A 54099-nucleotide genomic window follows, 5' to 3' on the forward strand; every position below is an offset into this window, starting at 1 on the left:
CCCCCCCCCCGGTGGGGGGGGGGGGGGGGGGGGGGGGGGGGGGGCGGCCCCCCCCCCCCCCCCCCCCCCCCCCCCGCGACCGATAGAAGATATATCAGGAACGTCCCCGTATCGCCGGGCGTGTCACCGAGCGACGAGTCTCCGAGCGCCGACCTATCGAGCGTCGCGGGACCGCTGGCGGCCGACCGACTCCGCGAGGAGGTCGGGGCCGCGCTCCCGGACGCCGACCTGCGCGAGGCGACGCCCATCGAGGAGGGCAAGAACGACGCGTATCTCGTCGTCGTCGAGCAGGAGGGCGACGAGCGTGAACTCGTCCTGAAGGTCGGGGACGGCGATTTCGCTGACGGCTATCGCGCCGAAGCGCGCGTGCTGTCGGCGGTCGGCGAGCGCACCGCGATTCCGGTACCCGAGGTCGTCGGAACCGGCGCGTTCGGCGACGACCCGTCCCTCCTCGCCGAGCGCGTGCCGGGCGCGAACCCGGCCTGTGACCCCGAATCGCTCGCGCCCGAGGCGTTCGAGCGCGTCTGCGCCGACGCGGGGCGCAACCTCGCTCTCCTCCACGAGACCTTTCCGGCGGGCGACTGCGACCTCCTCCCCGACGATGGGTGGGGCATGCTCGCGCTCGATTCCGGGGCCGACGCGCTCCACTTCGCCCGCGAGTTCCCCGACTGGCCGACCTACTTCGAGGCGTGGCTGACCCACAACGTCGAGCGATTGGCGGACACGCGCTTCGAGGACCTGCGCCCCGCGCTGGCCGACCGCGCCGAGGAGTTCACCGACCAGTTACGCTCGCTCGGTCCCTTCGAGTCCGTCCTCACTCATGGCGACTACCGACTCGGCAATCTGCTGGTGGACCCCGAGACCGGCGCGACGCGGGGCGTCGTGGACTGGGCGACCCCGACCGCCGCGCCGCCGACGTGGGAACTGGCCGTCACCGAGGCGATTCTGATAGACTGGCCCGCGCTGGGCGATTCCCGGCAGGACGAGCTTCGGGACCGCCTCTACGAGGAGTACCGAGACGAGAGTCCGGGTCTCCTCGGCGGCGAGGAGTTCGAGACCCACCGCCTCCTCTGTCGGTTCGGCGCGCGCCTCAGACTGATGGTCAACCTCGGCGAGGAGATGGCCGGACGCTCCGAGTCGGCGGTTGAGGCCCGCGCCCGCGAGCATCGGGAGGCCCTGCGCGAGTTCGGCGTGGAGGCGTAGGTCGGAGCGACGACCCGTTCCACCGGGGCGAGAGCGGGCCGACCACCGCCCGCGTCTGGGTGGACCGAAAGGGGCCGGTCGCTGGCGGCCGCAGGCCGTGGTCGTCTGTGCAGGCCCTATTCGCGGCAGGCGGTGCGGAGAGCCGCGAATATCCTGCACAGCGACCGCCAGCGACCGGGGGCTTTCGAGGCGTTCTCCTACTTCTACGTCCGTTTCGGCAACCGGTACGTCCAACGCTGACCACCGAGACGCACAACTTTTGACGACCGACTTCCTACGACTCGATATGACTCTCAGAGCGGGCGTCGTCGCGGTGCAGGGCGACGTGAGCGAACACGCCGAGGCGGTCCGGCGCGCTGGCGAGGCCCACGACCGCGAGACCGAAGTCGTGGAAATCCGGGACCGCGGCGTCGTGCCAGAGTGCGACCTCCTCCTGCTTCCCGGCGGAGAATCGACCACCATCTCACGGCTCCTGCACGACGAGGGCATTGCCGAGGAGATAGTCGCCCACGTCGAGGCTGGCAAGCCGGTGTTGGCCACCTGCGCGGGCCTCATCGTGGCTTCGACCGACGCGGGCGACGACCGCGTGGAGACGCTGGACCTCGTGGACGCGACCGTCGAGCGCAACGCCTTCGGCCGCCAGAAGGACAGCTTCGAGGCTCCCATCGAGGTCGAAGGACTGGACGAGCCGTTTCCCGCGGTGTTCATCCGCGCGCCGGTCATCGCCGACGTGGGCGAGGAGGTCGAGGTGCTGGCCGAGTGGGACGGCCGCCCGGTGGCGATTCGGGACGGTCCGGTGGTCTCCTCGTCGTTCCACCCCGAACTGACCCCCGACTCGCGGATGCACGGACTGAGCCTGTTCGAGACCGACGCGCTCGCTGAGGGCGCGATGGCGGAGTAACCGCCGCCCCGAGGAGAACGACTTTCCCACTCCGGTCCGAACACCCGAGCATGGCAGACATCGATGCCGACACCCTGCTTCCGAACGAGCGAATGCGAAGCGGCGCACAGGACGGCGACGTGACCCAGATTCACCGCGGCCAGCGGTACGCCGACGAGGGCGACCGCTTCGAGGTAGACGGCGACGCGTTCGAGGTCGTGGAAATCCGCGAGCGAACCCTCGGCGACCTGACCGACGAGGACGCCCGCGCGGAGGGGATGCGGGACTTGGAGCAGTACCGCGAGATACTGGACCGCGCCCACGACAACTTCGAGTGGGACGACGACAGCGACATCGTTCTGCACCGGTTCGAGAAAGTGGACGCGTAGATTCGGGCCGTATTTTCGAGACGACTCGTTTCCCGAGGAGAACCCTTAGTCGCGGTACTCCTCGACGGCGACGACTCGTTTCGTCTACTCGTGGCGCTCCCGAACGCGGTCGGCGTGGTCCTCGGACCAGCGACCGAACCCGGCGAGGAGGTCGCGGTCTCCGTCGCCGAAGACGCGTTCGAGAACGTCGTTGTACGACTCGCCGTCGCGGCGACGACGTTCGAGTTCCCGCTTGACGGTATCGCTGACACGAACCTGCTCGTTCGCAGTCCCCATGTGCTACGTTGAACATGGCGTTCACGTCACTTTAGCGTTTGTCCGGGAACGAATCCGAACCGGACGAGACAGGCTGATTGACACGAAAACGAGATGGATTGCTGTCTCGCTGTCGGAGGAACGCGGTCCAACACTGTCGATAGAAGACGCAGTGAGCTAGCTTCAGGCTTGAGCGATGGAGTCAACCGCCCTGCACAGCAACCGCGACGCACCTCGTCCTCCCCAACCGATTGCGGTCCTCGGCCACGGGCCTGCGGTCCTCACCCTCGCGCGGTTGGCGCGTCGTCACCGACGACGCGCCAGCACGCGCCTCCTACGTGACGACAATTGAGCGTCGAGAAGCCGGAAACTGAAGCGTCGAATAGAGAACTCGGGAAATCGATAAATCGGTCGGCTCACCGACGCTCGCGCAGTTCCGCGCGCAGGTCGGCGAGGTCCATCTCCTTCATCGACAGCAGCACGAGGAGGTGGTACACGATGTCGGCGCTCTCGTGAGCTATCTCGTCGCGGTCGTCGTCTTTCGCGGCCAGCAGGAGTTCGGTGGTCTCCTCGCCCAACTTCTCCAAGACCGCGTTCTCGCCCTTCTCGTGGGTGAACAGCGAGGCGGTGTAGGAGTCGTCCGGAAGCGTCTGCTTGCGCTCCTCCACGACCGCGAACAGTTCGTCCAAGATGGCCGCGGTCTCCTCGGGGTCGGCGTCCGCCGAGTGGGCCTCCTCTGGCGGGGTCCCCTCCGCGGGAGTCGATTGCTCGCCGGTCATGCTCCCAACTCCGCGACCTCGCGGATGTCCTGCAACTCGTCGAACTCGTCGCGGTCGCGCCGCCCCGAGGCAAACACCTCGTCGGTCACTTCGATGGGCGCGTTCGTCCGGGCCGCGAGCGCCAGCGAGTCGCTGGGTCGGGCGTCCACCTCGGCCTCGCCCCGCGGCGTGTCGATGTGGAGGTCCGCGATGTAGGTGTTGTCCTCCAGCGCCGAGACCACGACCCGCGTGACTCGCCCGCCCAACTCCTCCACGAGGTCGAGCGTGAGGTCGTGGGTCAGCGGGCGGCCGATGTCCTCGGCCTCCATGCCGCGAGCGATACTGACGGCCTCCTCGAATCCGATGAAGATGGGCAGTACGCCCTCGCCGTCGTCCGGCGCGAGGACGACGACCGGTACCGGCCCCTCGTCGGTCATCGCGACTCGCACTGCGTCGATGTCGGCGTCCATGCACACACCGACGGGAGCCACAAAGAAAAGTCTGCCCTACTGGAAATCGGGAGTAGACAGCGCGCCTCCCGGTCCACGTCGAAGCGAGTCTTACACCACGAAGACCACGGCCAGCGCGACCAACAGCGCGACGACGACCCACAGCACGCTCGCGCCCACCGAGTCCAGACGGTTCGCGTCCGGAGACGCGTCGAGCCATCGCTCTATCGTGAGTACCGGCCGGGTCGCCAGCGCGTCGAGACCGCGGGCGGCCGTGGTCGTCGCCGCGACCGCGGCGTCCAACGCGCGCCGCCCGACGGGGTGGTACACCGAATCGAGGTCCGGGACCGCGGCGACCCGCGAGAGCGGGGCCTTCAGGAGCGCGAACGCCGCGCCCCCGGCGACCAGAACCGCCCCGGCCTTGACGTACTGGGCGGTGACGTAGACCTTGGCCTCCTCGGTTCCCGCGGGCAGGACCGAGAACAGCAGGTCCGGAGAGAGACCGAGGAGGACGCAGGCGACGGCGACGGCGACCAGCGGCGCGGCCTCGACCGGAGAGAGCCGCCGAACCGAGGCCGTCTCCGAGTCGCCGTGACGCTCGCCGAGGAAAGCGTAGTAGCCGAACTTCGAGAACGAGATTACGGTGCCGACGCCGCCGACGACCAGCGCCCACCAGAGCAGGCGGAACTCGGCGGTGTCCGCGCTGTCGATGACCATCCCCTTGCTCACGAAGCCGTTGAACCCCGGCACGCCCGCGATGGCGAACGCCGCGACGAGGTAGGTGGCGAACAGCACCGGCGTCCGGCGGGCGAGTCCGCCCATCTTCTTCAGGCTCTCGGTGCCGGTCCGGACGAGGAGCAAGCCCCCGACCATGAACAGCAGGCTCTTGTAGAGGACGTTGTTCAGCAGGTGGGCCATCGCGCCCGACCGCCCGAGTTGGGTGCCGACCCCGACGCCAGCGACCATGTAGCCGACCTGCGAGACGATGTGGTAGGTCAACAGGCGGCGGACCTCCGTCTGGAGGATGGCGAGCGTGACGCCGACGAGGACCATCGCGCCGCCCGTCGCGGCGATTGCGACGTGGCCGCCGGGGAAGGCTCTGGCGAGCGCGTAGACGCCGACCTTGGTCGTACACCCGCAGAGGACGACGGTCGCCGCGACGTGCGGTTTCGGGTACGAGTCCACCAGCCACGGGTGGAGACCGAGGAACCCGACGTTCAGCCCGATGCCGATGGCCGCCAGCATCGCGGGGAGGCCCGCCGAGAATCCAGTTACTCCGCCCGCCCCGCCCGCGCCGAAGAGGAAGCTCCCGACGCGGAGGTAGTGGAGCAGGACCCCGGCGATGAGGAACGCGCCGCCGATTTCGTGATACACGGCGTAGCGGAACCCCGCCCGGCGGGACTCCTCGTCGTGGTTCCAGAGCAGGAGCGTGGCCCCGATTGCCATCAGCTCCCAGAAGACGACCAAGGTGAGCCAGTCGCCCGCGAAGACGGCACCGAGACAGACCCCGGTGTAGGCCAGCGCGTAGGCCGTCGTCGTCGGATTCGCGTCGGTCGCGTAGGCGTAGACGACGTTCGCCGCCGCGATGAACCCGAGCGCGACCCCGACGGTCCGCGAAATCGGGGCGACCGCGACCAACGCGGCGTCGAAGCCGAACAACTGGGTGGGGAAGTGGACCCCGACCGGGGCCGCGAGGCTCCACGCGAACGCCAGCAAGCCCGCCACCGCGCCGACCGCGTGGCCGACTCGCCGGGAGGCCAGATACGCGACCGGCGCGGCCGCCAACGGGAACGCGGCCGGGGGAATCGACCAGAGCCAGTTCACGGGCCGAACACCTCCGCGACGACCTCCTCGGCGAGGTCGAAGAAGGGCGTCGCGGTCGGTACGATACCCAGCAAAACCGCGACGAGTGCGGTGAACAGTAGGGGACCGAGGAGGGTCGGCGCGGCCTCCGAGAGGGCGCTGTCGGGGGCGGACCACCGCGATTCGAGCGGCGAGTCGAACGCCGCGGTCGAGACGATGGGCCAGAAGAAGAGCAACTTCACGAACGCGGCGGCCCAGAACGCGGCGGCCAGCGCGGGCACCGGTCCGTCGAGCGTCCCCAACGCGAGATACCACTCGCTGACGAACCCGCCGACCAGCGGGAGACCGACGAGTCCCGCCGCCGCGACGGCGAACGTCCCTACCGTGACCGGGTGCCTGCGGGCGATGCCCGCCATCCGGGAGACGTACTCGACCTTCGACTCGACGTAGAGCGTCCCGGCGCAGAAGAACGCGGTAATCTTCATGAACGCGTGAGTCACGAGGTGGAAGAGCGCGCCGAACACCGCGGTCGGCGTGAGCATCGTGAGTCCGAGAACGATGAACGAGAGTTGCGAGACCGTCGAGTAGGCCAACACGCGCTTGAGTTTGTCCTGCCTGAGCGCCAGAAAACCCATCAGAATCATCGTCGCCGCGGCCGCGCCAGCGAGCGGCCAGCGGAGCGCCGACTCCCTGACCGCCTCCGGGCCGAAGACGAACAGGACGACACGGGCGATGCCGAAGACGCCGCTCTTGACGACCGCGACCGCGTGCAGGAGCGCCGAGACCGGCGTCGGCGCGACCATCGCGTCGGGAAGCCAGCCGTGGAGGGGCACGATGGCGGCCTTGACGCCGAAACCGACCGCGAGGAGTCCGAACGCGGCGTTCGCCAGTAGCGGGTCGGCGCTCGTGAGCGCCGCCAGTCCGCCGGGGACGAACGAGACCGACCCGGCGAGGACGTACACCAGCACCGTGCCGCCGAGGACCGCGACCCCGCCAGCGAAGGCGTAGCGGGCGTACTTCCGGCCCGAGCGTCGCGCCTCGTCGGTGCCAGCGTGCGCGACCAGCGGGTACGTGGCGACCGTCAGCAGTTCGTAGGCGACGAACAGCGTCAGCAGGTTCGCGGCGAACGCGACGCCCATCGTGGCCGCGATGCTGGCCGCGAACGCCGCGAAGAAGCGCGTCTGGTCGTGTTCGTCGAGGCCGCGCATGTAGCCGACGCTGTAGACGCTGGCCGCGCCCCACAGCACCGCCGCGACCGAGGCGAACAGCACGGCGAGCGCGTCGGCCCGGACCGCGAGCGGGACGCCCGTGACGAAGGTGCCCGCCGAGAACTGGGGCGTCCGGCCCGCGAGCGCGTCGGGCACGAGGCTGGCGACGACGACCAACTCGACGCCGACCGCGAGCAACGTCCACGACTCGCGAAGGTTCGGCCGACTGCCCGACGCGAGGACCGCGAGGGCCGCCAGCGCCGGGACGAGGACCGCGAGCGCGGCCCGGAGCGAAAGTAAATCGGTCACGCTAACAACCCCCGAATCGCCGGTTCGAGGAACTGCGCGAGCGTCGCGGCCCCGAGACCGAGCGCGACCGTAGCGAGCGCCGCGAGGGCGGGCAGGGCGGAGAGGCCGGACGAACCGTCCGAACCGTCGCCCGGAGTACGAGGAGCCACGTCGTCCGCCCCGCCGTCTTCGGCGAAGTACATTCGGACGAGAATCCGGCCGAAGTACGCCACCGAGAGGAGACTGCTCGCCAGCACCGCGGCGACGAGGAGCCACGCCTCCGCTCGCGCCGCGGCCACGAGGACGTACCACTTGCCCGCGAACCCGACGGTGGGCGGGACGCCGACCATCCCGAACGCGAGGACGGCGAACGCGGCGCTGGCGACCGGCGCGCGGTACCCGACGCCCGCGTACTCCTCGACGGTCTTCGCGCCGGTCGAGAGCGCGAGGAGTCCCGCGGCGAAGAACAGTCCCGCCTTGGTGACGGCGTGACCGAGCAGGTGAACCGCCGCGCCGGTCAGGCCGGTCGAGGTCCCGAGGCCGACGCCGACCACGACGATACCCAGTTGGGAGACCGTCGAGTACGCCAGCACGCGCTTGACCGTCTCCTCGCGGAGCGCGCCGACGCCGCCGACGAGGAGGCTGACCGCGCCGACCCCCGAGACGAGCGAGCCGACCGCCGGGTTCGCGTCGAGGAATCCGACGCCGAACGCGCCGTAGAGGACCGTCACGAAGGCGTAAGTTCCCGCGGTCGTCACCAGCGCCGAGAGGTCCACGCTCGCCGGGACCGAGGCCTTCGCGTGGGCGTCGGGCAACCACGTGTGGACCGGCACGAGCGGAATCTTGACCGCGAGGCCGACGAACGCGAGCGCGAACGCCGCGAGGACCAGCGGCGCGTCCAGCCCGATTTGGGAAATGTATTTGTTGCTCTCGGCAATGTTTAGATTCCCAGTCCCGATGTAGAGGTAGCCGACGGCCAGCAGATAGAGCGTCGCGCCGACGGTCCCGACCAGCAGGTAGCGGAACGCCGCCCGCGCCGACCCCTCCTCGCCGACCGAGACGAGCGCGTAGGCCGCCAGTCCCGCGATTTCGAGGAAGACGTAGAGGTTGAACAGGTCGGCGGTCACGGCGATGCCCGACAGGCCGCCCGCCAGCAGGACGAACAGCGCGTCCGACCGGGCGTCGCCGACGCCGACCGCGAGGGCGTACCAGACCGCTCCGGTCGAGACGACCGCGACGACCGCGACCACCAGCGCCGCGAACGGGTCCGCCGCGAGCGCGATGCCGACCCGCGGCGGCAGGTCGGCCACGACGGTCCGGACTCGCCCCTCGTCGGCGACCCGTGCGACCAGCGCGACCGCCAGCGCGGCGTGGACCGCGAGCGTCGCGAGCGCGGTCCGGCGAGCGAGCCGCGATGAGTCGAAGTCAGGCGCATCCACGCGACCGTTCCGGCCCGCGAGAAGGTCCAGCAGAACCGCCAGCGCCGCGCCGACGACCGGCACGCCGACCAGCGCGACCAGCAGGCTCACGCGCCACCTCCCGACTCCGAGGGAGAGCCGTCTCCGGCCTCCTCGCGCCGAATCCGGACGACCAGCGCGAGCGCGACCGCGGTCAGGCTCACGCCGACGACGATGGCGGTCAGCACGAGGACGTGCGGGAGCGGATTCACCGGCGGTCCAGTCCCGCCAGCCAGCACCGCCCGCCCGCCGGTCCGGTAGGCTGCCGCGACCAGCACCAGCAGGACGCCGGTCTGAAAGAGGTTGAGTCCGACGACCTTCTTGAGCCGGTTCGGCTCGCCGACCAGCGTTCCCAGTCCGAGCGAGACCAGCGCGACCGCGACCAGATACGGCAGGCGGTCGAGGTACGCCTCAAGCATCGTCGCCCTCCTCGGCGGGGTCGCGGTCCGTGCCTGCGGCGCGGGTCGCGCCGTCTCGCGGCGTCTCGCCGCTCGGCGTCTTCGAGGCGCGTCGTGCCTCGCTATCGCCGACCAGCGCGAAGAACAGGCCGACGAGCGCCGCGGCCACGGTCGCCGCGATGGCGACTTCGATGACTTCGGTGGCGTACACCGCTGGCTTCGGAATCGGGTACGCCGCGAGTTCGAGGAGTCTCCCCCCGAACGCCAGCGGGCCGACCCCGACCGCGGCGAACCCCACCACGCCCGCGGCCGCGAGCGCCGGGAGGCGGGCGACCGCGAACTCCTCGCGGACGACGCCCGGACCGAGCGCGAACCCGAGGAGAACCACGGTCGCCGCGACGACGACGCCGCCCTGAAAGCCGCCGCCGACCGACGACGTGCCGTGGAGCGTCGTGAAGACGCCGAACGTGGCGGCGAACGGCGCGACGAGTCGGACCGTCGTGGCGGCGACCGCGCCGACGGCCTCCTCGTCGGCGTCCGCATCGGGCGACCCGCTCTCTCCGTCGCCGCTCGCGCGACCCTCGTCGCCGCTCACGCCACCACCTCCCGGAGGACCACCGCGGCCGCGACCCCGGCCGCGAAGACGACCACGATTTCGCCGAAGGTGTCGAAGCCCCGATACACGACCAGAATCGCCGTCACCACGTTGTCGATGCCGAGTCGCGGCGCGTCCGCGAGGTAGAACGGCACCACCCGCCGGAACGGCGGCGTCTCGGGGTCGCCGAACGCCGGGAGCGCGGGCACCGTCGCGCCGAGCGCGAGCGCGGTCCCGGCCGCCGTGAGCGCCGTCGCGGGTCGAACCCGCAAGCCGGTCCGCGTCTCGGTGACTGTCGCCAGCGCGCCCGTCCGACGCAGGACCGCCAGCAGGAGCGCGGTCGTGACGCCAGCGCCGACCGCGGCCTCGGTCAGCGCCACATCGGGCGCGCGTAGGACCGCCCACGTGGTCGCCAGCGCCAGCCCGTACGCCCCGAACGCGACCGCGAACGCGGGCGGGTCCTCCAGCGCGACCACCGTCACTGCCCCGAGGAGGGCCAGCGCGAGCGTCGCCCCGAGGAGCGCGTCAACCATGCTCACGTCCCCCTACCGAGTCGGCTTCGCCCCCCGACTCGTCCTCGTCGCCGGTCCGGAGCGGAACCCCGGACAGGTAGGCCGTCCGGACGACGGCGTGGGTCGCCGCGGGCGTCGTCGCCAGCACGAAGAGAGCGAGGAGCGCGACCTTCAGCGCGGCCGCGTCGAGACCGAAGGCGACGCCGACCGCCGCGAACGCCGAGAGCGCGCCGAGCGTGTCGGCCTTCGAGGCGGCGTGGGCGCGCGAGTAGCAGTCGGGCAGGCGCACGAGACCGACGACGGCGAGACCGGTGAACGCGACGCTCCCGACCGCCAGCAGGGCCACGACGAGTTCGCGCGGGGTCACGGCGCTCCTCCCTCCGAGTCGATTTCCGGACTCGCGCGCTCGCCGAGAATCCGGGCGAGACCGACGCTCAACAGGAAGTTGAGCAGGCCGTACGCCAGCGCCACGTCGAGCAGGCCGGTGTCGTCGAACGCCGCCCCGAGGAGCGCCAGCACCACCACGGCGGTCGTCCCGAGAGCGTTGACCGCGACCACGCGGTCCTGCACCGTCGGCCCGACGACGACGCGGTAGCCCACCGCGATGGCCAACCCGACCAGCACCGCCGCGACGCCGAGCAGGAAGTCGGTCGGCGCGACGGTCATCCGCGGTCTCCGCGGTCCCGGTCTCGGTTCGACTCGCTCCGCGCGCGCTCGGCGGTCCGGTCCGCTCCCCGGCCGAAGATTCCGGCGACCGACCGCTGGAGGCGTCCGCCTCGCAACGACTCGCGGGACGCCGCGGTGAGCGCGTGGACGCGGAACTCGTCGTCGCGCACGTCGAGGACGACCGTGCCGGGCGTGAGCGTGATGGCGCTGGCCAGCACGGTGCGCTCTACGTCCGAGCGCCCAGTCACGTCCACGCGGACGACCGCGGGTTCGACCGGGAGCCGCGGGTCGAGGACCACCGCCGCGAGCGAGACGTTGGCCTTCAGAATCTCCCAGAGGAGGCCCGGCAGGAACGCGGCTCCTCGGACGAGGCGACCGGCGGTCCGGCCCGCGGCGGGCGATTCGCGGAACGCGACCCCGGCGAACGCGACGGCCACGACCCCGGCGGTGAGCGCGCCGGTCACGAGGTCGAAGGGGTCGGTCGGGTCCCCCAACGCGAGGTAGAAGGCGTACGAGACGACGAACGTGGCCAGCAGGCGGGCGATGGCACTGTCGGCGGGCGACGATGGCTCGCTTCCCCTCATCCCTTGGAGCTACGAACACGTCTACCGCCATTACGCTTTGGCCGGGTGGATTCGGCATGTTATCTCGTTGTGACGAGCGGGACCGCTACTACCGGGGTAACGACTGCCTCGAAAGCCCCCACCCGACGGTGGAACGACCGGTCGAGTGTCACCCGGTGGAACTTTCGACGTACCCGACTCTCGAAGTGAATCAGCACCGATTAGTCGCCACCGGTCCAATCGCCGCCAATGACCGACCTCGGCAAGGTAGACCGCGCGTTCTTCGACCGGTACATCTACCCCAACCTCGGGGCCGACCGCGCCGACGTGGCGCTCGGACCGCAACACGGCGTAGACTTCGGCGTCGTGGAGGTCGGCGGACGGGCGGTCGTGCTGGCCAGCGACCCCCTCTCGGTCGTCCCGGCGCTGGGCTTCGAGGAGGCCGGGTGGTTCGCGGTCCACGTCGCGCTCTCGGACGCCGCGGTGTCGGGCATCCCGCCCTCGCACCTCTCGGTCACGTTCACGCTCCCGCCGGAGATGACCGACGAGGAGTTCGGCGCGGTCTGGGAGGCGTTCGACCGGGAGGCCAGCGAGCTGGGCGTCAGCATCGTCACGGGCCACACCGCGCGGTACGGCGGCTGTTCGTACCCGTGGGTCGGCGGCGCGACCACGCTGGCGGTCGGCGACCCCGACGAGGTGGTCCGGCCCGACGGCGCGACGCCGGGCGACAGGCTCCTCGTGACGAAGGGACCGGGCGTCGAGGTCGCGGGCTTCCTCGTGCGGCTGTTCGAGGAGGCCGTGGACCTCCCCGACGCCACGATTGCCGAGGCCAAAGAGCGGTTCTGGGACATGAGTCCGGTCCGGGACGCGCTGACCGCCGCGGCCGCCGGACCCGTCACCGCGATGCACGACGCGACCGAGGGCGGCCTCCGGGGCGCGCTGGTCGAACTGGCCGAGGCGGGCGGCGTCCGCCTCGACGTGGACTCGGACGCGGTGCCGATGCTCCCCGGCGTCGCCGAGTCCTGCGAGTTCTTCGGCATCGACCCGTGGGCCGCGACCAGCGAGGGGACGCTCCTGCTGACGGTCGAATCGGGCGGCGTCGAGTCGGTCCTCGCGGCGCTCGACGCCGAGGGCATCCCGGCCGCCGAAATCGGCGCAGTCCGGACGGGCGAGGGCGTCTTCGTGGACGGCGAGCGCACCGAGAAGCCCGACTCCGACCCCTCGTGGGAAGTCTTCGACGAGTACGCCGCGGAGGTCGGGTTGGAGTGAGCGAAGCCAGACGCTCGTGGTTCGTCGTTTTCGGGGGCCTCCTCGGTCTCCTCGTTCTCCTCGTCCTCCCCGCGGCGTTCCGGGGCGACGTGCCCGCCGACCCGACCGCTATCACGACGTTCGGACTCCTGTTCGGCGCGTCGATACTGTATCTCCTCGGGGGTCTCGGTCGCTCGGTCGGGGGCTTCGAGTGGAACAAACACGTCGGTCTCGGCAACGTCTGTATGGGTCTCCAGATGGTCGTCCGCGCGCTCGCTGAGTTCGTCGGAGCGAGCGGCGACATCGCCCTCGTCGCCGCGCTCGGGAGTGGACTCGGTGGTCTGACACTGGCGTACATGGGTCTCGACTGGTTCCGCGGCGGTCGCTACTTCGACCTCTCGGCCTTCGAGGAGTCGCCGACGCCGGACGAATCGCGGCCGACCGAAGTCAAGTAACTCGGTCTCGCCCGCGGCGCGGCCGACCAAGCTTAACCTCTCGGAGCGCCTACGCGTAACCGATATGACCAACTGGTACGCGGTCGGAGTCGGATTCGTCGTCATGACAGTCGTCGGCGTCGTCGGCCTCGCGATTCCGGGTCTCGGTCAACTCACCGCAGGACTGGTCGGCGGGTTCGTCGCTGGCTATCTGGCGGCTGGCGGGGCCGGACGCGGCGCGTGGCACGGCCTGCTGGCGGGGTCGCTCGGCGGCATTGTCGTCGCAGTCGTCTTCGGCGCGGCGGTCGGTCTCCTCGGAACTATCGGTCTCGGTCCGTTCGGCCCGTTGCTCGGCGGGAGCGTCTTCTTCGTCGTTCTCCTCGTCGCGCTCGTGATGGGGTTGGAGAGCGCGCTCGCCGGTGCGCTCGGCGGGTGGATAGCCGAGGAGTGAGACCCGATAGCGACGTAGCACGGTTTTATTTCGAGGGCGTGCGGACGGCGAGGTATGCACTGGAAGACCGACTGGGAGCTTCGCGCTCGGATGGCCGCCGTGTTGACCTTGTTGGGCGGTCTCCTCGTCGGGTTCGCGCTCGCGCTCCACTGGGTGCTGACCGACGTGCTGTCGGCGGTGCTGACCCTGATTCTGACCGACGGCGAGGTCCGCGCCGGCGGCGAGACCGTGACGCGACTCCCCGACGGGAGCGTCGTGGTCGGCGATTGGCTCGGTCTCGGCCTGCTGGTCGCTCTCTTCGCGGTCGCGGTCGTCTCGGAACTGGTCTTGAGCGAGAAGTTCACCGGCGAGGAGGGCGCGGTCCGGTCGGCCGAGGACGCGCCCGCCGACCTCCGGAAGCGACTCGCTCGCCTCGCCCAGACCGCCGACGTGCCCGAACCGACGCTGGTCGTCGCCGAGACCGAGACACCCAAGGCGTACACGACCGGCGTCCTGCCGGGCAACGCGACCGTCGTCGTCTCGACGGGACTCCTCGATGCGGTCTCGGACGACGAACTCGACGCGGTGCTGGCCCACGAACTCGCGCACGTCAAGAACCGCGACGCCAGCGTGATGACCGCGGCCTCGCTGGTCGAAATCGTCGGCCGGTGGCTCCTGACGTGGTTCGAGCGCGACCCCGACGAGATACCGACCGACCGCCACGGGAACCCGCGCGAGGAGACCGAGCGCGCGCCACTCGGCGGGTTCGCGCGCGTCTTCCACTTCTTCGCCGTCCGGCCAATCGCGTGGACGTTCTGGTGGGTCGGCCGCGGGTTGACGCGCCTCCTCTCGCAGTACCGGGAGTTCGCGGCCGACCGGGGCGCGGCCGCCATCACGGGGTCGCCCGCCGCGGTCGCCTCGGCGCTGGCCACCCTCGACCGCGCGGCCAGCGAGGCCCCCGAGACCGACCGGCGAGCGCGCGCGACCGTCCAGTCGGCGTTCTACGTCGTCCCCGTTCCGGAGGCCGACCCGGACGCCGAGGAGGCCTTCGACTCGTCGGAGTACACCGGGTTCGCGGTCGAGGGCCGCGAGCGGACCGCCGTCGAAAAGCTGGACGAGGCCGCCACCGACGCGACCGCCGGGGCCGTCGAGACGGCCAACTCCGCGACCGACTTCCCGACCCACCCCGCGACCGACGAGCGAATCGCCCGACTCCGGCGACTGGAGCGGGAACGCGAGTTCTGACTGCCGACCGCTCGGCCGTCGCCTCCGTCACGACCGACCTCGGCAATCGCCCGCCGGAAGAGACGGGCCCCGACGGATTGGCCCGCGCGAGGGTCAACGCTTTTCCTCCGGTACGTCGTGGACACGGTATGCCGAAACCCCGCTACGACAGCCTCGTGACGTATCTCCGCGACGAACTCGGCGACGGCCTGCGGTGGGTCGCCTCGTTCGACAGCGACGACTACAGCTACGACGTGCGCTACATCCGCGAGGACCTGAAGGCCGACCTCTCGGGGTTGGACCTCGACACCATCATCCACCGGTCCATCGCCGTGTTCAACCGCGACCACGTCGAAGACGTGTACTTCCACCTCGGGGACGCGAAGGCGCTCCTCGTTCGCCACGAGAAGGCCACCGCGGTTCACCTCTACCTCTCGCGGAACCGCGGCGTCGTCGTCAAACTCGAACCGGACGTGAGCTTCCAGTACCCCGACTTTCTGGACGAGTGTCTGACGACGCTCCGCGGGGAGTAGTTCGAACTCGATTACCCTAGGTAACTAGATTGGTACAGGTAACTTTTAGACGGCGGGCACCATACCCCGGCCCATGAGCGAGGCCGACGAACCACTCGCAGTCTGGTGTGCCGGGAAGGACTGGTGTCCGATCACTTCGACCGCGACGCTTATCGGCAAGAAGTGGCACCCCGTGGTGGTCCACCGACTGCTTCAGGGCGGACCGATGGGGTTCAACGAACTGAAAGACGACGTGGACGGCATCTCCAGCAAGGTCCTCTCGGACAGCCTCGACGACCTCGAGGAGAAGGGACTCGTGAACCGCGACATCGTGAGCGAGAAACCGGTTCGGGTTCAGTACTCGCTGACCGAGCGCGGCGCATCGCTCGAATCGCTCATCGAGGAGATGCGCGACTGGGGTGCCGAACACCTCACCGGGGCCGACCAGAAGGAAGACGCGATTTCGTGAGCGAGCGTCGTCGCGCCATCTCGCGGGCATGTCGGCGCGAGTAGCGGATTTCGTCCCGTAGCTCTTCCAGACGATTGTACTGCCACCGCTCGACCGAATTCCCTATCGCGGTATTTGATTTATAACTCTCTCGTACGTCGCGGCGAGAGGGTAGCGCCACCCGACCCCGAACGCTTTCCGCGTGACCTTGAGGACCGGCGCGGCCTGCCACCGCTTGAACTCCGAGCCGTGGACCAGCGCGAGGATTTCGCGGACGACGCTCGGGTCGTGGCCCGAGGAGACTATCTCCTCGGCCGTCGCGCCCTCGCCGACGTACTGACGAAGCACGTCGTCCAGCACCTCGTAGGGCGGGAGCGCGTCTTGGTCGGTCTGGTCGGGCGCGAGTTCCGCGGAGGGCGGGCGTTCGAGGACGCGCCGGGGAATCGGGCCGCCGCCCTCCAACTCGTCGTTCACCCGGCGCGCGAGGTCGTAGACGATTTCCTTCGGGCAGTCGGCGAGCGGAGCCAGCGCGCCGCACATGTCCCCGTAGAGCGTGCAGTAGCCAGTAGCGAGTTCGCTCTTGTTGCTGGTCGCCAGCACGAGGAGACCCAGTTCGTTCGACAGCGCCATCAGCGTCGTCCCGCGGACGCGGGCCTGCACGTTCTCGTCGGTGACGCTCCGTTCGCGCTCGCCCACCGCGGCGTCGAGCAGTTCCTCGAACGCCCCGAAGGCGTCCTCGATGGGGGCGTCCAGAAACTCGATGCCGAGGGCCTCGGCGAGCGCGGCGGCGTCCTCCTCGCTGGCGTCGCTGGTGTAGCGGGTCGCCATCGCCACGCCGAGGACGTTCTCCGGGCCGAGGGCCTCGGTGGCGAGCGCGGCCGCCACCGACGAGTCCACGCCGCCCGAGAGGCCGACGAGGACGCCCTCGAAGCCGGTCTTCCGGACGTAGTCCCGGATGCCCAACTCGACTGCGCGACGGACCTCCTCGGTCCCGTCGCGGGCCACCGGCGCGAGCGTCTGCTCGTCGGACGGCCCGTCGAGCGCGACCTCGCAAACTGCGAAGTCCGCCTCGAACTCGGCGAGTCGGCGGGCCTCCTCGCCCTCCGGCCCGACGACGAACGACCGCCCGTCGAACACTAACTCGTCGTTCGCGCCGACCTGATTCACGAAGACGAAGGGCAAGTCGTGGTCGGTCGCGTGACTCGCCATCAGGGCGGTGCGCTCGTCGCCCTTCCCGGCGTAGAACGGACTCGCCGAGAGGTTGACCAGCAGGTCCGCGCCCGCGTCGGCGAGGTCCGCCACGGGGTCGGCGGCGTAGCGCGGGCGCTCCCACACGTCGGGTTCGTTCCACGCGTCCTCGCAGACGTGAACCCCGAGGCCCACGCCGCGGAAGTCGTGGACGACGGTGCGCTCGCTCCGCTCGAAGTAGCGGTCCTCCTCGAACACGTCGTAGGTCGGCAGGAGGCGCTTGCGGGTCGTGCCCGCGAGTTCGCCCCCGTGACAGAACGCCGCGGCGTTGTAGAGCGGTCGCCCGGTCTCGGCGGGGTTGCGTTCGGCGAACCCCACCAGCAGGGCGAACTCCTCGTCGGTCAGTTCCGCGAGTCGAGCGAGAGCGTCGTCCTGCGCGTCGAGGAGTCCCTCGCGCTCCACGAGGTCCCGCGGCGGGTAGCCGAGCAGGGCGAGTTCCGAGCAGACCAGCAGGTCGGCGTCCGCGTCCGTGGCGCGGCCGACTGCGCGCTCGATTTTGGCGGCGTTCCCTTCAACGTCGCCGACGAGGTAGTTCCCCTGTGCGAGTGCGACCGAGAGTGTGTCAGGCATGGCTCCTCCGAACGACGGGAGTACGCGAGCGACGAGAATAGAAGTTCGGGGCGCGGCTTTCGACGGGCACGCCGACTTCTCAAAATAGCGGTGAAAACCCCTGCTCGGGACAGATATAGCGCGTCGCCGTCTGCCAGCGCCACCGTCTCTCTCAGGAGTAGAGACGCCGCGTTCGCAGAAGTTCGACGTACTCGCGGTCCCAGTTTTTCGTCTCCACGTAATAAGTCAGTGCGGCATCGACGTAGCCTGCGTCGAGAAGGTCGTGAGTCGCCAATTCACAGAGAACGTGGGGCGTCGTGAACAGGACGTTGCGGTCGTCCAACGCCATCCCGACGAGGAGGTAGTTGGTCGTGTTGAACTCGTCGGTGACGAACAGGTCGGCGTCCAGTTCGTTCGTCAACCAGATGGCACGTGATTCGCCCGCGTCGAGTCCGTAGTCCAGCGACTCGTCGAGTGCGTCGGCTACGTCGTGGGTAGTCAGATGATGGGACGCCTTCATGACGGTCTCGGCCGCTGCCGAGAGGAGGTCGTCGCTTCCCATCGCGTCGCTCACCTCGCCGAGGACGCACTCGGGGGCGTGTACGTCGTACGCCGAGAGCAACGCGAGCAGCGGGTCTTCACCCGAGGGAGCCTTCGACCGGCCGTCGGCGACGGGCGTCGCCAGATTCAGCAGTACGTTCGCATCGACTACCGTCGTCGCTCGCCCCGCCATCTATCGAGTCGCCGAATCGTTCGGGTCTTCGTTCGTCTCGCTTCCGTCTGCTGCCCGTTCGTCGTCTCCACCCTCACCGTCGGGCGTCCACTCGGCGACGGGTTCGGCGTAGAACTCGTCGGCGGATGGGAGTTCGCCCTCGACCTGCGGTGCGGGCGGCGCGCGGTCCAGCGACTCGCGGAGTCGTCGCGCTCGCATCGCCTCCTCGGTTCCCAACACCGACCGCACGGTGTCGAAGTCCACCCGCCCGTCGTAGTACGCTTCGCGGAACTTCCGACGAAACTGCTCGTCGCTGGTGAGTCGGTCGATTTCGTCCTCCAAGGCCTCCACGAGGAGGCGGGTCCGAGAGATGTCGAGCAGGTCGCTAACGAGGTCGGCGCGCTCGACCAAGGAACTCGGCGCGTTGAAATCGACGCGCGTCTTCCCCTCTGGCATACGCGATGTGTAGGTTCTACACATCAATAAAGCCAGTGGAGCGCATACGTTTAAACCGGAGAACGGGACGAACCCTGCTCGATGGGACACCGCGCACTCCTCGCCTATCGACGCGACGACGTACGCTCTGACTCCACCGACGACGCCGACCGCTCGCCCGACGAGACCGACTGTTCACCCGACGAAACGTCCACCTACGACCTCCATCGGTCCCACTGGGGCGGCGCGGAGTTCGCCCTCCTCGACCGCATCTCGCCGGACTCGCCGTACGCCACGGACACGCAGTTCTCCGTGGACCCCGAGCCGATAGCGACCGACCTCGCGCTCGCCGACATCGCCGCGGACCACCTGAACTACCTCCACCACGAGGCGTTCTACCGAGTCGCCGCCGACTACGAGACCACCGCGTACCACCCGGTCTGGTTTGGCCTCGAAATCGACAGCGAGCGCGTCGAGCGAAGCGAGACGGTCGGCCACGGCGCGCTGGTCGAGGTGGTCCCCGAGGAGGCCAACTACTTTCGCGGCTGGCTCCGGGGCACGAAGGCCGTCGTCGGCGAGATGGCCGACCGCGAGGCGCTGTCCCCCGACGAGGCCCGCGACCTCCTCGGCGAGCGCGTCCGCTCGTGGGCCGACGACCGGGAGGTGATACTCCCGGAGCGGTGACGGGACCACCCGACCGACACCGCCCGGTCGATACCGTTCGACCGACGCGCGCCGCTTTAGTGCGCTCGCCGCGTACCCGGAGGCAGTGACAACTGCAGACGGCGACGCCGCGGCCGACGCGGTGGTCAGTCCCGACCCGGCGACCGCGCGCGACCGAATCGCCGCCGCCATCGACCGCGGCGAGATGCTGACCGTCTTCGGGCGCTGTACGGTCGAGTACGAGGGCCGGGCCGCCAGCCACCTCGGGCCGGGCGACCGACTGGTCGTCCTCAAACCCGACGGGACCGCGCTGGTCCACACCGACGACGGGCAGAAACCGGTCAACTGGCAACCGCCGGGGTGTACCCACGAGGTCCGCCTCGCCGACGGCCAACTCCGCATCGAGAGCCGCCGAACAAGCCCGAACGAGGAGCTAACGGTCGCCTTCGAGACGGTCGAACAGCTCTCGGCCTACGACGTGACCGACGGGAAGGACCTCTCGCTACGGGGGACCGAGGAGGACCTGCGCCAGCGACTCCTCGAAAACCCCGACCTCGTGGAAGAAGGCTTCAAACCCCTCGCTACCGAGCGCGAGACACCCGCCGGGGCGGTGGACATCTACGGCAAGGACCGCGAGGGCCGCACCGTCGTCGTGGAACTCAAGCGCAAGCGCGTCGGCCCGGACGCGGTGGGGCAGTTGGACCGCTACGTCGCCGCGCTGGAGCGGGACCTCCACGCGAACGCCGAGATTCGCGGGATTTTGGTCTCGCCGTCCGTGACCGAGCGTGCCCGGACGCTGTTGGCCGAGAAGGGCTTGGAGTTCGTGTCGCTCGGACCCCCAGAGTGAGCGTCAGGCCGAACGCTCGGAAGGTTAGAAGTTCGTCACCTTCGACTGAATCCGACCGTCGTCTACCTCCGGCGTGGAGTCGTCGGCGTCTCTGAAGTAGCGGGCCAACTCGTCCATCCGCACGTCGTCGCTCTGGTGGAGAAACGCGATTTCGGTGAGCGACAGGTCCTCGCCCCGCTCTAACTTGTGTCGCAACTGTTCGGCGGTGAGCGACTGGAACGTCAGGTCGAGTTGGACCGTCGCGGCCCGGTCGTCGCTCGCCTCCGCGAGGTTGACGGCTTCGGTCAACACCGTCTCGAAGTCGAGGTCGGCGTCCGCGGTCACTCGGTACAGGAAGGCGACGGCCGAAACGAGGGCGTCGAACGCTTCGGTACCGTCGATGCTTTCGAGCTGATTGTCCACGACGAGTCGGCGGTCTCGCTCCGAGAGACACTCCACGAGGACCTCGAAGTCCAGCACCGCGTCGAAGACCCGCTCTCGAATCCGCGCTCTCGCGTTCCGTTCGGATTGGACGCTCGCGAACTCCGTCTCTCCGCGAAGGTACGCTCGGTCCGCTTCGCTCAGTATTCCGCGGCCGCGCTCGTTCCCAGACATAATCTATTACAGGTTATGAACTGTATGCCACGGATATAAAGATAATGGGTTTTGGATTATGCATCGGTTTCTCGGCAAAACGCTTATATCTCCGGTCGCTGACGGTACTGACGCGAAACCATGAGCGAATCAGTTCCAAACGCCGGTTCCGACGCGCCGACCCGACCGTTTCACGCGGTCGTGGACGCCGACGCGATACGGACGGCCGTCACGTTGGTCGACGCGCTGTTCGACGAATGCCACCTCTATTTCGAGGAGAACGAAATCCGGTTGTCGGGCATCGACCCGGCGACGGTCGCCTCGGTCGAACTCACCCTCGGACGCGGCGCGTTCGACGCTTACGAAGCGACCGGCGTCCACACCGGCGTCGGCCTCTCGCGGCTAAAAGACGTGGTGGGGATGGCCGACAGCGGTCAGTCGGTGGAGTTCGACCTCGCGCCCGAGACCCGCACGCTCGAAATCCGCATCGGCGGATTGGAGTACACCCTCGCACTCCTCGACCCGGACACGATTCGGAAACCGCCGGACCGCCCCGACGGCGGCTTCGACTTCGCCGGTGAGGTCGTCGCGCGAGCCGACGACTTCGACCGGGCGGTTCGGGCCGCGGACATGGTCTCGAACCACCTCGCGCTCGGCATCGACGCCGACGAGGAGACCTTCTACGTCGAGGCGGAGGGCGACACCGACGACGTGTCGCTCGCGCTCGCGGACGACGACCTCGTGGATTTCACGCCGGACGAGGCCCACTCGCTGTTCTCGCTGGACTATCTGACGGCTATCGACCGCGCGATGCCCGCCGACCGCGACATCGAACTCCAACTCGGCACCGAACAGCCCGCGACTATCGCCTACGAGTTCGCAGACGGCGCGGGGTCGGTCGAGTACATCGTCGCGCCGCGCATCTCGTCCAGCTAGTTCTCGCGGCAAAACGCGACTACTCGACTTCGCGCTTCAGTGCCGCCAACTCGTTCATCGCCTCCAGCGGCGTCATCGTCGCCACGTCCACCTCGCGGAGTCGCGCGGCGAGTTCGTCCTCCGGGCCGTCGGCGACGGCCTTCGGGGCTGGCTCGGAGGCTTCGCTTTCAGGGGCTTCTATCCCGTTCGTCGCTTCGGCTTCCACGTCCGCCGACTCCGCCTCGGCCAGCAGTTCGCGCGCCCGTCCGACCACCTCGTCGGGCACTCCGGCCTCGCGGGCGACCTGCACGCCGTAGGAGGCCGTGGCCGCGCCGCGCCGGACCTCGTGGTCGAAGACGACCTCCTCGTCGGTGCCCTCCGCGGCGAAGTGGAGGTTGAAGGCTCGCGGGAGGTCGTCGGCGGTCTCGGTCAGTTCGTGGTGGTGGGTCGCGAAGAGGGTGAGCGCGCCCACCTCGTCGTGGACGTGTTCGGTGACGGCGCGGGCGATGGCCAGTCCGTCGGTCGTGCTGGTGCCCCGGCCCACCTCGTCCAACAGGACCAGCGACTCGTCCGTGGCGCTCTCTAAAATCGCCGCGAGTTCGGTCATCTCGACCATGAACGTCGAGCGACCGCCCGCGATGTCGTCGCTCGCGCCGACGCGGGTGAAGATGCGGTCCACCGGCGCGATGCGGGCGCTGGCGGCCGGGACGAAGCTCCCGGTCTGCGCGAGGAGGGTTATCAGCGCGACCTGCCGCATGTACGTCGATTTCCCCGACATGTTCGGGCCGGTGACGACCGCGAAGGAGTCGGCGGCGGTCGCGTCGTCGCGCTCGCCCTCGGCGGGCGACCCCGCCCGTTCGAGGTGCGCGTCGTTGGGCACGAACGACGCTTGGGTGCGCTCGACGACGGGGTGGCGGCCCTCCTCGATTCGGATGCCGTCGCCGCCGATTTCCGGCCGGGCGTAGTCGCGGGTGGCCGCGACCTCGCCCAGCGCGGCCAACACGTCGAGTTGCGCGAGCGCGTCGGCGACCGCCTGCACGCGCTCAGACTCGGCGGCGACCGTCGAGCGCACGTCGCGGAACAACTCGTGTTCGAGGTCGTCGGCGCGGTTCTCGGCGCGCAGAATCTCGTCCTCGCGCTCCTTGAGTTCCGGCGTGTAGAACCGCTCGGAGTTCTTCAGCGTCTGGCGGCGGTTGTAATCGTCGGGCACCGAGTCGAGGTTCGGGTTCGTCACCTCGATGTAGTAGCCGTGGACCGAGTTGTGCCCGACCTTGAGCGAGTCGATGCCGGTCCGCTCGCGCTCCTGCTGTTCGAGGTCGTCTATCCACGCCTTCCCCTCGCGTTCGGTCTCTCGCAACTCGTCCAGTTCGTCGTCGTAGCTCTCCCGAATCACGTCGCCCTCCGTGATTTCGCGGGCGGGGTCCTCCTGAATCGCACGAGCTATCAGGTCCCGCACGTCGGCGAGTTCGTCCAGTTGGTCGCGGAGTTCGACCGACTTCTCCGACTCGAAATCGGCCATCGCGGCCTTCAGTTCGGGCACCACGTCGAGGGTCGCCTTCAGCGACCGCAGGTCGCGGGCGTTGGCCCGACCGCGCGAGATGCGCGCGACGAGACGCTCGATGTCGTACACGTCTCTGAGAAGGTCCCTCGCCTCCTCGCGGGTCCGGACATCGTGGGTCCACTCCTCGACCGCGTCGAGGCGGGCCTCGATGCGGTCGGGGTCCAACAGGGGACGCCGGAGCCAGTCCTTCAACTTGCGACTCCCGAGCGGGCAGGCGGTCTCGTCCAGCACGCCCAACAGAGTCACGTCGGCGTCGCCGTGGACCGTCCGGCGCTCGAACAGTTCGAGGCTGGACAGCGCCACCCGGTCCAACAGCATGTACTCGCGGGGTTCGTAGCGCGTCAGGTGGTTGAGGTAGTCCAACTGGCCGTCGTCGCCCGCCGTCTCGTCGGCCTCGCCGCCGACTCCCGCGCCGCCGCGGGTGTACTCCGCGTAGGCCAGCAGGGCACCGCAGGCCCGGACTTCCGCGTCGGCCGCCAGCAGAGCGTCGGGCGACCCGAAGTACGACTCGACGCGCTCGCGGGCCGTCGCCGAGTCGAAGGCGGCCGAATCGTAGGGCGTGACCATGCAGTCCGAATCGAAACACTCGCTGGCGGTCTCGTCGGCCGCGCCGGGTTCCACGACGGCCTCCGCGGGCGCGAACCGACTCACCTCGTCGGCGATGGCCGCGGTCCGGCGGGCGCTGGTCGCGTAGAAGTCGCCGGTCGAAACGTCCAGCACGGCGAGTCCGTACCGCTCGTAGTCCTCGGTCAGGCACGCGACGAAGTTGTTGTCATCGGTGTCGAGCAGTTCGTCCTCGGTCAGCGTACCCGGCGTCACGATGCGGGTCACCGCCCGGTCCACGACCGTCGTGGTCTCCTCGGGGTCCTGCACTTGGTCGGCGACCGCGACCCGGTAGCCCGCGTCCAGCAGGGTCTCGATGTACGACTCGGCGTTGTCGATGGGGATGCCCGCCATCGGGTAGGTGCCCGTCGAGTCCTCGCGTTGAGTCAGCGCGATTTCGAGGAGTCGGGCCGTCTTCTCGGCGGCCTCGCAGAACGTCTCGTAGAAGTCGCCGACCTGAAACAACACGAGCGAGTCGTCGTACTCCCGACAGAGTTCGAAGTACTGACTCATCATCGGGGTCAACTCGTCCTCGTTTTCGGCCATCTTCTCGGGTGCCCCCAGCGCCGCGTCCATGCGTAGAGTACACGAACCGCGGCCCGAAATACCTCTCGGAACCGAGCGACGGCACGGGGCTGTCTGCCGACTCGGCCTCCGCCGGTGGTCACTGTCGGCCGATTCGAAGCCCACCAAGCGCGCCGCGGGCGGAAGGGCTAACCGCCACGGACGGCTACGAACTGACATGGCCGACACCGATTCCATCACGCCCGAGAAGCCGGTTCACCTCGCCGACGCCGACGAACTGGACGCCTTCGTCGCCGAGAACGACCTCGCGCTGGTCGATTTCTACACGAAGGGCTGTTCGCTCTGTCAGGCCATCGAACCCGTGGTCGGCAACGTCGCCCGCGTCACCGACGCCGCGGTCGCGCTCTGCAACCCCCGCGATGACCCGCAACTCATCGACCGATTCGAGGTGCGGAGCGTGCCGACGCTCCTGCTGTTCGAGGAGGGCGACCTCGTCGGGCGGATGGCCAAGGGCTTCCAAGGCACCGAGGCGGTCGTGGCGTTCGTGGAGTCGCGCGGACAGTCGGAGTGACCTGCCCCGACGCGCGAGTACCGGAAATCGCGGCCGTCGGTGGGTCGCTTTTGAGTCTTCGATACCAAACGAGGCCATGAGCCAGCACGCCACCGACGCGTTGGTCGTCTACTCCGACTACGTCTGTCCGTTCTGCTACCTCGGGAAAGCCGCGATGGAGCGGTACCGCGAGGAGACCGCCGACCCGCCCGAGGTCGAGTGGCGATTCTACGACCTGCGGGGGTACAAGCGCGACGAGTCGGGCGAGATACGCGACGACGTAGACGACGGGAAGGACGACGACTACTTCGCGCAGGTCCGCGAGAACGTCGAACGCCTCAAAGAGCAGTACGACGTGGACATGACACTCGACTTCTCGAAGGACGTGGACTCGTGGAACGCCCAGCAGGCCGCGCTGTACGTCCGCCAGACCGAGGGCGAGGAGACCTTCCTCGCCTTCCACGAGGCGCTGTTCGAGGCGCTTTGGCAGGAGGGTCGGGACATCGGCGACCCAGACGTGCTGGCCGAGATTGCCGAGGAGATCGAAGCGGGTCTCGCTCCAGACGAGATTCGGAACGCGACGGAAGACGAGACCCTCGAAGCCGAACTCCGCGAGCGGTTCGAGCAGGCCCAGCAGGCCGGGGTCTCGGGCATCCCGACGTTCGTCTACGAGGGCCACGCGGCGCGCGGCGCGATTCCGCCCGAGCAGTTCGAGCGGCTGGTGAACGGGGCGTAGCGAGTTCCGGGCGGCCGATTCACTCGTAGCACTCCTGTACTCGCTTTTTCGCCTCGTCTATCGCCGTCTCGACGTTCTCTCCTTGCTCGTATCTGTGCTGGAAGACGTAGACGAAATGTTTCGTCAGGCGTCGCAGTTTTTCGTACTCCGACCCGGAAACTATCGGCACCGCTCGATGACGCCCCTCGGACTTGAGACTCGCTTCCAGTTCGATACCGTAACTGTCGCTGCTCCCTCTCGTTTTCAATGCGAGTTCCATATCGACGCGGTCGTCGGCGTACGTGTATTCGACCAACGGTGTCGAAGTCACCGACTCGTCAGTCGGCTCGGCGGCGTTCTCCTCGCTCTTCCACCCGGCAGGAACGTCCCGGTCGTCGTACTCGGGCAACGCATCCGTCGGACCTGCCGTCGGCATTCGATCGGACTCGTCGTTTCGACCGCCCCCTTCCGAGCGCGTTTCGGCCCCGACTCGGCGGACCCCGCGGGCGAACGACTGGGCGTCGGTCCACTCGAAGAGATGGCCTCGACGACCCATCACGTCGAAGAGCTTCCCCATCATGGCGTCGTACTTCTCGTATTCGAGGTCGTGGCGGATGGAGAGCGGTTCGTAGTCTCGTTTCACGACGTAGGTGTCGGACAGCGAAACCTCGCCTAGTTCGAGTTCGTGACCGCCGTCGTTGTCTTCGGCGACCAAGACAGGGTAGTCTACGAGCGAGAGCGTGTATCGAAACTTGATGTAGAAGTTCTCCCAGTCGTCGTTCTCCGCGTCCAAATCCGACAGCAGGAACGCAACGCCCTCCTCGACGTAGTGTTCGAGGAGGTCACGCGCCTGTTCGAGCCACTGTTTTCGCCCCTCGTCGTAGTTACCCAAGACGAAGTACCGAATCGGTTCTTCGGGGCCCCTCTCTCGGAGTTCCGACGAGAGGTTGGTGACGGCGGCGTGAACGTCGGTCACCTCCTCGGCCGAGAAACCGCCCAACACGAAGTCAGCGTCGTCGATGGTCGGCTCCTCGGCGAGGTGGTCCGGAATGCGGTTGTCCCCTGCCATTCGTCCGCTATCATTCGGGGCGACGATATATATTTCTTGAAACGACGCCCAGACCGAGAAGGATTGCGACAGCCGTCGCAACCCTTATCACCGGTGCTGGAGTAAGAGGTACCATGACCGACAACCGCGGCGGTGGGGGCGTTCACGAGACCGAACCGGGCGAGAGTCTACCGGATACGGAACCGCAGGTCTTCGACACCGACCGCGTTGAGGACAAGCGAGCGATTCTCGAACCGACCCGTCTCCGACTCCTCCAGCAGATACTCGCCACCGAGTGGGGGTCGCTGAGCGCACCTGAACTCGCGTACCGCAACACGGACCTCTCGGAGAGTACCGTCCGGGACCACCTCCGCGATATGGCCAATCGCCCGAGGCCGTTCGTCGAGAAATTGAAAGTCGAAGACGGAAAGCGCGCGAAAGGGATTCCGTGGACGTACTACGCCGTCTCGGAGTACGGCATCGAACTCTTGAAAGAGGTCGGCGCGTACGAGGGAATCACCGTTCTGTACCAGATGTACGACCGGATGGAGCGCGAACCGATAGCGGACATCGAAGCGTTCGACCACCGACCGACTCCCGACTGGTTATAAGTTCGCTCTTCCCGCTCGCGCCAGATTCCCGGCCAGCAGGGCCACGCTCGTGACGAAGAACAGCGCGCCGAGAGGAGATGCCAAGTCCACGAACAGCCAGTAGAGCGGCGCGGCCGCGGCGGGGCCGACCGAGACGACCGCCAACTCCGCGACGACCGGGCCACAGCAACAGCAGGCGTTCGGGGCGGCGACGGCCGCGGTACCGGTCGTGACTTCGGCGCTTCCGGTCGCGTCGTTCGCGCGCCACTGGTAGCCCAGCAGGGCGGCGTTCAACCCGACCAGCGCGGCGACCAACCCCACCATGCCGACCATGCCGACCGAGAGGACGCCGCTGACGGGCGTCGTCCCGACGAAATCGTGGACGTGGAACTCGACGCCGGGCCAGTAGACCAGCGGGTTGGCGACTCGCGCGGTCGTGACGAAGCTCTCGGTGAGGTCCACGTTGCCGCCGGGTTCGGGCACGAAGGTCAGCATCCCCATCGAGAACGCGAAAAAGAGGCCCGCGACGACGCCGGTGCCCGCGCCGAACCATCGACTCGGGCGGTCGGCGAGCGCGCGCCCGACCAATCCGCTGGCGTCGCGCCAGACGACGTAGCAGACCGCGACGAGCGCCGCGACCGCCAGCAGGTACCCGACCGGATTCGTCAGCGACCCCGGAACGATGACGGGGTAGGCGACCCAAAGGCCCAGCAACATCCCGAGCGCGGCGTACCGCGGTCGGTTCGGCCAGCGCATCCGACCGATGGCGAGGCTCCCGACGACGACCGCGAGACCGATGCCGAGCGTCAGCGGGCCGAACCACGCCCGCGCAATCGCGGGCTGGCTGGCCGCCAACGACTCGACCGGCGACAGTTGAACGAGGCCGATGGCTCCGGTCGCGGCGACGACCAACCCGGCGAACGCGCCGCCGAGCGCGACGGTCGCGGCGGTTCGGTCGCGGACGAGCGCGCTCCCGACCGTGACGACGACGCCGACCAGTAGGACCGCCAGCGCGAGCCACTGGGGCATCGGCGGGGCCGCCTCGCCGCCGTGGGCCGACGCGACCGGGACCGCCCCGAGCGCGGCGACCGCCGCTCCGCCGCGCGCTATCGAACGAGTGTGCATGCTCCACGCTCGGGTTTCCGGCGCTATGTATTCGTTGCATCCGCGAGATTCGGCCATCGTTGCCGGAGCATCCCGACGACTCCGCGGAACGCAAACCGAGTTACGCCACGCCAGCCAGCACGTCGCCGACGACGAACGCGACCAGCGCCGCGAGCATCCCGATGGCGAACATCTCCGCGCCGCTCCGGAGCCACCCGCGGTCGGTCACCAGACTCCTGCTCGCGCCGACGAGGAAGAAGGTGACGCCCGTGACCGCGACCGCGGCCGGAAACACCGGCTCGACGACCAAAACGTACGGAACCAGCGGCATCACGCCCGCGACGACGAACGCGACGAACGTAGCGAACGCAGTTCTGGCGGGCGTCTTGCCGTCGGATTCGTCCGCGTCGCCGCCGCGGCTCTCCCGATACGCCATCTCTGACTGGCGACTCAGGTAGTTGCTCATGCCCATCGAGAAGCCGTCGGCGAGGAGGTTCGCCGCGCCCAACACGAGGACGATGGAGGGCGACAGCGACGCGCCAGCGACCCCGGCCACGACCGCGAAGGTCGTCACGATACCGTCGTTCGCGCCGTAGACGAACTCTGCGATGTACGCGCCAGCCCCGCCGAACTCGCCGCCGGGGGCGTCCCCGCGAGCGTCGTCGCCGAGGAGGGATGTGAGCATGGTCAGCGGTACGACGCCCAACCCGAAAGCCTCCCGGCGTGTGGTCTCCTCGGGGAGCCGAAATCCGCCCTACTCGTCGTCGCCGACGCTCGGGTGTTGCTCCGGTCGGTCGGCGCGCGGTTCGGCGAAGTACCCGCGCATAACGTCGAGGGAGTCGGCCTCGCGGCGCTCGCGCTCGGCGTCGTCTATCTCCTCGCATCCCGGCGGGACCTCTCGCCCGCGGCCGGTGAAGTACCGCTCGGGCGCGACCCAGTCGTGGTAGAACGGCCGGTCGTCGTCTTCAAGTAGCGTCACCCCGACCTCGGCCCCGTGGCCCGCGGCGACGATAGCTTGGTGGGGTTTCCCGGCGAGTCGCCCGGCCGCGTAGAGACCCGGCACGCTACTGCGGCCCTTCTCGTCGGTGGAGACGAACGTCTTGCCGCGCTCGACCAACTCTAACGCCCCGAGCGGTTCGAGGTAGTCGGTCGCGTTCTTCGTCGCCGCGACGACGTAGCGCGACTCGTAACTGTCGCCGTCCGCGGTCTCGATGACGAAGCCGGGATTCTCGTCTGCGTCCCGACCGGCGTCGTCCGGCCGCCGGACCGCCGTGACCTCGGTTTCGCGGGACTCACAGCCAGCGCGCTCGGCTTGGTCGGCCATCGCGTCGAGGAGTAGACGCGCGTCCACGCCCGCCGGGAACCCCGGATAGTTCTCCAGTCGAGCGTTCCGCCGGAGGATAGAGCCGCCAGCGTCCAGCAGCAGCGTTTCGAGGCCGTTGCGCGCCGTGTAGATGCCCGCCGAGCGGCCCGCGACGCCGCCGCCGACGATAACTACGTCGTAGGTGTCGTGTGCCATCGTTCTCGTGGACTCCTCGGTGGGGCAGGAAAATAGCGTATTCGATAGCGAATCCCCGACGAGGGTCCCGGAGGCTCCTCGCTACGGTGCGAGCGCGACGTAGCCTTCCGGCGGGATGGAGATATCGACGTAGCCGTTCCCGTCGGCGCGACTGTTCTGGTCGCCCGTGTAGTCGTTGAGGTCGCGGTTGCGCCAACTGGTGTAGGCGGTCCGAGACTGCCAACTGGTCGAGTTGTTGATGGCGACGAGGAGGTTGTTGTATCGCTCGAAGGCGTACACGTCCGCGTCGGTCACGCGGTCGTAGGCCGCGCCGCTGGCGAGTTCGTTCCGAATCCAGAGTAAGTTCCGGATGGCGTCGTCGCCGACGCCGTAGTCCTCGCTGTAGACCCGCGGGTAGCCCTCGTAGGTGAGGATGTAGGCGTGTGCGAGGAGCGACTGGGCCGGGTCGGGGCTGTCGTGGTTGCCCGCGAAGGTCAGCGCCCGGTAGGCGTCGCGGTTGACGAAGCCAGCGCCCGAGAGCCTGCTCATGTCGCCGCCGGGGCCGGTGAACACCTCGTACTTCATGACGTTGTACAATCGGTAGTCGGTGACGGACATCCCGGTGTCGGCGTACCCTTGCAGGTAGTCGAGTTCGGACTTCCCGCCGTACGATTCGGGGATGACCTCGCCGACCGTGTAGAGGTCGCTGGCCCACTGGTTGGCGTAGTCAGCGAAAAAGGACTCCGGAACGTGCTTGGCGGCGTCCCACCGGATGCCGTCCACGCCGAGACTCCGGTACTTATCGACGTACTTCTTCAACTCGCCGCGGACGTACGACGATTCCTGTTTCAGGTCGCGGAGACCGACGAGCCAGCACCCCTCGACCGAGTAGTCGCTGGAGTAGTCGATGTTACACTCGGGGTGGAAGTCGTCGCTCCCGAACTGCGGGAGGTCGGCGAGACTCACTTTCCGGTCGAAGGTGTCCCCGCCCGCGGCCATGTGGTTGATGACGGCGTCGGCGATGACCTCCAAACCCTGATTGTGGGCCTCCTGTATCATCGACTCGTACTCGGCTTCGGTCCCGAACTCGCTGTCGAAGTCCAGCAGGTCGATTGGCTGGTAGCCCAGCGGCGGGTCGTACTTCTCGCCGGTGTACTCGCGCTCGTACTTGTAGACGCGACTGAACTGGGCTGGCGGGACCTGAATCGCGTCGTACCCCTGAGCGGCCAGCGTCGAGAGGTCGGACTCGATGGTCGTCCAGTCGGTGTGGTAGTACTGGTACACCGCGCCCGAACCGAGGGCGGCCGCGTTACCGGTGGCGAACCCCGCGCCCGCGGCGGCCGCACCGAGTGCGCCGATTCCTTTCAGCACGTTTCTCCGAGAGTGACTATTTCCCGTGGTTCTCTCTGACATCCATCTGTGAATGTATGAGGAAATAGTATAACATTATCTTAGGACAGATTCAATTTTCAGAATATAATAGTTTTAATTTATATGCTTACGGGGAGTTCGGCCGCGACGCGCCGCTCCCGTCGGCGTCGTCTCACGCCGAAAGCTACGTCAGAGTGGACCCCGACCGTCCGCTATGGACGCACGCGCCCTCTCGGAGTTCGGCCGCCGCGACTGGGAGACCGACACCGACCTCGAACCGGTCCGGTTCGCCATGATCGGACTGGGCTGGTGGACCCGCGAGGAGGCCATCCCGGCGACCGAACAGAGCGACAGATGCGAGACGACCGTGGTCGTCAGCGGCGACCACGACAAGGCCGAGAACGTGGCCGAGGCGTCCGAAAACGCCGAGGTCGCCATCACCTACGACGAGTTCCACGACGGCGCGGCGACCGACGAGTACGACGCCGTGTATATCGCCACGCCGAACGCCAAGCACCTCGAATTCGTGGCGTCGGCCGCGGCGTTCGGCAAGGCGGTCCTCTGCGAGAAGCCGATGGAAGCCACGCCCGAGCGCGCTCGCCGAATCGTCGAGGCCTGCGAGGGCGAGGTGCCGCTGATGGTCGCCTACCGGATGCACACCGAACCCGCCGTGCGTCGGGCGCGCGAACTCGTCGCCGAGGGAGCCATCGGCGACCCGATGCTCGTCCACGGGAGCATGTCCCAAGACCTGCTGGAGATATTCTCGAACCCCGACCAGTGGCGGCTCGACCCCGACCTCTCGGGTCCCGGCGCGTCGGTCATGGACCTCGGTATCTACCCGCTGAACACCGCGCGGTTCGTCCTCGACGCCGACCCGGTCGAGGTCTCGGCGCTCGCGCGCTCGGAGGGCGAGGAGTTCGCGGACGTACCCGACGAGGTGGCCACCTTCGAGGTCCGATTCGACGACGGCACGCTCGCGGCCTGCTCGGCCAGCCAGCACGCCAACCGGTCGAGTCACCTCAAGGTCGTCGGCACCGACGGCGAGGTCAGCATCGAACCCGCGTTCTTCGACCGTCAAGCCCGCCAGTTCGAACTCGAAGTGAACGGGACCCGCGCCACCGTCGAACCCGAACAGGTCGATCAGATGCTCGAAGAGTTCGACTACTTCGCCCATCAGGTCCGGACCCGAAGCGACCTCTACGCCGACGGCCGCCACGGCCTCGTGGACATCGAGACGATGCACGCTATCTACGAGAGCGCGGAACGGGGGTCGGTCGTGTCGGTCTCGGGCGACGACTGACGGCAGGCGACAAAAGAGCGGCAGACGACGAAATAGCGGGCCGGACCGACGCGCGACCGCAGACGCCCGACATCGCCAACGTTTATTATAGGGTGTGGCAGAGATTGTGTAAGAATGAGCAGTCAGTTGTTCGAAGCGTATCCGGACGTGTACGATGCCCTGTACGGCGCGAAGGACTACCGCGGTGAGAGCGAGTTCTACGCCGAGACGTTCGCCGAGCGCGCCGCCGCGACCGGCGAGGAGTGCCTGATTCTGGGCTGTGGCACCGGTCGCCACGCGAAGCACCTCACCGAGCGGGGCTTCGACGTGACCGGCATCGACAGGAGCGAAGCGATGGTCGAGAGCGCGAAGACGCGGTCGGACGCCGACTTTCGCGTCGGGGAACTCCCGAACGTCGAACTCGCGTCGAACGCCTACGACCTCGTTCTCCTGCCGTTCAACATCGTCAACTATCTGGAGTACGGCGACCTCGAACCGACCCTCGCGACCGTCGCGGACGCGATAAAGCCCGGCGGTCTCCTCGTGTTCGACACCGCGGCGGTCCCCGACGACGGGACGATGTACCTCCAGTCCCAGTCCACGGGCGAGGGCGACCACGCGCGACTCGTCCAGATGCAACCCGCGGGCGAGAACCGCGCGCAGTGGAGTTCCATCGTCTTCTCGGAGGCCGCGCCCTCGGGCTTCTTCGTGGACAACGTGGGCCTCGCGCTCTACGACGACGACGAGATCGGCGAACTCCTCGAGGAGTACGGCTTCGAGTTCACCCACCGGACCGACTACGGCGAGGCGACGAGGACCCAAGAACAGTTCTCCATCTTCGTCGCGGAGTACGTCGAGTAAGACGCGACACTGGTCCGTCGGTAGTGACGTTCGGTCGAAAAAATGTGGTCAGCCGAGGAGGTAGCCGAGCCTCGGGTACTTCTCGACCAGCGCCTCGCCGTCGAGTTCGTACTGCTCGATGACGGCGTCCAGCCCGAGGATGCGGCCCGCGCCGAACGCCGCGACCGCGAGGAAGACGAGCATGTACGCGAAGTCGCCGTTGATGAACCCGTGGGCGATGTCCCAGTTGCCGAAGTAGAACATCAGCATCATGAACGCGCCGAAGAACGCCGCGAGGCGGGTCAGCGCGCCCACCAGCAGGCCGAGGCCGATGAGGAGTTCGCCCCACGGCACGGCGATGCTGAGGAAGTCGGCGAACCACGGCGTCGAACCCATCCAGTGGAACAGTCCGACCAGCGGACTCTCGGCCGGGACCGCGTTCGTGAGATAGCCCGTCGCACTGAACGGCTCGGCCGCCGTAATCTTCGTGAAGCCGGAGTACGCGAAGGCGTACCCCATCATGAGACGCAACGCGAGGACGAACCACGCGCTCAGACTGTGCGCTTTCCCGTTGACCGTGAGGCTGCCGATCGTACTCTCGAACTCGTTGACTCGGGTGTTGATTTCGTTAGTGGTCATCGTCGTTCACCTTACAGTTGAACAGACGACCGGCGGGAGCATATAAACCGAGAGTGGTTCTCACGTTCCGGGAACGAAGGTCTGGCGGCGAACACGTTCGGTCCGGGGCGACCGTTCTCGCGGCGTCCTCGCCGTCAGTCGGCGTTCACCGGACACGACTCGTCGGCGTACTCGACCTGCGCGAGCGTCTCGATGGGGTCGTCGCCACAGACCGGACACTCGGGGTTCCGCCGGAACTCGACCTCCTCGAAGGACATCGCCATCGCGTCGTAGAATATCATCCGACCGTCGAGGAGGTCGCCCGCCCCCAACAGGTACTTCACTGTCTCGGTGGCCTGAATACAGCCGAGCGTACCGGGGAGGACGCCCAACACGCCGGTACTCGCGCAGTCGGCGACCATCCCCTCCGGCGGCGCTTCGGGGAACAGACACCGGTAACAGGGTCCCTCGGTCGTGAACGTCGTGACCTGCCCCTCGAACTTGTAGATGGCACCGTGGGAGAACGGCGTCCCCGAGAGCGTACAGGCGTCGTTGACGAGGTAGCGGGTCCGGAAGTTGTCGGTGGCGTCCACCACGAAGTCGTAGTCGGCGATTAGCTCCTCGGCGTTGCCGGGTTCGACCCGGACCTCGTGCGTCTCCACGTCCACGTCGGGGTTCAGGTCGCCCACGAAGTCGGCCGCCGACTCGACTTTCGGCCGCCCCACGTCGCCGTCGCCGTGGATTATCTGGCGCTGGAGGTTGCTCAGTTCTACCTCGTCGTCGTCGGCGACGCCGAGGGTGCCCACGCCCGCGGCCGCGAGGTACTGGATGGCTGGCGCGCCGAGTCCGCCCGCGCCGATTACCAGCACGGCGGCGTCGAGGAGCGCCTGCTGTCCGTCGGGACCCACCTCGTCCATGATGATGTGCCGCGAGTAGCGGTCGAGTTGAGTCGAGTCGAGCGAGAGGCTCATATCGGGGCTTGGGTGCTTGCGGGCTTAAATCCGCGGTCGGGAGACTCCTCGGCGTGGCACTCTCGGGGACTCCTTGACGTGGTAGGGACTCCTCGGTGCGGTCGATTCGTCGTCGAACAAAAAGCGAGTTTTCGTGGGTGCGAAGCGTCCGGCCGATGTCGGCGCTACTTCGCGCGACCCTGACCGCTGTTGTTGCTCGGGCGGTTGTGTTCCGTGCCCTTGCCACGCTGCTGGAGACCACGGTTGCTCTGGCCCGCACTGGTCAGGCCGCGGAAAGCCCGACCCTTGTGGGAGTCGTCGCAGATCCAGTTGAGGTCGTCGTCGTTCTCGATGGCCGGATGCTCGGGGTCCAGCAGAATCACTTCGAACCACTTCTGGCTGCCGTCCTCGCCGACCCAGTAGGAGTTCAGCACGCGCAGGTTCTTGAACTTCCGACTGGAACGCTCCTCGCCGATGCGCTGGAGGTTCTTGCGTCGGTAGATGCGGTTGACACCCTGTCGCTTCGTGCGTCGGCCAGCCTTGAACCGCTCCTTGCGGGCCGACCCTTTGCGCACGCTGACGCGAGCGACGACGACGCCCTGCTTGGCCTTGTAGCCCAGTTCGCGGGCCTTGTCGAGGCGAGTCGGTCGCTCGATGCGCTCGATAGCGCCCTGTTCGCGCCATTCCTGCTTTCGCTGCCACTGGAGTTCGGCGAGGTCGCCGTCGCCGGGGTCCTTCCACGCGTCCTTGATGTGTGAGTAGAAGCTCTTTGCCATGGTTATCACCACGGGCGTTGCGTGGTTCAGCACGCGAACCGAGACGATTCGCGGGCCACATCCCGTCCTGCGGCCGCGTGCGAACGAAAACCGCTCGCACGACGCGGCGCGAAGCGCCGCGCACGGCCCACAGGTGCCCGCTGGTGCCCGTCTCCCAGCGAGTTACCTCGGGTTTCTCGTCGTCGGCGTTTAAGGGCTTCGTCTTCGCCCGAGTTCCGGTCCGTTGCACGGGCGGCGGGTCCATTGCAGACCGTTCCATCCGTCCCGTTTTCGCTGTATCCGACGGCCGACTCGTTAGCTGGCGGATAACAAAGGACCGTGACCCCAAAGGTGGATTATGGCACGAATCAGCACAGCCGAGGAGTTCGCACTCGACAACCGCGCCCGTCGTCTCGGAGGCCGATAGCATGGCGATTCTCGAACTTGCAATCGGGTTCGCCGTCCTCGCCATCATCGCCGCCGCGCTCGGCGCGGGCGGCGTCGCGGGGTTGTCGATGGACATCGCCAAGTGGCTGGTCATCGTCTTCCTCGTCCTCGCGGTGGTCTCGTTGGTGCTGTGACCCGGCAACAGCGAATCGGACGAAGCCGGAGAATCGAACGGGGTCGTTACGCGGACGCGCCGTAGTCGCGGACCGTCTCGAACTCGCCGTCGGCGAGGGTGTCCGCGAGCGTCGCGGCGTCCACGTCGTCCGGCACGAGCCGAGGGTACTTCCGCCGGAAGTAGCCGACGACGTTCTCCACGTCGCGCTCCAAGAACTCGTCGGCGTTCTCGTGGTCGGTCGGCGTGGCCTGTGGCCAGTCGAAGATGGTGATGCCCTCGGTGTTGACGAAGACGTTGTACTCGCTCATGTCGGCGTGGACGTAGCCCTCGGCGTAAGCGTCGGCCATCTCCGAGAGAATCAGGTCGAGAATCGGCACCACCTGCTCGTCTTCGAGTTTCGTGCGGGACAGCTCCACGCCGTCTATTTTCTCCATCACGATGGCGTGGCGGTTGTGGTCCACCGGTCGGGGGACCTTCACGTCGGGATAGAGGGCTTCGAGCGCCTCGTACTCGCGCTCGGCGGCCTTCCGGGCGGTGTAGAACCACGAGACGTGTTCGCGGTCGGAGGTGTAATCGCGCTCTTTCATGACCTCCCGGAAGTTGGTGTAGCCCTCGCGGTGGTACTTCAGCGCGAGCGGCTTGTACGACTGGACCTCGTACACGTCGCTCTCCTTGCCGACGCCCAGCGGCGACCCGAACCCTTCGACGCTCTCGCGCTCGGCGAAGGTGTGGAGCGCCAGCGCGTCGTACCCCTCGAACTTGAGTCGGTAGCCCTCGTACTGAATCGTGTTTCGCTCGACGAGTTCCCGGTCGAGACACCTGTCGATTCGGTAGTCGACCTCCTCGGCGGTCAACCGCGAGAACTCGGGAATCTTCTCGCGGGCGACCCACTCGGAGAACCGCATCCCTTGTTCGATGCCCGACAGCAGGTGGAAGTCCTCCGGTTCCAACTCTGTCAGCATGCCCGCGACGTTCTGAACCATCACCGACTCGTACTCGCCGGGCGGATAAAAGCCCCGCGCAACCCGAGGAGGCCCGCGGAAGTCGTCTCGCGGGTCGGCGTCGCCGAGCGTCGAACCGGCCGTGCGACCGAGTTCGGCCGCGATACCGTCGGTTCCCGGACAAAAACGGACCTGCCACCAGATATAAACCAATAGAAGCGATACAAAATGTAGTTCTTCGGGCAGTTTGGAGTTTGCGCCGGTGGTCTCCCGAAAAACTGTGCGGCCAGTCGGTTTTACCAACGGCTTCGTATTCACTCGCCGATACTGGGATAAATAGGCGAGCATACATTGAGATAGATTGCTATGTCGGAACAAGACACGACTCGTCGCTCGTTCTTGGCGGCGACCGGGAGCGCGGCGTCGGCCGTCGCATTGGGGAGCGGATTCGCCGAGGAGAGCGCCGCACAGGAGACGACGAGTGGCGGGCAAGACGGCGGTCAGGGTGGCGGAACGCTGAATCTCATCAACTCCACGTTGAGTACGCTCGACCCCATCAAGGCGACCGACACCGCGTCCGGGGAGGTCATCCAGCAGGTGTTCGACGCCCTGATGAACTACCCGAACGGCCAGACCAACGTCGAGACGTTGCTGGCGAAGGGGTATCAGGTGTCGGACGACTTCAAGACGTACACGTTCAATCTGAAGCAGGGCGTCACGTACCACAACGGCGACGAACTCACCGCACAAGACTTCGTCTACTCCTTCGAGCGGCTCGCGGCCTCGGACGAGTCCCGGCGGGCGTACTTCATCTTGGACTCCATCGGGGTGAAACACTCCACGGACGACGCGGGCAACTACGTCCCCGAGTCGATGGGCGTCTCGGCTCCCGACGATTACACCTTGAAGTTGGAACTCGCCGAGCCGTTCCACGCCACGCTCCCGATGCTGGCGTACACCTCCTTCGCGGCGGTTCCCGAGGGACTGGTCGGCGACATCCAAGGCTACGACGGCCAACTCACCTATCAGGAGTTCTCGACCAGCGACCCCGTGGGCTGTGGCCCGTTCAGCTTCGACCAGTGGAGTTCGAATACGGACGTGTCGGTGTCGCGGTTCGGCGACTACCACGGCGACGTGCCGAACGTCGAGGGCGTCCACTGGCAGATCATGTCGGACGCGAACGCCCGGTACACCTACGCGATGAACCAGAACGCCGACGCGTTCTCCATCCCGACCCAGTTCTACAACCCCAACAAGGTCAACGTCCAGAACACCGACGACCGCGGGCGACAGGTCGGGACCTACGGCCCGGTCCGGAACGGCGAGACGCTGAACTACGTCGGCGTCTCGACTATCGACGCCTACTACATGGGGTTCAACACGAACCAAGTGCCGAAACCCGTCCGGAAGGCCGCCGCCTACGCGATGAACCAACAGCAACTCGTCCAACAGGTGTTCAAAGGTCGCGGGGAACCGGCCTACCACCTCACGCCGCCCGCGATATACCCCGGCGGAACCGAAGCCTACACCCAGCACGCCGAGCAGAACTACCCCTACGGCTACGGCCAAACCAACCTCCAGAAAGCCCGGCAGGTGATGGAGGAGGCGGGCTACGGTCCGAACAACAAGGCGAGTTTCACCTTCACCGTCTACCAGAGTTCGAACACGTGGCCGCAGGTCGGCCAACTCCTGCGGGACAAACTCGCCAGCGCCCACATCCAGATGAACATCGAGAGCGCGCCGTTCTCGACGCTCCTCAAGCGCGGTCGGCAGGGGAACTTGCAGGCGTACTCGCTGGGGTGGGTCATGGACTGGCCCGCGCCGGACAACTTCCTGCAACTGCTGAATCCGCCACAGACCGACACGTCTCAAGACGCCCCCATCTCGTACTTCAACTGGTCGGGGACGAACGCCTCCCAGCGGGCCAAGCAGGCGTGGAACACGGTCCAGCAGAACACCGCGCCAACCGACGCCGCCGAGAAACAGCGCAATCAGGCGTACGTCCAGATGGAGACGGCCAACTGGCAGGACGTGGCGCTACTCCCGGTCTACCACGAACTCGAACAGCGGTTCTGGTACGACGGCGTCGATATCCAGAAGTTCGGCGCGGCCGGAACCAGCCGCCAGATGTTCAATCAGGCCTCGGTGGACCAGTCGGGCGGCGGGTCGAACTGAGGCTCCTCGGGACCTCACGGGGACAAATCGGCTCGCCCGATTCGATTCGACCGGAGGCGTCGCCCCGTCCGGTCGAGCCCCGCGCCGACCCGCGTCGGGCGTGGCGTAAACGATAGAAATCTATTTGTACTAGCTTGCATCGGTTGGCGGGAAGCGCACGTTGTGAGCGGGTAGTCGTGCGATGGGTGTGCATAACCGGGCTCCGAGCGATTTCTGCTATCGGTGGGTTTATATAGGGCATGGCGGTTGCTATCGAGGAGCATCGCCGAACGCGAGTGATTCCGTAAAAGAGCTGTAGGACGGTGTTATTGCGTCTCTCTGCCGGACCGCGCTATCGTCGTTCGAAAGCAGATACCCGCTCGAAAAATGAAATCAGGGGACGCGGCTACCGTTGCATCCAGTGGTAGACGGTGAACGGAACACTGGTGCAGTCCATCTGACACCGGCTCTCGGACGCTTTCAGCGATAGTCCCGAGTAGTCCACCACCGTTAGCACGAGCCAGTAGTGATTCGGCTGTTCGAGTGGGCTCTCCGGGCCTAATCCCTGCACGTCGAACCGTTCGCGCTGTATCGCGTAGCCAGCCGAGTCGCTCTTGACGATGCCGCCGAACGCCCGCGAACTGCCCTCCTCGAACGTCCCCGGAACGACGTTGTTGTCGCTTCGGTCTACGATGCTGATCTGGTAGCCGAGCGGGACGCTCCGTTCGACGCCGAGTTGGAGACTGAACACCAAGTCGCCGGTGTAGTCTCCCTCGAACCCGTCGGTGAACGTGTTCGTACTGTCGTCCTCCACGTCCTCGCCGGGCGGTGTGAGAGCCGCGAAACCTATCATCCCGTCCTGTGCCGCGACTCTATCTGCCACCGCACTCGTGCCGGTGAGACCGAGTGCGCCGAGGCCGAGACCCCTTAGTACGTCTCGGCGCTCGAAACCGCCGTCGTCGTCCGGACGTTCGTCGGGCATCTTACGGAACTTGGAATCCGTGTGCGACGGTCGTTATCGCTCCGGACTCACAGGCGTCGAAATCGTAGGCTCCTCGCATCGGGTCGCCTTCCGAGGTCACCATGCTCGCGCCCTGTAGCCCCGAGTAGTCGATACCCGAGAGGAACAGGACGTACTCGCCGGAACTCAGGTCCTCGACGCTGATGTTTTCACGAATCTCCATCATCCCGTCGGTGTCCGCTTTCACCTCCTCTGCCGACGATTTCACGGTCCCTTCCTCGAAAACTTCTTTCGTAACCCGCATCCGGTCGGACCCTTTCGGGAGAACGGTCCACGATTTTCCGACTACCGTCTCCACGTCCGGGGTCCCCATGTTCGTCTTCAGCACGATGTCGTACGTGCTGTCGGTCTGAGCGGGGTCCAACGTCGGGGGACTGCCGGTAATCTCGTCGTCCTCTAAGTCTTCGTCCGGAGGAGTGAACCCCGCGTTGACCACCGGTGCGGCCGCTGCGCTACCACTCATCGCTCCCACGCCCGCGAGGCTCATCGCCCCGAGGCCGAGTCCTTTCAGCACGTCTCGCCGTTCGATACTACTCGCGTCGGTATCTGGTGTCTTTTCTCCCATGGCACCATCGTAAACACTCGCCGGAGGAGATATTATAAAGGCCCAATCGTTCACGGCTGAAAGAAATCGTTTGCGGCCAGTAATCGCTGTTCCGGAAGCGTAACGCCGCAAAAAGTCGTCCGACGAGCGTTAACACTTCTTTTCTCCTGCAGTCCCGTAATCTCTCCGCGGACTTCCGAGCAATCTACCGTTTCCCGATTCCACATCAATGTAACGGCCGCCCCTTCGTTCGTAGGCGTACGCTAAGTAGAATTGTAGAAAATGCACAATACGAACGATTCGGTCTCGGCGCTCGCCTCCGTCGTCACGAGCGCGCGACTGTGCCGGTTACCACTGTGACGGTTCCGGCGGGCGCGTCGGGGTCGTCCGCGACCACCGCTAACGCGGTGGGTGAACGCCGAGGAGTGGACGGAGACGGGCATCGTCTTCCGCGAGTTCGACGCCCGACCGCAAAGCGATGACGGCTATGAGTCGTCCGGGTCGTCGGCCGCGCCGCCGAACAGTCCGGCGCACACCGCCGCCCACGTCCGGGTTCGCTTCGTCCGCTTGCCGCCGAGTCGGTCCAAGTCCATACGTGATTTAGGTCGCCCTAAACTACTTAACAGTTCTGCTCGACGCCGAATCGTCGGGCCGACGCTCGGTTCCTCGCCCCGCTCCGCGCTCCTCGGCGCTTCGCAATCCACTTGGTCTCCTCGTGCGAACTCCTCGGTATGGCGCTGTCCGACCGGGAATGGCGGCTGATTCGCGAGGAGTCCCGACGCGGTCCCCGCAACATGGCTCTGGACGAAATCGCCGCGGCGACCGCGGCCGAGGAGGGCATTCGGACCGTTCGGGTCTACCAGTGGGACCCCAGCACGCTCTCGCTGGGCTACCGGCAGGACCCCGACACCGTGGCGTGGGACTACTGCGAGCGGGAAGGTATCACCGTCACCCGCAGGCCCACCGGCGGCGGCGGTATCTACCACGACCGCCACGGCGACATCTCCTACTCCATCGTCGCGCCCGCCGACGAACTGCCGGGCGACCTGATGGAGACCTACGAGATGCTGTGCGAACCGGTCTTCGACGCCTTCGAGCGACTGGGCATCGACGCGCGATTCACCGACGAGAAACTGCCCGAAATCCACCAACCGGCCTGCTACCTGCGGGAACTCCACCCCGCCCACGACATCGTGGCCGGAGCGGAGGGGCGAAAAATCTCGGGCAACGCCCAGTACCGCCGGAAGGACGCCGTCATCCAGCACGGTTCGCTGAAGTTCGACTGCGACGCCGAGCGTCACTTGGCGACGTTCGCACACCCCGAGACCACGCCCGAGGAGTTCCGCGAGCGCGTGACGACGATGAACGAGCAGGCGGAGGTGACGCGGACCGAGGCCGTCGAAGCCGTCGAGGAGGCCCTGCGCGAGTGGGCCGACGCCGACGAGGACGGGTGGACCGACGAGGAACTGGCCCGCGCGGAGGAGCGCGCCCAAGCAAAGTTCGAGGCCGACGCGTGGGTCCGGGACCGCGAGGACCCGACGGAGAGCTAGAACCCGAACGTCTCCGGCCCCTCGTCGTCGAACTCGTCGGCGATGGCCTCGTGAATGTCCGAAATCGGGGGCTGGTCGCGGGTCGGGTCGAGCGGATGCTCGGAGATCCACTTGTACCGGACGACGCCGTCCGAGTCCAGCAGAAAACACGACCGACGCGACCGAGGAGCGACCTTGAACACGCGATACGCCACGCCGAACGCCGACGAGATGTCGAGGTCGGTGTCGGCGTAGAGGGGAAACTGGAGTCCAAGGTGGTCGATGAACTTCCGGTGGGTGAACGCGCGGGACTTGCTGACGCCGACGACCTGCACCGCGTCGTTGCTGGTGAACCAGTCGTAGTCGCGGAACGAACACCACTCCTCGATGCAGTCGGGACTGAAGTCGTTCGTGTAGAACGTCAATAGGACGGGAGCCTCGGTAAGCAGGTCCGAAAGTGCCGTCTCGGTCGTCTCTCCGTCGGGGTAGACCAGCGTCTCGGCCACGTCTTCGACCGACTCGCCGACGGCCACGCCGGTAGAATCGCTCATAACCGTGTCTGTCGCGCCGCCGACTTAAATTTCACTTCCTCGCCAAGCCGAACGCCGCCACCGACCGAGTGCCAGTGTTCGCGGGCGGATGCGAGTGTTCTCGCGGAGCGAGCGGCAACGTCGCTACACCGCCCGCGTGCGGTAGTAACTCCGCTCGCCCGTCCCGGTGTCCACGACGCGGCGTTCCAACGCACCGTTGTCCACGAGTCGGTCCAGAATCGAACTCACGGTCGCCACGTCCAACACCCAGCCGACGTGCTCCTCGTCCTCGAACGGTTGCTCGACGTTCGACTCCGACCACCCCGTCTCCATCACCGCCTCGGCGATTTCGCGGACGTTGTACGCCTGCTGGTCGTGTTCTTCGAGGAACGTCAGGATACGCTCCTCGATGGAGTATCGCTCCCCTCCTCGTTCGAACCTGTCGCGGCTGATTGGCACACCGCGAGTACGCCTCGAAGTCCAATAAGACTGTGGTTCGGTAGAACACCACACGCGTCGTTCCGGCAGTTCGCCCCCGGTTCCGAAGCGCCTTTCACCCCTCCATGCCTGTCGGAAGACATGAGAGTTGGCGCGCACGAATCCATCGCTGGCGGCGTCTACAACGCCGTAGACGCCCAGATAGACGACGGCGGAAACTGCGGACAGATTTTCACCCACTCCCCGCAGGTCTGGCAGGACCCGAACATCGGCGACGACGAGGCCGAGCAGTTCCGCACCGTCTCGGCCGACAACGACGTGGGACCGTGGGTCATCCACTCGTCGTACCTCGTGAACCTCTGTACGCCGAAAGACGACCTCCGCGAGAAGTCCATCGACTCGATGCAGAAGGAGGTCGACGCCGCCGAGAAATTGGACATCCCGTACGTCAACGTCCACCTCGGCGCGCACACCGGCGCGGGCGTCGAGGGTGGCCTCGACAACGCCGCGAGCGCGCTGGACGAGTTGGATATTCCGGAGGGCGTGACCGTCCTCATCGAGAGCGACGCCGGGTCGGGCACGAAGTTGGGCGGGGACTTCGAACACCTCGCGGAAGTCCTCGACCGCTCCGAGCAGGACCTCGACGTGTGTATCGACACCGCCCACGCCTTCGCGGCGGGCTACGACCTCTCGACCGAGGAGGCCGTCCGCGACACTATCGCCGAGTTCGACGAGGTGGTGGGTCTCGAACACCTCGAATGCGTCCACCTCAACGACTCGAAACACGAGTGCGGGACGAACAAGGACGAACACGCCCACATCGGCGAAGGTCTCATCGGCGAGGAGGGCATGCGCGCCTTTATCAACCACCCGGACCTCGCGGACGTGCCGCTGGTCCTCGAAACGCCCCACGAGGACGGCAAGGGCTTCGCGTGGAACATCGAGCGCGTGAGAGAACTGCGCGAGGACTGAGGCCGTTTCAGATTTCGAGACCGACCTTCTCCTTTTGTCGGGCGAACCTATCCGGATAGACGAGACGATAGGACCAGACGAAGGCGAACGCTCCGATTACGAACAGGACTCCTCCGGCCAGTAGGGAACTGACCGACAGCAGCGAGTCCAACAGCCCCGCCGTTCCGAGAACGAAGACGCCGCCGTAGAACAGCGCCCACACCGAGACGGTGTAACCGAACAGACGCGGTATCGAGTACTCCTCGACGAGGACCCACGCGCCAAGGAGGACCGCGACCAGCAGCGCGAACTCGAAGGCCGGTTCGACCGCTTCGGGGACGGGATAGAGTCCGACCGCTCCTCGGACCGGGAACGCGAGAACCAGCAACGCCAGCGCGACGAGAAAGTACAGCGCCGTTACCGCCGCGACGAACCGGAGAATCGTTCGGGGGGCGTTCCGAACTCCCATATCAGACGAGCAACGTGTCGGCTATTCAATGCTGTGGCGACCGGGAGTCTCACCCGAGGAGGAACGTCAGAACCCACAGCCCCGCCATCCCGGCGACGAGCGTCGCGAGGATGTCCTCGGTCTTCCACGCCACCGCGGCCGCGAGGACGCCCGCGAGCAGTTCCGGGTTGGCGGGCGAGAGCGCGAGCGCGCCGTCCGAATAGACGAACTCCGGGAGGACCAGCGCCGAGAGGACCGCCGCGGGGACGAACCGGAGCGCGCGCTCGACGCCCTCGGGAACGTCGTCGAGTCTGCCGAACAGCGCGACGAACGAGAGCCTGAGCGCGTAGGTGCCGACGCCGCCCGCGAGGATAATCAGCCAGAGCGTCGTCGTCCCGTAGCCGGTCGCCATCTACGCTCCCTCCTCGTCGTTAGTATCTGTCGAGGTTGCGGAGACGGACTCGACGGCTACTCCGGCCCCGATGCCGACGACCGCCGCGAGTATCAGTCCGAGGTTGTACGGCAGTCCGTTCGCGACGACCGCGGTGGTCCCGCCGACGACCGCGGCCGCGCCGGTCGCCCGGTCGGTGACCGCCGGGACCAGTACCGCGAGGAAGACCAGCGGGACCGCGAATTCGAGGTGCCAGCCCGAGGGGAGGCGCGCACCCAGCAGGACGCCGACTACCGTGGCGGCCTGCCACGTGACCCACAGCGGGACCGCGACGCCGAGGTAGTACCACCGACGGCTCGTCTCCTCGTCGTTCTCGAACTCCAACAGCGAGACGGCGTAGGCTTGGTCGGTCAGGAGATAGGAGAGCGCCGCCTTCCACTTGGCCGACTGGCGCTGGAAGTACGGCGCGATAGAGGCGCTGTACATCACGAGTCGGAGGTTCACCACGAGGACGGTCGCCACGACGACCGCGGCGGGAGCGTTGCGACCGATCAACTCTATCGCGGCGAGTTGCGAGGCCCCGGCGAAGACGACGACCGACATGCCGACCGCCTGTAACGCGGACATGCCGACGCCGACCGCCGCGACGCCAGCGACCATGCCGAAGGGCAAGACGCCGAGGGTAATCGGCGCGGCGACTCGAACGCCCGAGAGAAAGTCTGCGCGTGGAGATGACACTGATGAGTGGTAGGCGGTCCGAGTGGTATCACACTTGTTTTTCCGGCGAAGCGCTCGCTGGCGAGCGGCCGCCGACATCGCCCCAGACCACCCCAGACCACTCCAGACCACCCCGCTTTTCACTCCCCGCCGCCAACCCCGACCCAGAATCAGCCGTGCGAGAGTTCTCCGCCGACTACCTCGAAGACACGCGCCGCGGGATGTGGGACGACCGCGCGGCGCTCGCCGACCTCGAACTCGACTCCCGAGAGCGCGTCCTCGACGTGGGATGCGGGACGGGCGAGTTGTCGCGGGTCCTCGCCGAGGAGTCCGCCGCCGACGGGACGCCCGCGGAAGTCGTCGGGGTGGACGCCGACCCGGACTTGCTGGCGGTGGCCCGCGAGGAGGCCGGTATCGAGACCGTCGCGGGCGACGCGCTCCGCCTGCCGTTCCCCGACGACGCGTTCGACCTCGTGGTCTGTCAGGCCCTCCTCATCAACCTCCCCGACCCCGCGGCCGCGGTGGCCGAGTTCCGGCGGGTCTCGACCGACCTCGTGGCCGCGGTCGAACCCGACAACGCCGCGGTGGCGGTCGAATCGACCGTCGAAACGGAGAGCGACCTCGCGGCCCGCGCCCGGCGGGCCTACCTGTCGGGCGTCGAGACCGACGTGACTTTGGGCGGGTCGGGCACCCGCGAGGCGTTCGACGCCGCCGGACTCGCCGAGGTGTCCACGCGCCGCCACGTCCATGCCCGGACAGTCGAACCGCCCTACGCCGACCGGGACCTGCGCGCGGCCCGCCGGAAGGCCAGCGGCGAGGGACTGGCCGACGACCGGGCGACCCTGCTGGCGGGGGACCTCTCGGCAGACGAGTACGACGACCTCCGGACCGACTGGCGCGAGATGGGCCGGAGCGTCATCGAGCAGATGCGCGCGGGCGAGTACCGGCGCGCCGAGGTCGTTCCGTTCTACGTGACCGTCGGGTCGGTCTGAGGGGCCGACGGATTCCGGTATCGCCGCCGGACTCGAAAAGGCATATCGGACTCCTCTCCGTTGTCCCCGGTATGGACCCACGAGTCCGAGACCACGCCGAGATTCTCGTCGATCACTGCACGAGCGTCGAACCGAGCGACGACGTACTCGTCCAAGTGCCGCCCGCGGCCGAAGACCTCGCGGTCGCCGTCGCCGAGGAGGTCGGCGAGGTCGGCGCGAACCCGTCGATATCGCTCCGGAGTTCCCGCGCGACGCGAGCGTACCTGCGGGCCAGCGACCCCGAGGACTTCGAGTGCCCCGACCACGAGCTGGCCGAGATGGAGAGCGCCGACGTAATCATCATCGTGAAGGGCGACCGCAACACCGCGACGATGAGCGACGTGCCCTCCGACGCGCTCTCGGCGTACACGCAGGCCCGCCGCCCGATTCAGGAAGCGCGCATGGGCAAACGCTGGGTCGGCACCCAGTTCCCCGCGACCGGCAACGCCCAGAAGGCCGAGATGAGTACCGAGGAGTACGAGGAGTTCGTCTACGAGGCGGTCAACAAAGACTGGGCGGCCCAGCGCGAACACCAAGCCCAGATGGTCGAGATTCTGGACCCCGCCGACGAGGTGCGAATCGTCTCGGGCGACTCCACGGACCTCCGGATGAGCGTCGCGGGCATGAAGACGGTCAACGACGACGGGAAGAAGAACCTCCCCGGCGGCGAGGTGTTCACCGCGCCGGTCCCCGATTCGGTCGAGGGCGAGGTGCTGTTCGACAAACCGCTCCTCCGCCACGGCCGCGAGATTCAGGACGCCTACCTCCGATTCGAGGCGGGCGAAGTCGTCGCCCACGACGCCTCGAAGAACGCCGACCTGCTGGCCAGCATCCTCGACACCGACGAGGGCGCGCGCCGCCTCGGCGAACTCGGCATCGGGATGAACCGCGACATCGACCGGTTCACCTACAACATGCTCTTCGACGAGAAGATGGGCGACACGGTTCACATGGCCGTCGGCAAGGCCATCGAGGAGACGGTACCCGAGGGACAACCGCTCAACGAGAGTTCGGTCCACATGGACATGATAGTGGACATGAGCGAGGATTCGTACATCGAAGTGGACGGGGAAGTCGTCCAACGCGACGGAACCTTCCGGTTCGAGGACGGCTTCGAGAAGTAGGGCGATTTTCGCGTGCAGTTTTCACCGACGTTTCTGCGAGGAGAGTCGCCGAAGGCGACTCGACGGGAAAACGGTCGGCCTAATTCCGCTCCGAGCATACGGCGCGAAGCGCCGTTTCGCCGCGAGCGAAGCGAGCGGGGCTTTTTCATCGACGTTTTTGCGACGAGTGGTACCCGCAGGGCGCGAACGCAGTTCGCGCCCGAGGATACCTGAGGAGGAAAACGGTCGGAGGAAAACGGTCGGGTTACACCACGTCGCCGCGGACCGTCGCGCCCTCTTGGCGCTTCCGGTAGGACTCGACCGCCTCGGCGGCCTCGTCGGTCTGCCCGGCGTCCATGCCCAGCATCTCCAAGGCGTCGGGGAGCGTCGGAAAGGCGAGTTCGCTCTCCCGGAGCTTGCGCAGGGCCTCGTCGCTCCGCTGGCCCTCCGCCCACAGACAGACTCCTCGGGGGTCCAGAATCTGCTCGTAGCTCTCGCGCTGAATCGCGCCCTGTAGGCGCTGGGTCACGTTGTCCTCGAAACTGGAGTTGCAGACTTCGAGGTGAACCGGTTCGTCGTCGGGCAGGAGGTGGGCGGCCAGACACTGCTCCGGCGCGGCGTGCCCGCTGTCGTTGGCGCGGATGTACTCGGGGAACTGTTCGGCCCACTCAGCGCGGACGGTCTTGCCGACGCCCTCGACGCCGTGGGACTTCCGGAACTCCTCGGCGGCGTTCCCGTCGTCTCCTCGGAGGAGGATGTCCTTCGTGACGTACACGTCCAGTCGCTCCACGGGGTCGAGTCCGAGCGCCGCGTCGCCGTAGACCCACAGCTCGCGGACCGGCACGGGCATCGTCTCGTTCTCGACGGTATCGAGGACCTCCTCGACCCGCTCGATGGCCTCGTCTCGGTTCATTATCCTCGTGTTGGTGGTCGGGCGGGTTAACGGTGGCGTGTCGGGAATCGATGGGTCATAGAGAGTCGATGTTTTGATGGGAGGGATAGGACAGGTGATTAGCTTCAGGCTTGAACACAGGAGTTACCCCACAGCGCTGCGACCGCACCGCACAGCCCCTACCGCCCCGCACGGCTACCGCAGGCCTCACGCCTCCCCATCCTCGTCGGCCGCATCCGCGGGCGCCGTACCACACCCCCTGGGCGCGGCGCGGGAACGCCCCGCCCCCGCCCCCCCCGCCCGGCCCCCCCGGCCCCCCCCCCCCCCCCTCCTCGTCGGCCGCATCCGCGGCCGACTTCCCTCGCGCGATGGGCGCGGCGCGTGAACGCGCCGCGCCCGCACGCGCCGGTGTGGAGAGGCGAGATGGGCGTGCTACGTCGAAAACGAGATTCGAATCGTCCGCGTCAGTTCTCGGCCGCGACCGCCTGCTGGTCGTCGTACTTGTCCCGAAACTCCTGCAACAGTTGGCCCATCTTGGCGTACCAGTCGTTGAGCATCCGCTGCATGTCGTCGGCCACCTCGTCGGGGTCGGTCGGCCGGTAGACGTGGTAGTAACCGCCCTGTTCGTAGTTGACCTGCTCCTTCTGGACGAAACCGGACTGGAGGAGTCGCTGAATCGACCGGTAGGCGGTCGAGCGTTCCCGGTCCACTCGGTCGGCCACCTCGTCGATGGTCAGTGGCTCCTCGGTCTCGACGAGGACTTGAAAACACTCCCGGTCGAGTTCTTTCAGACCGTGGATGCACTCCAGCAGGCCCTCACACTCCATATCCTTCTGCAGGTATTCGGCCATCGAATCTGCCATCTTAGCCGTAGCTAAGAACCAAGGACGTAAAAGGATTTGCATAGTTTGCACAAAACCGTCCGCGAGTCGGGTCGTCAGTCCCCGACCGACGCGGTGGCGTTGGCCGACTCGGTGCGGAGTTCCCGGACGGAACTGACCACGACGGCCCCGCTGACCAACAGCGCCGCGCCGAGGATGATGGCGAGGCTCACGGTGTCCAGCACGGGCATCTCGACGATGCCTCCGACCTTCCGAACCGCGACCGCGATAGCGCCCAACAACAGCATCACGCCGAAGTACACCTTGATGTCGCTCTCGTCCACGAGGCTCGTCGCCGCGGCCCCGAGACGCGCGCCGAGCGCGCTCCCGGCCAGTAGCGGCACGACGATTGCCAAATCGACCGCGCCGTCCATCGCGTAGAGGAAGCTCCCGATGCCGCCCGAGAAGACGATCTCGAACAGGTCGGTCCCGACCGCGATGGGCACGGGCACCCCGATGAGGTAGAAGAGGGCGGGCATCCGGATGAACCCACCCCCGACGCCGAGGAACCCGGACAGCAGTCCCGTGGCGAACGCGACGACGAGTATCATCCACAGCGAGACCGTCACGCCGCCCCGGAGCGTCATCATGGGCGGGACGCGGTAGGACTGAATCTTCTTCGCCACGTCAGGGATGTCCTCGGCGTCGATTTCGCCCGCCGCCTCCTCGTCGTGGCTGATACCGCCGCCCTCGTCGTCGCCGTCGTTCCCGACCGCTCGGTACGTGATGAACACGCCGATACCGCCGAGGAGTGCCACGTACGCGACGCTGACCACGGTGTCGGCCAGTCCGATGTCCTGCAACCTGTGGAGGCCGAACTTTCCGACCTCGATACCAGCGGTCGTTCCGGCTATCATCAGGCCGCCGAGTTTGTAGTCTACTTGCCCGAGGTCGCGGTGCTTGAGCGTGGCGATGACCGAGGTCCCGAACACGAAGGCGAGTCCTGACGCGACCGCCACGTCGGGTTCGTACCCCATCACCAACAGCGCGGGCGTGACGAGGAACGACCCGCCCATCCCGAAGAACCCGAACAGGAGGCCGATGAGGAGACCGAACCCGGCGAACATCCCCAGTAGCGACGCCGCGACGCCGAATAGCTCCATCGTCAGTCACCTCGGATGGCGTCGGTGATAGCTGGCCCGAACACCCGTTCGAGGGCACCGTAACCGACGTACAGTACGACGGCCTCGACCAGTACGACGCCGATGAGTAGCGCGGCCCCCGTCGGACCGCTCGCGGTTTCAATTCCGAACACGATTCGTCACCCGGTACAGTCTTGTGTGGTTCATAGGTTTCTGTACAGTAGACCGTAACCGGCAATCCCACTTAACGGTTTTGAACAACTCGCACAATACTATATCTCGATATCCCACACATGGTGAGACGTAACTTATGGGTGGCTACGGCGGTCGCGGAACGCGACGACTCGACGCGTGTGACGAGGCGGACCGGGCGTGCGCGTCGTTCGGTTTACTTTCGCTCACTCGACCAGCGATTATTGTGGAGTATGCGGATTCCTACTCGTCGGCCCGTGTAGCCCGAGCGAAAACAGTACGCCAGACCGAGGCCGAGCGACGACACTTCGAGCAAGCTACTGATGCGACGAGAACGAGTCGAGAGGAAACGAGTCCACGGAGAACGAGTCGGAGAGGGTCGGAGTTCGATGCAGTCGGTCAGTCGCTGGCGGTCGGCGCGCTGGCGTCGTCGCCCGTCCGTGAACGCCAGAGTCCTTGGGCGTACGCGCCGAGGAACATCCCGCCGATGGCCAGTAGGATGGGGTAGTTACCGACGCCGAGGCTGGCGTAGGCCGCGCCGGGACAGATGCCCGAAATACCCCACCCGACGCCGAAGATGACGCCGCCCGTGAGGACGTTCCTGTCGAACGACTTCAGCCGTCGAGCGTAGGGTCGTCCGGTCAGGGGCGCGCGGTCGAGGAACCGAACCCCGATGGCGAACGCGGTGCCCGCGACGACCGAGCCGACGCCCAGCACGAACAGCAGGCCGAAGTCCCGAAACTGGAGGAAGTCCAGCACGACTTCGGGTCTGGCCATGTGGCTCAGTCCTAACCCGAAGCCGAACAGCAGGCCGCCGACCACGACGAGCGGCACGAACAGGGGATGTCGGTCCCGTTCCGGGTTCGCCCCGTCGCGCTCACCCCCGGCGGTTCCGGTCGGACCGCTCACGGCGTCACCCCCGCGGCCTGCATGAGTTGGGCGGTCAGGATGGCGACGCCGAGGAACGTGAGGACGTTGACCAGCGAGGTCGGAGCGACCGACCCGACGCCACAGATGCCGTGGCCGGAGGTACACCCCTTCCCGACGCGGGTGCCGACGCCGACGAGGAGGCCCCCGCCGAGGAGTCGCCACCACGAGACGCGGGTCGTCCACCCGAAGTCACCGAACGCCAGCGCGTAGATGGCCGCACCGGCGACGATGCTCAGCGTGAACGCGACGCGCCAGTCGCGCGAGGCGACGTACTTCGCGCGGTTGAACCGCGGAACGGTCGAGACGTACGACAGCGTGGATTCGAGGAACGTACTCGCACCTGCGGGAATCGCGGTGCCGAGGTAGATGACGGCGGTGCCCAGTCCGATGAGCGCCCCGCCCACGGCGTACCGCCAGACCCCGTTTGGAAACAGGTCCGTGAACGTGACAAGTGGCTCCATGATGTGTGTTCAGTTTTCGCCGGATTAGTCGCTGGTCATCGCGTCGGAACTCGCCGCGCAGTTGTTCGGGCCGAGTTCCAACTCGAAGGCCTCCTCGTCGCTCCGGTCTTCCTGCCCGAGGTTGGTCGCGATGACCTCCTCGTAGTTGGCGGGCCGGGGTGGCATGTCCGAGAGGACCAACTCCACGAACGCGTCTTCGTCCATCGTCAGCGCGTCCATCTTCTCTTTGAGGTTGCCGATGGTCTCGGTGTAGGTGCCGTCCGCGCGGGTGTCGGCCGCGTCGCCGAAGTGCGCGCCGCCCACGACTACGTCGTCGTCCAGCGTCAGGATGCGCTCCTGTAGCGACTCGTAGAGCTGTCGGGCCGCGTCGGGCGCGCCCTCGTCGCCACCTTCCAAGTCGGGTCGAGCGACGCTCTCGGCGAACAGGCCGTCACCGGTCAGCAGAACCGCGTCGTCCACGAGGTAGGAAGTCATGCCCGAGGTGTGGCCGGGCGTGAAGACGGTCTCTATCTCCGCGTCGCCGACCGCGAACGCGTCGCCGTCCTCGGCGTGGGTCACGGCGTCGTCGTAGGTGACTCCTCGGTCTATCGCGGCCGCCGGGAGGACGCCTTCGATGCCCTCGTCTACGAGCGCGCGAACGCCCGAGACGTGGTCGGCGTGGACGTGCGTGTCGATTGCGTATTTCAGGTCCGCACCGAGCGCGCGGGCGTCCTGTCGGTAGGTGTCGGTGAACGCTCGCAGGGGGTCGATGACCGCGGCCTCGTCGCCGGAGACGACGAGGTAGCTCATGCAACCGCTGGACGGGCGCTGGTACTGGGCGACCGTCGCGTCCGTGTCGGCGTCGATTTCCACGTACTCGAAGATGCGCGCCCAGCCTTTCATGCCGTCAGCGAGGTTCTTGGCGTCGTAGCCCTCCTCGACGAGTTCGCCAGCGACGTACTCGCTGGAACCGCCCTTCGCACAGACGACCACGATTTCGCGGTCGTCGGGCAACTGCTCGAAGACCTCGTCGTCGGGTTCGCCCGCGAGGAACTCGAAGTAGGGGACGTTCAGACTCTCGACGTTCTCGCCGTCGATGGACCACTCCGCCACGTCGTCGGGGACGCGGGTGTCGAGAAGAAACACCTCCTCGCCGCTCTCGATGCGGTCTTTCAGCGCTTCGGGGTCGATGCTCTCGACGTTCACGTCCGGCGTCGGGAACTCTGGTTCGCTCATTACGAGTTACCCTATCGGGCGCTCACTCATAAGGGTTTGGATAGTATTGCACAACACAAACAACATCAATTCCCGCCATATTCGACTCGACTGGTATGGGAATTGGGTTTAGAAGGTCTTTGATACGCTATTTCGGGCAATTGGACGATTCAGACGCGTAACGAAGGCACGGTGAATACGGGTTTGGACGTGTCCGTAAAACCCAAGGACCAACAAGCTTTTATCCCCGCACCCGGTATTGCTCAGTACACACAAGATAGAACACTGGTGTTACCATGAGTGAAGCATACGACATTACCGAGACGCTCGACGTGAAAGGACAGTCCTGCCCGATGCCCGTCGTCAAGTCCAAGCAGGCGACAGACGGACTCTCCGAGGGCGAGGTGCTAGAAGTGATCGCGACCGACTCCGGGAGCA

The 54099-nt window shown here is 67.1% G+C and carries 64 protein-coding genes (1 of these 64 only partly in view); 24 read left to right on the forward strand and 40 right to left on the reverse strand.

The features are described 5' to 3' along the window. Window positions 1-120: 120 nt before the first annotated feature. From EPL00_RS01870 to EPL00_RS01880, 3 genes are all read left to right on the forward strand, one after another. On the forward strand, window positions 121-1203 hold the full coding sequence (locus EPL00_RS01870; protein ID WP_162224126.1) for a phosphotransferase family protein: 1083 nt from the start codon (window positions 121-123) through the stop codon (window positions 1201-1203). Between the two features lie 286 nt (window positions 1204-1489). After that, the gene (gene pdxT, locus EPL00_RS01875; RefSeq protein ID WP_135852103.1) at window positions 1490-2104 is read left to right on the forward strand and encodes a pyridoxal 5'-phosphate synthase glutaminase subunit PdxT; all 615 of its coding nucleotides are present in this window, start codon (window positions 1490-1492) and stop codon (window positions 2102-2104) included. Window positions 2105-2154: 50 nt separating this feature from the next. After that, a complete protein-coding gene (locus tag EPL00_RS01880; RefSeq protein WP_135852102.1) occupies window positions 2155-2472 on the forward strand; it encodes an ASCH domain-containing protein in 318 nt (105 codons plus the stop codon). Between the two features lie 84 nt (window positions 2473-2556). Here EPL00_RS01880 and EPL00_RS01885 read toward each other — a convergent pair whose 3' ends face one another. The 12 genes from EPL00_RS01885 to EPL00_RS01940 all read right to left on the reverse strand — a co-directional run bounded on the left by EPL00_RS01885 (window position 2557) and on the right by EPL00_RS01940 (window position 11445). After that, on the reverse strand, window positions 2557-2748 hold the full coding sequence (locus EPL00_RS01885) for an antitoxin VapB family protein (RefSeq protein WP_135852101.1): 192 nt from the start codon (window positions 2746-2748) through the stop codon (window positions 2557-2559). A 395-nt stretch (window positions 2749-3143) separates the two neighbouring features. Next, the gene (hisE, locus tag EPL00_RS01890) at window positions 3144-3506 is read right to left on the reverse strand and encodes a phosphoribosyl-ATP diphosphatase (protein ID WP_135852100.1); all 363 of its coding nucleotides are present in this window, start codon (window positions 3504-3506) and stop codon (window positions 3144-3146) included. Next, window positions 3503-3955 carry a bifunctional nuclease family protein gene (locus EPL00_RS01895; RefSeq protein WP_135852099.1) on the reverse strand — a complete coding sequence of 151 codons (453 nt, stop codon included), beginning with the start codon at window positions 3953-3955 and terminating at the stop codon, window positions 3503-3505. Before EPL00_RS01895 ends, hisE begins: the two co-directional genes overlap by 4 nt. Window positions 3956-4045: 90 nt before the next feature. After that, window positions 4046-5758 (reverse strand): proton-conducting transporter transmembrane domain-containing protein, encoded by a 1713-nt coding sequence (locus EPL00_RS01900; RefSeq protein ID WP_135852098.1) that lies wholly within the window; start codon window positions 5756-5758, stop codon window positions 4046-4048. Continuing rightward, window positions 5755-7254, reverse strand: coding sequence for a proton-conducting transporter transmembrane domain-containing protein (locus EPL00_RS01905; protein ID WP_135852097.1), 1500 nt, complete (start codon window positions 7252-7254; stop codon window positions 5755-5757). Before EPL00_RS01905 ends, EPL00_RS01900 begins: the two co-directional genes overlap by 4 nt. Beyond that, a complete protein-coding gene (locus tag EPL00_RS01910; RefSeq protein ID WP_135852096.1) occupies window positions 7251-8762 on the reverse strand; it encodes a proton-conducting transporter transmembrane domain-containing protein in 1512 nt (503 codons plus the stop codon). Before EPL00_RS01910 ends, EPL00_RS01905 begins: the two co-directional genes overlap by 4 nt. Then, window positions 8759-9109 carry a cation:proton antiporter subunit C gene (locus EPL00_RS01915; protein ID WP_135852095.1) on the reverse strand — a complete coding sequence of 117 codons (351 nt, stop codon included), beginning with the start codon at window positions 9107-9109 and terminating at the stop codon, window positions 8759-8761. The genes EPL00_RS01910 and EPL00_RS01915 overlap by 4 nt, the downstream gene beginning before the upstream one ends. Then, on the reverse strand, window positions 9102-9683 hold the full coding sequence (locus EPL00_RS01920; RefSeq protein WP_135852094.1) for an MnhB domain-containing protein: 582 nt from the start codon (window positions 9681-9683) through the stop codon (window positions 9102-9104). Before EPL00_RS01920 ends, EPL00_RS01915 begins: the two co-directional genes overlap by 8 nt. Further along, window positions 9680-10216: a DUF4040 domain-containing protein gene (locus EPL00_RS01925; RefSeq protein ID WP_135852093.1), complete on the reverse strand. Its 537-nt coding sequence runs from the start codon at window positions 10214-10216 to the stop codon at window positions 9680-9682. Before EPL00_RS01925 ends, EPL00_RS01920 begins: the two co-directional genes overlap by 4 nt. Further along, the gene (gene mnhG / locus EPL00_RS01930; protein ID WP_135852092.1) at window positions 10209-10562 is read right to left on the reverse strand and encodes a monovalent cation/H(+) antiporter subunit G; all 354 of its coding nucleotides are present in this window, start codon (window positions 10560-10562) and stop codon (window positions 10209-10211) included. Before mnhG ends, EPL00_RS01925 begins: the two co-directional genes overlap by 8 nt. Continuing rightward, window positions 10559-10861 carry a cation:proton antiporter gene (locus EPL00_RS01935; RefSeq protein WP_135852091.1) on the reverse strand — a complete coding sequence of 101 codons (303 nt, stop codon included), beginning with the start codon at window positions 10859-10861 and terminating at the stop codon, window positions 10559-10561. The genes mnhG and EPL00_RS01935 overlap by 4 nt, the downstream gene beginning before the upstream one ends. After that, complete coding sequence (locus EPL00_RS01940; RefSeq protein WP_135852090.1) at window positions 10858-11445, reverse strand: Na+/H+ antiporter subunit E; 588 nt, start codon at window positions 11443-11445, stop codon at window positions 10858-10860. Before EPL00_RS01940 ends, EPL00_RS01935 begins: the two co-directional genes overlap by 4 nt. 228 nt (window positions 11446-11673) lie before the next feature. On the opposite strand from EPL00_RS01940, the gene EPL00_RS01945 reads away from it, so the two are divergent. The 6 genes from EPL00_RS01945 to EPL00_RS01970 all read left to right on the forward strand — a co-directional run bounded on the left by EPL00_RS01945 (window position 11674) and on the right by EPL00_RS01970 (window position 15741). Further along, entirely contained in the window at window positions 11674-12693 is a 1020-nt protein-coding gene (locus EPL00_RS01945; RefSeq protein WP_135852089.1) for an AIR synthase family protein, read from the forward strand. Further along, window positions 12690-13127, forward strand: coding sequence for a hypothetical protein (locus EPL00_RS01950; protein ID WP_135852088.1), 438 nt, complete (start codon window positions 12690-12692; stop codon window positions 13125-13127). The genes EPL00_RS01945 and EPL00_RS01950 overlap by 4 nt, the downstream gene beginning before the upstream one ends. A 64-nt stretch (window positions 13128-13191) precedes the next feature. After that, the gene (locus tag EPL00_RS01955; RefSeq protein WP_135852087.1) at window positions 13192-13557 is read left to right on the forward strand and encodes a DUF5518 domain-containing protein; all 366 of its coding nucleotides are present in this window, start codon (window positions 13192-13194) and stop codon (window positions 13555-13557) included. A gap of 54 nt (window positions 13558-13611) precedes the next feature. Next, entirely contained in the window at window positions 13612-14781 is a 1170-nt protein-coding gene (locus tag EPL00_RS01960; protein ID WP_135852086.1) for a M48 family metalloprotease, read from the forward strand. A 128-nt stretch (window positions 14782-14909) separates the two neighbouring features. Further along, the gene (locus EPL00_RS01965; protein WP_135852085.1) at window positions 14910-15293 is read left to right on the forward strand and encodes a hypothetical protein; all 384 of its coding nucleotides are present in this window, start codon (window positions 14910-14912) and stop codon (window positions 15291-15293) included. Window positions 15294-15366: 73 nt separating this feature from the next. Then, window positions 15367-15741 (forward strand): winged helix-turn-helix transcriptional regulator, encoded by a 375-nt coding sequence (locus tag EPL00_RS01970; RefSeq protein ID WP_135852084.1) that lies wholly within the window; start codon window positions 15367-15369, stop codon window positions 15739-15741. Window positions 15742-15843: 102 nt separating this feature from the next. Here the strand turns inward: EPL00_RS01970 and EPL00_RS01975 are convergent, their stop codons facing one another. The 3 genes from EPL00_RS01975 to EPL00_RS01985 all read right to left on the reverse strand — a co-directional run bounded on the left by EPL00_RS01975 (window position 15844) and on the right by EPL00_RS01985 (window position 18685). Continuing rightward, window positions 15844-17538, reverse strand: a complete 1695-nt coding sequence (locus tag EPL00_RS01975) for an NAD+ synthase (RefSeq protein WP_135852083.1) — start codon at window positions 17536-17538, stop codon at window positions 15844-15846. 151 nt (window positions 17539-17689) lie between these two features. Further along, window positions 17690-18250 carry a hypothetical protein gene (locus tag EPL00_RS01980; RefSeq protein WP_135852082.1) on the reverse strand — a complete coding sequence of 187 codons (561 nt, stop codon included), beginning with the start codon at window positions 18248-18250 and terminating at the stop codon, window positions 17690-17692. Next, the gene (locus EPL00_RS01985; RefSeq protein ID WP_202932525.1) at window positions 18251-18685 is read right to left on the reverse strand and encodes a hypothetical protein; all 435 of its coding nucleotides are present in this window, start codon (window positions 18683-18685) and stop codon (window positions 18251-18253) included. A gap of 81 nt (window positions 18686-18766) precedes the next feature. On the opposite strand from EPL00_RS01985, the gene EPL00_RS01990 reads away from it, so the two are divergent. Further along, window positions 18767-19348 (forward strand): DUF6735 family protein, encoded by a 582-nt coding sequence (locus EPL00_RS01990; protein ID WP_135852081.1) that lies wholly within the window; start codon window positions 18767-18769, stop codon window positions 19346-19348. 85 nt (window positions 19349-19433) lie between these two features. Further along, entirely contained in the window at window positions 19434-20174 is a 741-nt protein-coding gene (nucS, locus tag EPL00_RS01995; RefSeq protein WP_394352074.1) for an endonuclease NucS, read from the forward strand. Between the two features lie 24 nt (window positions 20175-20198). Here nucS and EPL00_RS02000 read toward each other — a convergent pair whose 3' ends face one another. After that, window positions 20199-20768 (reverse strand): hypothetical protein, encoded by a 570-nt coding sequence (locus EPL00_RS02000; RefSeq protein WP_135852080.1) that lies wholly within the window; start codon window positions 20766-20768, stop codon window positions 20199-20201. Between the two features lie 120 nt (window positions 20769-20888). On the opposite strand from EPL00_RS02000, the gene EPL00_RS02005 reads away from it, so the two are divergent. After that, entirely contained in the window at window positions 20889-21683 is a 795-nt protein-coding gene (locus EPL00_RS02005) for a DNA polymerase sliding clamp (protein WP_135852079.1), read from the forward strand. Between the two features lie 19 nt (window positions 21684-21702). On the opposite strand, the gene mutS is transcribed toward EPL00_RS02005, so the two are convergent. Then, complete coding sequence (gene mutS / locus EPL00_RS02010) at window positions 21703-24402, reverse strand: DNA mismatch repair protein MutS (RefSeq protein WP_135852078.1); 2700 nt, start codon at window positions 24400-24402, stop codon at window positions 21703-21705. Between the two features lie 166 nt (window positions 24403-24568). Between mutS and EPL00_RS02015 the strand changes: the two genes are divergently transcribed. Further along, complete coding sequence (locus tag EPL00_RS02015) at window positions 24569-24922, forward strand: thioredoxin family protein (protein WP_135852077.1); 354 nt, start codon at window positions 24569-24571, stop codon at window positions 24920-24922. 76 nt (window positions 24923-24998) lie between these two features. Further along, complete coding sequence (locus tag EPL00_RS02020; RefSeq protein ID WP_135852076.1) at window positions 24999-25637, forward strand: DsbA family oxidoreductase; 639 nt, start codon at window positions 24999-25001, stop codon at window positions 25635-25637. 19 nt (window positions 25638-25656) lie between these two features. Here EPL00_RS02020 and EPL00_RS02025 read toward each other — a convergent pair whose 3' ends face one another. Further along, window positions 25657-26685 (reverse strand): hypothetical protein, encoded by a 1029-nt coding sequence (locus EPL00_RS02025; protein ID WP_135852075.1) that lies wholly within the window; start codon window positions 26683-26685, stop codon window positions 25657-25659. 113 nt (window positions 26686-26798) lie between these two features. Here EPL00_RS02025 and EPL00_RS02030 point away from each other — a divergent pair, with 113 nt between their 5' ends. Then, window positions 26799-27275 carry a winged helix-turn-helix domain-containing protein gene (locus tag EPL00_RS02030; RefSeq protein ID WP_135852074.1) on the forward strand — a complete coding sequence of 159 codons (477 nt, stop codon included), beginning with the start codon at window positions 26799-26801 and terminating at the stop codon, window positions 27273-27275. Here the strand turns inward: EPL00_RS02030 and EPL00_RS02035 are convergent. The 4 genes from EPL00_RS02035 to EPL00_RS02050 form a co-directional block, all read right to left on the reverse strand. Further along, window positions 27270-28379: a hypothetical protein gene (locus EPL00_RS02035; RefSeq protein WP_135852073.1), complete on the reverse strand. Its 1110-nt coding sequence runs from the start codon at window positions 28377-28379 to the stop codon at window positions 27270-27272. The genes EPL00_RS02030 and EPL00_RS02035 overlap by 6 nt on opposite strands. Window positions 28380-28479: 100 nt before the next feature. After that, a complete protein-coding gene (locus EPL00_RS02040; RefSeq protein WP_135852072.1) occupies window positions 28480-29043 on the reverse strand; it encodes a VIT1/CCC1 transporter family protein in 564 nt (187 codons plus the stop codon). A 69-nt stretch (window positions 29044-29112) separates the two neighbouring features. After that, window positions 29113-29877 (reverse strand): NAD(P)/FAD-dependent oxidoreductase, encoded by a 765-nt coding sequence (locus EPL00_RS02045; protein ID WP_135852071.1) that lies wholly within the window; start codon window positions 29875-29877, stop codon window positions 29113-29115. 81 nt (window positions 29878-29958) lie between these two features. Beyond that, on the reverse strand, window positions 29959-31227 hold the full coding sequence (locus tag EPL00_RS02050; RefSeq protein WP_238398102.1) for an alpha-amylase domain-containing protein: 1269 nt from the start codon (window positions 31225-31227) through the stop codon (window positions 29959-29961). A 214-nt stretch (window positions 31228-31441) separates the two neighbouring features. On the opposite strand from EPL00_RS02050, the gene gfo6 reads away from it, so the two are divergent. Continuing rightward, entirely contained in the window at window positions 31442-32527 is a 1086-nt protein-coding gene (gene gfo6 / locus EPL00_RS02055; RefSeq protein WP_135852069.1) for a D-xylose 1-dehydrogenase Gfo6, read from the forward strand. A 114-nt stretch (window positions 32528-32641) separates the two neighbouring features. Continuing rightward, window positions 32642-33367 carry a class I SAM-dependent DNA methyltransferase gene (locus tag EPL00_RS02060; protein ID WP_135852068.1) on the forward strand — a complete coding sequence of 242 codons (726 nt, stop codon included), beginning with the start codon at window positions 32642-32644 and terminating at the stop codon, window positions 33365-33367. A 48-nt stretch (window positions 33368-33415) separates the two neighbouring features. Here EPL00_RS02060 and EPL00_RS02065 read toward each other — a convergent pair whose 3' ends face one another. The 3 genes from EPL00_RS02065 to EPL00_RS02075 form a co-directional block, all read right to left on the reverse strand. Further along, window positions 33416-33985 (reverse strand): DoxX family protein, encoded by a 570-nt coding sequence (locus EPL00_RS02065; RefSeq protein ID WP_135852067.1) that lies wholly within the window; start codon window positions 33983-33985, stop codon window positions 33416-33418. A gap of 134 nt (window positions 33986-34119) precedes the next feature. Next, a complete protein-coding gene (ubaA, locus tag EPL00_RS02070) occupies window positions 34120-34935 on the reverse strand; it encodes an SAMP-activating enzyme E1 (RefSeq protein ID WP_135852066.1) in 816 nt (271 codons plus the stop codon). Window positions 34936-35099: 164 nt separating this feature from the next. Beyond that, a complete protein-coding gene (locus tag EPL00_RS02075) occupies window positions 35100-35690 on the reverse strand; it encodes a 50S ribosomal protein L15e (protein ID WP_135852065.1) in 591 nt (196 codons plus the stop codon). Between the two features lie 413 nt (window positions 35691-36103). On the opposite strand from EPL00_RS02075, the gene EPL00_RS02080 reads away from it, so the two are divergent. Then, window positions 36104-36250, forward strand: coding sequence for a DUF1328 family protein (locus tag EPL00_RS02080; RefSeq protein ID WP_135852489.1), 147 nt, complete (start codon window positions 36104-36106; stop codon window positions 36248-36250). A gap of 46 nt (window positions 36251-36296) precedes the next feature. Here the strand turns inward: EPL00_RS02080 and EPL00_RS02085 are convergent, their stop codons facing one another. Then, window positions 36297-37214, reverse strand: coding sequence for a serine/threonine-protein kinase RIO2 (locus EPL00_RS02085; protein ID WP_135852064.1), 918 nt, complete (start codon window positions 37212-37214; stop codon window positions 36297-36299). 324 nt (window positions 37215-37538) lie between these two features. Between EPL00_RS02085 and EPL00_RS02090 the strand changes: the two genes are divergently transcribed. Continuing rightward, window positions 37539-39347: an ABC transporter substrate-binding protein gene (locus tag EPL00_RS02090; protein ID WP_202932527.1), complete on the forward strand. Its 1809-nt coding sequence runs from the start codon at window positions 37539-37541 to the stop codon at window positions 39345-39347. Between the two features lie 385 nt (window positions 39348-39732). On the opposite strand, the gene EPL00_RS02095 is transcribed toward EPL00_RS02090, so the two are convergent. Both EPL00_RS02095 and EPL00_RS02100 read right to left on the reverse strand, forming a co-directional pair. After that, entirely contained in the window at window positions 39733-40308 is a 576-nt protein-coding gene (locus EPL00_RS02095; protein WP_135852063.1) for a hypothetical protein, read from the reverse strand. 1 nt (window position 40309) lies between these two features. Then, the gene (locus EPL00_RS02100; protein ID WP_135852062.1) at window positions 40310-40912 is read right to left on the reverse strand and encodes a hypothetical protein; all 603 of its coding nucleotides are present in this window, start codon (window positions 40910-40912) and stop codon (window positions 40310-40312) included. Window positions 40913-41622: 710 nt separating this feature from the next. Here EPL00_RS02100 and EPL00_RS02105 point away from each other — a divergent pair. After that, on the forward strand, window positions 41623-42441 hold the full coding sequence (locus EPL00_RS02105; RefSeq protein ID WP_135852061.1) for a lipoate--protein ligase family protein: 819 nt from the start codon (window positions 41623-41625) through the stop codon (window positions 42439-42441). Here EPL00_RS02105 and EPL00_RS02110 read toward each other — a convergent pair. Both EPL00_RS02110 and EPL00_RS02115 read right to left on the reverse strand, forming a co-directional pair. Further along, window positions 42438-42971 (reverse strand): redoxin domain-containing protein, encoded by a 534-nt coding sequence (locus EPL00_RS02110; RefSeq protein WP_135852060.1) that lies wholly within the window; start codon window positions 42969-42971, stop codon window positions 42438-42440. The two genes, EPL00_RS02105 and EPL00_RS02110, sit on opposite strands and share 4 nt — an antisense overlap. A gap of 123 nt (window positions 42972-43094) precedes the next feature. After that, entirely contained in the window at window positions 43095-43409 is a 315-nt protein-coding gene (locus EPL00_RS02115; protein WP_135852059.1) for a hypothetical protein, read from the reverse strand. 120 nt (window positions 43410-43529) lie between these two features. Here EPL00_RS02115 and EPL00_RS02120 point away from each other — a divergent pair, with 120 nt between their 5' ends. Then, window positions 43530-44360 carry a deoxyribonuclease IV gene (locus EPL00_RS02120; protein WP_135852058.1) on the forward strand — a complete coding sequence of 277 codons (831 nt, stop codon included), beginning with the start codon at window positions 43530-43532 and terminating at the stop codon, window positions 44358-44360. 7 nt (window positions 44361-44367) lie between these two features. Here the strand turns inward: EPL00_RS02120 and EPL00_RS02125 are convergent, their stop codons facing one another. The 3 genes from EPL00_RS02125 to EPL00_RS02135 are packed head-to-tail and all read right to left on the reverse strand — an operon-like array spanning window position 44368 to window position 45916. After that, the gene (locus tag EPL00_RS02125) at window positions 44368-44808 is read right to left on the reverse strand and encodes a hypothetical protein (protein WP_135852057.1); all 441 of its coding nucleotides are present in this window, start codon (window positions 44806-44808) and stop codon (window positions 44368-44370) included. A gap of 49 nt (window positions 44809-44857) precedes the next feature. Next, a complete protein-coding gene (locus tag EPL00_RS02130) occupies window positions 44858-45199 on the reverse strand; it encodes an AzlD domain-containing protein (protein ID WP_135852056.1) in 342 nt (113 codons plus the stop codon). Beyond that, window positions 45200-45916 carry an AzlC family ABC transporter permease gene (locus tag EPL00_RS02135; RefSeq protein WP_238398103.1) on the reverse strand — a complete coding sequence of 239 codons (717 nt, stop codon included), beginning with the start codon at window positions 45914-45916 and terminating at the stop codon, window positions 45200-45202. It lies immediately after the preceding gene. Window positions 45917-46071: 155 nt separating this feature from the next. Here EPL00_RS02135 and EPL00_RS02140 point away from each other — a divergent pair, with 155 nt between their 5' ends. Both EPL00_RS02140 and EPL00_RS02145 read left to right on the forward strand, forming a co-directional pair. Continuing rightward, window positions 46072-46887 carry a class I SAM-dependent methyltransferase gene (locus tag EPL00_RS02140; protein ID WP_135852054.1) on the forward strand — a complete coding sequence of 272 codons (816 nt, stop codon included), beginning with the start codon at window positions 46072-46074 and terminating at the stop codon, window positions 46885-46887. Between the two features lie 71 nt (window positions 46888-46958). Further along, window positions 46959-48050 carry an aminopeptidase gene (locus EPL00_RS02145; protein ID WP_135852053.1) on the forward strand — a complete coding sequence of 364 codons (1092 nt, stop codon included), beginning with the start codon at window positions 46959-46961 and terminating at the stop codon, window positions 48048-48050. Between the two features lie 244 nt (window positions 48051-48294). Here the strand turns inward: EPL00_RS02145 and EPL00_RS02150 are convergent, their stop codons facing one another. The 7 genes from EPL00_RS02150 to EPL00_RS02175 all read right to left on the reverse strand — a co-directional run bounded on the left by EPL00_RS02150 (window position 48295) and on the right by EPL00_RS02175 (window position 53682). Then, window positions 48295-48942, reverse strand: coding sequence for a DUF7095 family protein (locus EPL00_RS02150; RefSeq protein WP_135852052.1), 648 nt, complete (start codon window positions 48940-48942; stop codon window positions 48295-48297). A 443-nt stretch (window positions 48943-49385) separates the two neighbouring features. Continuing rightward, window positions 49386-49784: a helix-turn-helix domain-containing protein gene (locus tag EPL00_RS02155; RefSeq protein WP_135852051.1), complete on the reverse strand. Its 399-nt coding sequence runs from the start codon at window positions 49782-49784 to the stop codon at window positions 49386-49388. Window positions 49785-49858: 74 nt separating this feature from the next. Beyond that, the gene (locus EPL00_RS02160; protein WP_135852050.1) at window positions 49859-50905 is read right to left on the reverse strand and encodes a sulfite exporter TauE/SafE family protein; all 1047 of its coding nucleotides are present in this window, start codon (window positions 50903-50905) and stop codon (window positions 49859-49861) included. Window positions 50906-50907: 2 nt separating this feature from the next. Continuing rightward, window positions 50908-51057, reverse strand: a complete 150-nt coding sequence (locus tag EPL00_RS23420) for a DUF7512 family protein (protein ID WP_202932528.1) — start codon at window positions 51055-51057, stop codon at window positions 50908-50910. A 418-nt stretch (window positions 51058-51475) separates the two neighbouring features. Continuing rightward, on the reverse strand, window positions 51476-51916 hold the full coding sequence (locus EPL00_RS02165; protein WP_135852487.1) for a YeeE/YedE family protein: 441 nt from the start codon (window positions 51914-51916) through the stop codon (window positions 51476-51478). Window positions 51917-51981: 65 nt separating this feature from the next. Beyond that, window positions 51982-52467 carry a YeeE/YedE family protein gene (locus tag EPL00_RS02170; protein WP_135852049.1) on the reverse strand — a complete coding sequence of 162 codons (486 nt, stop codon included), beginning with the start codon at window positions 52465-52467 and terminating at the stop codon, window positions 51982-51984. Between the two features lie 24 nt (window positions 52468-52491). After that, entirely contained in the window at window positions 52492-53682 is a 1191-nt protein-coding gene (locus tag EPL00_RS02175; RefSeq protein ID WP_135852048.1) for an MBL fold metallo-hydrolase, read from the reverse strand. Window positions 53683-53957: 275 nt separating this feature from the next. Between EPL00_RS02175 and EPL00_RS02180 the strand changes: the two genes are divergently transcribed. Beyond that, window positions 53958-54099: the 5' portion of a sulfurtransferase TusA family protein gene (locus tag EPL00_RS02180; protein ID WP_135852047.1), read on the forward strand. 116 nt of this gene lie beyond the right edge of the window; only the first 142 of its 258 coding nucleotides appear in the window; the start codon lies at window positions 53958-53960; the stop codon falls past the right edge of the window.

Source organism: Halorussus salinus, from assembly GCF_004765815.2.
GTDB lineage: Archaea > Halobacteriota > Halobacteria > Halobacteriales > Haladaptataceae > Halorussus > Halorussus salinus.

Bases quoted from the DNA above. Each gene is read 5' to 3' on its own strand.
- EPL00_RS02105 (WP_135852061.1), top strand. From the start codon at position 41,623: ATGGCGCTGTCCGACCGGGAATGGCGGCTGATTCGCGAGGAGTCCCGA.
- EPL00_RS02015 (WP_135852077.1), top strand. From the start codon at position 24,569: ATGGCCGACACCGATTCCATCACGCCCGAGAAGCCGGTTCACCTCGCC.
- EPL00_RS02110 (WP_135852060.1), bottom strand. From the start codon at position 42,971: ATGAGCGATTCTACCGGCGTGGCCGTCGGCGAGTCGGTCGAAGACGTG.
- pdxT (WP_135852103.1), top strand. From the start codon at position 1,490: ATGACTCTCAGAGCGGGCGTCGTCGCGGTGCAGGGCGACGTGAGCGAA.
- EPL00_RS01980 (WP_135852082.1), bottom strand. From the start codon at position 18,250: ATGGCGGGGCGAGCGACGACGGTAGTCGATGCGAACGTACTGCTGAAT.
- gfo6 (WP_135852069.1), top strand. From the start codon at position 31,442: ATGGACGCACGCGCCCTCTCGGAGTTCGGCCGCCGCGACTGGGAGACC.
- EPL00_RS01940 (WP_135852090.1), bottom strand. From the start codon at position 11,445: ATGAGGGGAAGCGAGCCATCGTCGCCCGCCGACAGTGCCATCGCCCGC.
- ubaA (WP_135852066.1), bottom strand. From the start codon at position 34,935: ATGAGCCTCTCGCTCGACTCGACTCAACTCGACCGCTACTCGCGGCAC.
- EPL00_RS02005 (WP_135852079.1), top strand. From the start codon at position 20,889: ATGAGCGAATCAGTTCCAAACGCCGGTTCCGACGCGCCGACCCGACCG.
- EPL00_RS02120 (WP_135852058.1), top strand. From the start codon at position 43,530: ATGAGAGTTGGCGCGCACGAATCCATCGCTGGCGGCGTCTACAACGCC.
- EPL00_RS02145 (WP_135852053.1), top strand. From the start codon at position 46,959: ATGGACCCACGAGTCCGAGACCACGCCGAGATTCTCGTCGATCACTGC.
- EPL00_RS01935 (WP_135852091.1), bottom strand. From the start codon at position 10,861: ATGACCGTCGCGCCGACCGACTTCCTGCTCGGCGTCGCGGCGGTGCTG.
- EPL00_RS02125 (WP_135852057.1), bottom strand. From the start codon at position 44,808: ATGGGAGTTCGGAACGCCCCCCGAACGATTCTCCGGTTCGTCGCGGCG.
- EPL00_RS01915 (WP_135852095.1), bottom strand. From the start codon at position 9,109: ATGCTTGAGGCGTACCTCGACCGCCTGCCGTATCTGGTCGCGGTCGCG.
- EPL00_RS02130 (WP_135852056.1), bottom strand. From the start codon at position 45,199: ATGGCGACCGGCTACGGGACGACGACGCTCTGGCTGATTATCCTCGCG.
- EPL00_RS01885 (WP_135852101.1), bottom strand. From the start codon at position 2,748: ATGGGGACTGCGAACGAGCAGGTTCGTGTCAGCGATACCGTCAAGCGG.
- EPL00_RS01965 (WP_135852085.1), top strand. From the start codon at position 14,910: ATGCCGAAACCCCGCTACGACAGCCTCGTGACGTATCTCCGCGACGAA.
- EPL00_RS01945 (WP_135852089.1), top strand. From the start codon at position 11,674: ATGACCGACCTCGGCAAGGTAGACCGCGCGTTCTTCGACCGGTACATC.
- EPL00_RS02040 (WP_135852072.1), bottom strand. From the start codon at position 29,043: ATGCTCACATCCCTCCTCGGCGACGACGCTCGCGGGGACGCCCCCGGC.
- EPL00_RS02175 (WP_135852048.1), bottom strand. From the start codon at position 53,682: ATGAGCGAACCAGAGTTCCCGACGCCGGACGTGAACGTCGAGAGCATC.
- EPL00_RS02030 (WP_135852074.1), top strand. From the start codon at position 26,799: ATGACCGACAACCGCGGCGGTGGGGGCGTTCACGAGACCGAACCGGGC.
- EPL00_RS02020 (WP_135852076.1), top strand. From the start codon at position 24,999: ATGAGCCAGCACGCCACCGACGCGTTGGTCGTCTACTCCGACTACGTC.
- EPL00_RS01925 (WP_135852093.1), bottom strand. From the start codon at position 10,216: ATGGTTGACGCGCTCCTCGGGGCGACGCTCGCGCTGGCCCTCCTCGGG.
- EPL00_RS01880 (WP_135852102.1), top strand. From the start codon at position 2,155: ATGGCAGACATCGATGCCGACACCCTGCTTCCGAACGAGCGAATGCGA.
- EPL00_RS02150 (WP_135852052.1), bottom strand. From the start codon at position 48,942: ATGAACCGAGACGAGGCCATCGAGCGGGTCGAGGAGGTCCTCGATACC.
- hisE (WP_135852100.1), bottom strand. From the start codon at position 3,506: ATGACCGGCGAGCAATCGACTCCCGCGGAGGGGACCCCGCCAGAGGAG.
- EPL00_RS02160 (WP_135852050.1), bottom strand. From the start codon at position 50,905: ATGGAGCTATTCGGCGTCGCGGCGTCGCTACTGGGGATGTTCGCCGGG.
- mutS (WP_135852078.1), bottom strand. From the start codon at position 24,402: ATGGACGCGGCGCTGGGGGCACCCGAGAAGATGGCCGAAAACGAGGAC.
- EPL00_RS02060 (WP_135852068.1), top strand. From the start codon at position 32,642: ATGAGCAGTCAGTTGTTCGAAGCGTATCCGGACGTGTACGATGCCCTG.
- EPL00_RS02170 (WP_135852049.1), bottom strand. From the start codon at position 52,467: ATGGAGCCACTTGTCACGTTCACGGACCTGTTTCCAAACGGGGTCTGG.
- EPL00_RS01990 (WP_135852081.1), top strand. From the start codon at position 18,767: ATGGGACACCGCGCACTCCTCGCCTATCGACGCGACGACGTACGCTCT.
- EPL00_RS01985 (WP_202932525.1), bottom strand. From the start codon at position 18,685: ATGCCAGAGGGGAAGACGCGCGTCGATTTCAACGCGCCGAGTTCCTTG.
- EPL00_RS02025 (WP_135852075.1), bottom strand. From the start codon at position 26,685: ATGGCAGGGGACAACCGCATTCCGGACCACCTCGCCGAGGAGCCGACC.
- EPL00_RS01955 (WP_135852087.1), top strand. From the start codon at position 13,192: ATGACCAACTGGTACGCGGTCGGAGTCGGATTCGTCGTCATGACAGTC.
- EPL00_RS02045 (WP_135852071.1), bottom strand. From the start codon at position 29,877: ATGGCACACGACACCTACGACGTAGTTATCGTCGGCGGCGGCGTCGCG.
- EPL00_RS02090 (WP_202932527.1), top strand. From the start codon at position 37,539: ATGTCGGAACAAGACACGACTCGTCGCTCGTTCTTGGCGGCGACCGGG.
- EPL00_RS02075 (WP_135852065.1), bottom strand. From the start codon at position 35,690: ATGGCAAAGAGCTTCTACTCACACATCAAGGACGCGTGGAAGGACCCC.
- EPL00_RS02035 (WP_135852073.1), bottom strand. From the start codon at position 28,379: ATGCACACTCGTTCGATAGCGCGCGGCGGAGCGGCGGTCGCCGCGCTC.
- EPL00_RS02000 (WP_135852080.1), bottom strand. From the start codon at position 20,768: ATGTCTGGGAACGAGCGCGGCCGCGGAATACTGAGCGAAGCGGACCGA.
- EPL00_RS02065 (WP_135852067.1), bottom strand. From the start codon at position 33,985: ATGACCACTAACGAAATCAACACCCGAGTCAACGAGTTCGAGAGTACG.
- EPL00_RS01960 (WP_135852086.1), top strand. From the start codon at position 13,612: ATGCACTGGAAGACCGACTGGGAGCTTCGCGCTCGGATGGCCGCCGTG.
- EPL00_RS01895 (WP_135852099.1), bottom strand. From the start codon at position 3,955: ATGGACGCCGACATCGACGCAGTGCGAGTCGCGATGACCGACGAGGGG.
- EPL00_RS02155 (WP_135852051.1), bottom strand. From the start codon at position 49,784: ATGGCAGATTCGATGGCCGAATACCTGCAGAAGGATATGGAGTGTGAG.
- EPL00_RS02100 (WP_135852062.1), bottom strand. From the start codon at position 40,912: ATGGGAGAAAAGACACCAGATACCGACGCGAGTAGTATCGAACGGCGA.
- EPL00_RS01975 (WP_135852083.1), bottom strand. From the start codon at position 17,538: ATGCCTGACACACTCTCGGTCGCACTCGCACAGGGGAACTACCTCGTC.
- EPL00_RS02085 (WP_135852064.1), bottom strand. From the start codon at position 37,214: ATGGTTCAGAACGTCGCGGGCATGCTGACAGAGTTGGAACCGGAGGAC.
- EPL00_RS02095 (WP_135852063.1), bottom strand. From the start codon at position 40,308: ATGCCCGACGAACGTCCGGACGACGACGGCGGTTTCGAGCGCCGAGAC.
- EPL00_RS01970 (WP_135852084.1), top strand. From the start codon at position 15,367: ATGAGCGAGGCCGACGAACCACTCGCAGTCTGGTGTGCCGGGAAGGAC.